We start from the raw sequence: 55,743 nt of genomic DNA, 5'->3' as shown, positions 1-55,743 counted from the left end.
CTGAACGCTGAAGCCGCTGATGTGTAACAGTCCGACGATGATGGAGAGCAGCGCCACGGCGAACGTGAGAAGCACCGACGCTCGAACCGAGACCCACTCGCGGCTCCGCTCCATGGGCTTCCGGTGGCCGACACCGGACTTAAATCCCTCGTGGACGGCGCGGGGGTTCGACCGGCCGAACCCACCGTCGACCGCGGCGGTACTGGTTTAAGTGCTCCGGGGATCATCCGCGTATGGCTCTGCCCGTCGAGATCCTGTTCGGCATCTACCTCGGCGTCCTCACGGGGATCATCCCCGCGTTGGTCGCCGGGGTGTTGGGGTTCATCTTCAAGTACTTCACCGGAGTGACGATCCCCGGGCTCGGGGTCGTGGCGCTCGCGCTCGCGCTCGCGGGAGTGAACGGCGGACTGCTCGCGTTGAACGACCAGACGATCCGTAGCTCCGATCGCGCACCGGCGATCCTCACGGCGATCCTCGTCGTGTTGATGCTCTCGCTGTACGCTCACGCGCAGGGGGACAAGCTCGGCGCGGCCGTCCCTAAGCGCGTCTCCTTCCGGAAGCTCCGGGAACGCACGCTCTCGACGGACGTCGTCGATCTCGTCGGCGGACGCGGCCAAGTGCGGGTCACCGTCGCGGGCGAGGTCGGCGACATGGAGGGATATCCGCCGCTGCCGACCGAGACGCGCCGGGCGATCGCCGACGGCGAGTGGACGTTCCCCGCGGACGTACCGATCACCGAGTTGGAGACGCGGTTCGCGGAGCGGCTGAAGACGGAGCTCGAACTCGCCGACGTCAGCGTCCGGATCGACGAGGAGGCGCGCGCGACGGTGACGGCCGCCCCGCCGACCGGCGGGCTCTCGAAGCGCGTTCCGAAGGGCAAACGGGGCGTCTCGGTCCCGGCGCTCGTCCCGACCGGACTGGCTCGCGGCGACCTCGTCAGGATCGTCACGGCCGATCTCACCGTAGAGGGAACGCTTCTGGCGGCGAAGTCCGGCGGGAAGCTCGTCGAGGGGGGCGGTGCCAGCGCCGTGACGTCCGCGGCGGGCGGCGATACTCCGGAGGCAGAGCCACGCCCGGAGGACGGCCGATCGGAGGATCCCAGAACCGACGGGGGAGAGCCGGCGTCGCTCCCCGAATCGGCTCCGAAGACGGGGACCACGACCGGCGGCGAGGGTCGCGTGACCGTCGCGGTCGACCGCTCCGAGGCGGGACCCCTGTTGCGGGCCGGGCGCGGGCGGGTGCTCGTGTGCTCGCGCGGGACGCGCCGGGAGTTCGAGCTGACGACGCTGTTGCGCCGGGCGGGCAAGCGGTTCCGGAAGGTGACCGTCGTCGCCGGCGGCGCGCTCGACGGCCACACCATCGGCGAGGTGGGCGTCCGGGAGGCGTACGACGTCGCGGTGTTGGCGGCGCGGCACGACGCGAAGTGGACCGTCGCCCCGAGCGGAAACCAGTCGCTCTCGGCGGGCGACGAACTGTTCGTCGTCGGCACCCGCGAGGCGCTCGATCGCTTCGGGGAGGTGGCGTCGTGACGCCGACCACCGCAGGCGTTTCGAGGATGGTTGCTGCCGCGAGCGTGGGGTTCGGCGATCCGCGGGCCGCGGCGATCACGCTCGTCACGTTCGCGGTCCTCGCGGTGATCGTGTCGGCGTCGGGCGCGCTCGTCTACCGGTGGTACTTCCGATCGGAGATACCGGAGGGCGTCGCGGTCCTGCTCGGCGTCTCGATCGTCGCGTTGTACCTCAACACCACGTCGCTCGGGGCGCTCGTCAGCGCGGAGACGGCCGAACTGCTCACCGTCGAGACCGTCGTGTTCAACGTGACCGCGCTCGGGCTCGCGGCCGTCGTCTCTCCGGTGGGTCGGTACGCGGGCGATCGCCTCGCAGTCGACGTCTTCGCGCTGTCGGGGATGAAGGGTATCGAGGGCGAGATGAGCCGGTTCGTCAGGACCGTGGGTCGGATGACGCCGGTGACGCTGCCGCCCGCCGAGGCGATCGAGGACATGGACACCTACGAGTCGGTCTCCTCGGAAAAGAAGGCCGAGATGGCCGACCGGACGCTGATGTTCGCCCGCGGTCTCACGGTCGAACAGCTCCGCGAGCGGCTCGTCGAGCGCGTGAAGACGGACTACGGAGTCGGCTACGTCGACGTCGACGTCACCGAGGACGGGACGCTCGAGTACTTCGCGGTCGGCTCGCGGGTGACCGGGCTCGGCCCGACGCTCGCGCCCGGCCGGGTCGCGGTCGCGCTCTCCGCGGACCCGCCGAACAACGCGACCGCCGGCGACATGGTCCAGATCTGGCGGGCGGCTCCCGACCCGGAACGCGTCGCCACCGGGGAGCTCCGGGGCGTCGCCGGCGACGCCGCCACGGTCGCGCTCGACGAGTCGGACGCCGAGGCGCTCTCTCTCGAGGGTGGCTACCGGTTGGTGACGCTCCCGGCGGAGCCGCAGGCCGACCGCGAGTTCGCCTCGCTGCTCCGGAACGCCGACGAGACGATGGCGACGGTGACGGTCGAGGAAGGGAGCGAACTCGTCGGCACGACCGTCGGCGAGGTGAGCGCGGTCGTCGCCGCGGTTCGTCCCGTCGACGGGTCCGTCCAGCCGATCCCGCGGCGAGCGTACGCGTTCGCGGCCGGCGACACGGCGTTTCTGGTCGGCCGGCCCGACGCGATCCGGCGGTTCGAGACGGGCGCGAAACGCGCCGAGAGGGAAGAAAGCGGGGACGGAACCCCCGTCGACGAGCCGGGTACCTCGGCGGACGTCGAGACCGCGGCGGACGCCGGAGACGCGGCCGATACCGGAAACGCGGCCGGTGCCGCGGATCGGTCGACGGACGGTGACGGCTCGAGGGACGGGGACGGCTCGAGAGGTAGGGACGGCTCGAAGGGTAGTGACGGCTCGGGAGGTGGGGACGGGACACAACGCTAATGGCGCGTCCCCGCGGGGATCGGGTATGGAGTGGAAGCTGTTCGCGGACCTCGCGGAGATCGCCGGCGACCGCGTCATCGCGGTCGACGCCGAGCCGGGCGACACGGTCGGAGACGCGCTCGAGGACCTACTCGAGGCGCATCCGGCGCTGCGCGACCGCGTCCTCGACGACGGCGAGGTGGCGGACCACATCAACGTGCTCCGTAACGGGAGCAACGTCCACCACGAGGACGGGATGGGGACGAGACTGGAGGCCGGCGACGAGCTCGCGCTGTTCCCGCCGGTGAGCGGCGGATAGCGCGCGGACTCCGACCGCCGTCCGCGATCCCGGGAACCGATCGGTCGTTTAAACCGATCGCGCGCCGGAGTGGCGGACATGAGCGACGACGAGACGGACGCCGCGGACCACCAAGGAGACGCCGCGGACCACGAGACGGACGGGCCGGAACACGGCGCTCACCCCCATCGCGAGGAGTTCGGCGAGGATCCCGTCGGGCACGCGCGCGTCGGCGCGGGGATGACCGTCGGCGAGCTCCTCGAGACGTACGGCGAGGCCGGGATCGGCGCGGCCGACGTCCACGAGGCGGGCGACGTGCTCGCCGAGATGTTCGGGAACGACGACTGTACCGTCTTCTGTTCGCTCGCGGGCGCGATGGTCCCCGCGGGGATGCGCGGGATCGTCTCGGAGCTGATCCGCGACGGCTACGTCGACGCGCTGGTGACGACGGGCGCGAACCTCACCCACGACACCATCGAGGCGATCGGCGGGAAACACCACCACGGCCGCACGCACGACCCCGAGAAGACGGCTCGCGAACACGACGAGACCCTGCGGGAGGAGGGCGTCGACCGCATCTACAACGTCTATCTCCCCCAGGAGCACTTCGCCGAGTTCGAGGGGCACCTCCGCGAGGAGGTGTTCCCGGCGCTCGACGGCGAGGGATCCGTGTCGATAGCGGAGCTGTGTGCGGAGCTCGGCCGGGCGAACGCCGCAGTGAACGAACGGGAGAGCGTCGCGGAGGACGCCGGCGTCGCCGCCGCCGCCTACGAGTCGGACGTCCCCGTCTACTGTCCGGCCGTCCAGGACTCGGTGTTGGGCCTTCAGGCGTGGATGTACGGCCAGACGGCCGACTTCACGCTCGACGCGCTGGCCGACATGACCGAACTGACCGACCTCGCGTTCGACGCCGACGACGCGGGCTGCCTGCTCGTCGGCGGGGGCGTCCCGAAGAACTTCACGCTCCAAACGATGCTCGTGACCCCGCGGGCGTACGACTACGCGGTCCAGATAACGATGGACCCGCCGTCGACCGGCGGGCTCTCGGGCGCGACGTTGGAGGAGGCCCGGTCGTGGGGAAAGCTGGAGACGGACGCGCGCAACGCCTCCGTCTACGGCGACGCGACCGTGCTGTTGCCGCTCCTCGTCGCCGCGGCTCGCGAGCGTGTCGAATGACCTGTAATTAGATGTAATTAAATTTTAGTGGCCGGCCGTCGTTCCCCGGGACGTGAGCGAGTACACGACGATCTCGTTGCGCAAGGAGTTCGTCGCGGACGTCGAGTCGTACATCGAGGACGAGCCGTTCGGCTCGGTCAAGGAGTTCGTGAAACACGTCGTCGTCCGGGAGATGGAGTCGGACGACGAGATCGGCGAGGAGGAAGCCCGGCAGATCGCCCGGAAGCTCCGGGAGTTGGGGTACATGGAGTGACCCGAACCGTCGAGGAACGCTTCGGCGAGTTCTTCGAACGAGTCTCGCGGGCGGACCTGATCCTCCTCTGTATGCCGCTTCTGTTTCTCGGCGGATACGGCGCCGGCACGCTGGCGTTCGACGCCCGGTCCGTCGCCGTCGCGATCGCGTCGATCGCCTGTGCCCCGTTGATGTTCGATGGGCTCTTCGTGAACCCGCCGAGCGACGGGTGAGCGGCGACCGATCTTTCTCCTCGAACCGATCCGCGTGACGGACCGCTCACGATTCGAGATCCACGGCCTCCGCCAGCAGCTCGTGTGACCGCAGCGCGCCCCCGTGGTCGGGGACGACGTGCTGGATCATGACCTCGTCGACGCCGACGCGGTCGGCCAATTGGGACAGCAGGCCGTCGATCGTCTCCGGACTCCCGGAGATCGCCCGCGGCCACTCGCCGGGATCGAGCGTCGCGGGGGTCGGCTCCGGGACGCCGCCCAGATCGTCGATCGCCTCCTCGACCGACGGCGTCGGCCCGAGCACGCCGCGCCGCATCCGCTCGTACGTCGCCTCCGCGGGCGCGCGCCGACGGGCCGCGGCCTCGTCGCTCTCGGCGGCGACCGCGTTGACCGCGAGCATCCCGTGCGGCTCGTCGGGACCGTCCGTCAGCTCGGAGGGCTCGAACCGCTCCCGGTACGTCTCGAAGGCTGACTCGGCGTGGTTCGGGCGGATGAAGGCCGCGAAGCAGTACCGCGCACCGAGTTCCCCGGCGATCGCCGCGCTCGACGGGCTCGACCCGAGCACCCAGGGGACCGGCGGGGCGGCTCCGGATCGCGGGATCTCGAGGTCGGCGTACGCGTGATCCGCGGGAAAGGCGTCGTACAGGTGGTTGATGACCGCACGTATCTTCTCCGTGTGGTCGCCGTCGGGATCGTTCGTCCGCCGGTCCGTGCCGAGCGCGCGGTCGGCCGCGGGCGACCCGTTGGCTCGACCCAGTCCGGCGTCGATCCGCCCCGGCGCGAGGCCGTCGAGCGCGCCGAAGACCTCGGCGACCTTGAACGGGCTGTAGTGGTTGAGAAGGACGGCGCCCGACCCGATCCGGATCGAGTCCGTGGCGGCAGCGAGGCGTCCGAGGAGCACTTCGGGGGTCGTTCCCGCGAGCCGGTCGCCCATTCCGTGGTGCTCGGCGACCCAGAATCGCGAGTAGCCGAGCCGTTCCGCCTGCTCCGCGGTCTCGACGGTGTCGGCGTAGGCGTCGGCGGCGGTCCCGCCCTCGGGGATCGGCGAGAGGTCGACGATGGAGAGGTCCATGTCCGACCTCGGGGAGTCCCGCCGTTAACCGTTCGGCTCGCGGCGGAGTAGTCCGCCGATCCGGGACGAAACGCCGGTCGAGTCGGGATGAAGTGGTCGTCGGTCCGGGACGAAGCGCCGGTCGGCTCGCGACGGAGCGGTGGCTGTCGCGGAGCGGATCCGTCCGGAGAAACGGCGGAGGTTCAGTTGTCGCCGGCCTTCGACTGCCAGGCGTAGTCGCGGCGCTTCGCGGACTTCCCGAAGCCGCACGAGGAGCAGCGCTCCTTCGTGAGGTGGTAGGACTTCTCGCCGCAGCGGCGGCACTTCACGTGAACCGTCTTGTTCTTTTTCCCTTGAGAGGGCGTACCGGAGCCGGTCATGCTTTGATGGAAACGACGTTATCGCCGCGTATAATCGTTGTGTCTTCGATCGCGACCGCGAACTCCCCGTCGATATCGCCGTCGACGCGGTCGCTCACGCTCTCCTCGGGGTCGATGACGACGTTCATGTGCTGGTCGTAGCCGGCCAGAACGCCGTAGTAGGTCGTCCCGTCCTTGAGATGTACCGTCACCGGATCCTCGAGCGACGCTTCGAGCACGTCGAGGGGTCGTCCACTCATTGTGCCTACCGCCTCCCGTCGCACTATTAAAAATACCGGGAGGCGGACGCCTTCGCCCGGCCGTAGAACGGTCGAACCCGCGTTCCCGGGTCTCCGTTTCCACGCTGCGCCGTCGAACCCGGACGTTTTTAACACGCCACGGTGTATCGGCGAACACCACACTCCCGCGGGACACGGTGAGCCGACGCCGGCTCGGCCGTAGCGGGGCCTTCACCGACACGCGGTTAGACGCCGGGGCTGACGGCTCCTTTGCGGGGAACCAGTGAGAGACGCCGGACGACGGCGTCGAACTACCACACCATGGAAATCGAAATCGCGACAATCGGCGGATACGAAGAGGTCGGTCGACAGATGACGGCGGTCCGTGCGGGCGAGGACATCGTCATCTTCGACATGGGTCTGAACCTCAGTAAGGTCCTCATCCACGACAACGTGGAGACCGAGAAGATGCACAGCCTCGACCTGATCGACATGGGCGCGATCCCGGACGACCGGATCATGAGCGACCTGGAGGGCGACGTCCAGGCGATCGTCCCGACGCACGGTCACCTCGACCACATCGCGGCGATCCCGAAGCTCGCACACCGGTACGACGCGCCGGTCGTCGCCTCCCCGTACACGATCGAGCTGGTCAAACAGCAGATCGCGGACGAGGGCAAGTTCCAGGTCGACAACGACCTCGTGAAGATGGAGGCCGGCGGCACGATGGCCATCGGCGACTCCGAGCAGGTCGAGATGGAGTTCGTCAACGTCACCCACTCGATCATCGACGCGATCAACCCGGTGATCCACACGCCCGAGGGCGCCATCGTCTACGGGCTCGACAAGCGGATGGACCACACGCCCGTCATCGGCGACCCGATCGACATGGACCGCTTCGCCGAGATCGGCCGCCAGGACGAGGGCGTCCTCTGCTACGTCGAGGACTGTACGAACGCGGGCCGAAAGGGCCGAACGCCCTCCGAGTCGGTCGCGCGCAAGCACCTCCACGACACGCTCAAGTCGGTCGAGGACTACTCCGGCGGGATCGTCGCCACGACGTTCTCCTCCCACATCGCTCGGGTGAAGTCGCTCGTCGAGTTCGCCCGCGAGATCGGCCGCCAGCCGGTTCTACTCGGCCGCTCGATGGAGAAGTACTCGGGCACCGCGGAACGCCTCGACTTCGTCGACTTCCAGGGCGACGTCGGCATGTACGGCCACCGGAAGTCCGTCGACCGCGCGTTCAAGCGGATCATGAAGGAGGGGAAGGGCAACTTCCTCCCCATCGTGACGGGCCACCAGGGCGAGCCGCGCGCGATGCTCACCCGGATGGGTCGCGGCGAGACTCCCTACGAACTGGAGGACGGCGACAAGGTCGTCTTCAGCGCGGGTATCATTCCGGAGCCGACCAACGAGGGACAGCGCTACCAGTCCGAGCAGCTGCTCCGGATGCAGGGCGCTCGAATCTTCGACGACATCCACGTCTCCGGTCACCTCCGCGAGGAGGGCCACTACGAGATGCTCGACACCCTCCAGCCGCAACACGTCATCCCCGGCCACCAGGACCTCAAGGGCCGGTCGCCGTACGTGGACCTCGCCAAGTCGCAGGGGTACAAGCTCGGCCGTGACCTCCACGTCACGCAGAACGGCAACACCGTCCAGATAGTCGAATGACGACCGAGACGACGGAGGCGCGGGTGCTCGACGCCATCCGCGAGCGGCGCGATCTGGTCAACGCCGCTATCGACGAGGAGCTACCCGTCCAGCATCCGGAGCGGCTCTACGAGGCGTCCCGATACATCCTCGAGGCGGGCGGCAAGCGACTCCGGCCGACGGTCACGACGCTCGCGGCGGAAGCCGTCGCCGGGATCGAGCCGATGAGCGCCGACTTCCGCGAGTTCGACGCGCTCGACGGCGAGCCCGTCGACGTCATGCGCGCGGCCGTCTCGATCGAGGTGATCCAGTCGTTCACGCTGATCCACGACGACATCATGGACGAGGACGACCTGCGGCGCGGCGTCCCGGCCGTCCACGAGAAGTACGACGTGTCGACGGCGATCCTCGCCGGCGACACGCTCTACTCGAAGGCGTTCGAGATCATGACCGAGACCGGCGCGGATCCGGCCGACGGGCTGGAGGCGATGCGGCTGCTCGCCTCGACGTGTACGGAGATATGCGAGGGACAGGCGCTCGACGTCGCCTTCGAGTCACGCGACGACATCCTCCCCGAGGAGTACCTCGAGATGGTCGAGTTGAAGACCGCCGTGTTGTACGGGACGGCGGCCTCGACCGCGGCGGTCCTGCTCGGTGCGGACGGCGGGATCTCGGACGCGCTGTATCAGTACGGGATCGACTCGGGCAGGGCCTTCCAGATCCAGGACGACGTGCTCGATCTCACCGTCCCCTCCGAGGAGCTGGGCAAACAGCGTGGTTCGGACCTCGTCGAGGGAAAGGAGACGCTGATCACGCTTCACGCCCGCCAGGAGGGCGTCGACGTCGACGGGCTCGTCGACGCCGAGACGCCCGCCGAGGTCACGGAGGCGGAGGTCGACGAGGCGGTCGCCGTCCTCGAGGAGGCCGGATCGATCGAGTACGCCCGCGAGACCGCGGCGGACCTCACCGCCCGCTCGAAGGAGCACCTCCAGGTGTTGCCCGAGAGCGACTCGCGCGCGCTCCTCGAGGACCTCGCTGACTACCTCATCACGCGCGGATACTGAGCCGCGGTCCACTTCTCCCGCGGCCCGCGCCCTCTCGAGTCGGAACACAAGAGAGTTGAGCGTTCCCCGGCGAGGGGACGTATGACCGACCACTTCGAGGTCCACGAGCGGGACGGCGCGGCCCGGATCGGGGAGCTTCGGCTCGCCGATCCCGTGACCACGCCGGCGCTCGCGGACCCCTTCCTCGTCGACGCGGGCAGCCTCTGGACCGCAGACCGCGAGGTGCCCGAGGGGGACGAGGCCGCGCTCACCGTGTTACCGCACCGCTCGTTCCCCGCGGGGACCCGCGAGGAGGTTCGCGAGTCGTTCCGGGTGGACCATCCCGCGGTCGACGCGCCGACCGCCGCGGTCGTCGACACCGAGGCCCCGCGTGACGTGGGTGCCGACGCCTACGTCCTCGCGGACGCGTCCGGGTTCGTCGGCCACGGCGAGGCGTTCCGCGACGCGATCCTGTCTGCGAAGTCGGCGCTGCCGGCCGACACGGCGCTTCTCCTCGCCGGCGTCGCCACGCCGCTGAACGTCGCGACGCTCGCGTACGTCGGGGTCGACCTCGTCGACGCGTCGCTCGCGCGAACGAAGGGAGCGCAGGGGATGTACCTCACCGCGGACGCCGAGCACTTCCTCGAGGACCTCGAGGAGCTTCCGTGTGCCTGCCCGGCCTGCGCGAAGCCCCGCGGGGAGTTCACTTGCGCTGACTGTGCCGACCACAACGTGAACGCGCTCCGCGCCGAGCTTCGTCGGGTCCGCGAGCGGATCCGGTCCGGACGGCTCCGCGACTATCTCGAGGGGCAGGCCCGCCACGACCAGTGGCTCACCGCCGCGTTTCGCGAGTTCGACGACCAGTGGGGCTACCTCGAGGAACGGACGCCGCTGATGCGCGACGCCGAGGTGACGGCGGCGACCGCCGAGACGCTCGACCGCGTCGAGATACGGCGGTTCGCGGACCGCGTGACGAGCCGCTACCGCAACCGCTTTTCCGACCAGCCGCTGGTGTTGGTTCCCTGTTCGGCGACGAAGCCGTACAGCGACTCCCAGAGCCACCGCCAGTTCCACGACGCCGTGAAGTGGCGCGGCCACACCGTCTCGATGACCTCGCCGATCGGGGTCGTTCCCCAGGAGCTGGAGACGACCTACCCCGCCCAGCACTACGACGCCGTCGTGACCGGCGACTGGAGCGAGGACGAGATCGGCTTCGTCGCCGAGGTGCTCCGCCGCTACCTGGTCCGCAACGAGTACTCGCGCGTCATCGCTCACGTCCCGGAACACGGCTACCGCGAGGTCTGTGAACGGGTCGAGGCCGACCCCGGGATCGACGTCGACTTCGAGTACACCTGTGTCGACCACCCCACGACCGACGAGTCGCTCGGGGAGTTGAACGCGGCGCTGTCGGGCGAGCCCGCCTACAGCAAACGCGAGCGCGAGCACAACACGGTCCGTGCGATCGCCGACTACCTGCTCGGGGACGGCGCGGGCGACGAGGTGTTCGGCGGACGGGCTGACGGGTCGGGCAACGGCGGGACGAACGACTCCGGCTTCGCCGAGATCCGCACCACGGGTCGCTATCCCAAGCTTCAGGTGTGGGGCGACGACCCCGACGCCGGTCGCGAGGGGGAACCGGGCGAACAGCTCGCGACCATGGTCCCGCAGTACGGCACGCTCTCGTTCACGCTCGCGGGCGCGAGGCGATGGGTGGAGAGCGACGCCCCGACGAAGCGCGTCGAGATCGACGGGTTCGTCCCGCACGGCTCCGTGCTCGCGCCGGGGGTCGTCGACGCCGACGACGGGATCCGCGTCGGCGACGAGGTCGTCATCGAGGGGCCGAGGGCGTTCGCCGTCGGCCGCGCGGAGATGTCCGGGCCCGAGATGGTCGACTCGACCCGCGGCGTCGCCAGCGAAGTACGCCACGTCGACGAGAAGTAGGCCGACGGCTCCGAACCGCTTCGGTGGGCGGTCGCGAACTACCCGTCGGTCCGCACGTACGTCTTCAGCCCGGCCAGCCGACCGTCCTCGACCGCGAAGACGTCGACGAACGCGAACAGCTCCTCGCCGTCGGCGTCGAGGAGCCGTCCCCGGACCGCCACGCCGGGGTCGCTCTCGTAGAGCGCGTCGACGACGTGTTCGGTGTCGGTCAGCGGCCGCTCGTCGCGCATGAACGCGACGAACCGGTCGCGTCCCTCGAGGGTTCGGTCGGATCGCTCGTGGACGAACCCCGGGTCGAGGAGGTCCGCGAGCCGGTCGTAGTCGCCGTCGTCTATCGCCTCGTAGTAGGCGCGGGCCGGTCGGCTCACGACGCCAGCTCCGCGAACTCCGCGGCGGAGGTCCGCGTCCCCTTCGCGATGATCACGTCGCCGGCGCGGATCGTCGTGTCGAGGTCGGGCCCGACGAGCCAGCCCTCGTCCGGACGGCGGATCGCGAGCACGCTGGTGGCTATCTCGGTGGCGGGGACGCCGGCCTCGATCGGCGTTCCGACGAGGTCGCTTCCCGGCGCGACCCGCGTGCGGGCGATGATCTCGTCGGACTCCCTGACGGCCATCTCGACGACGGGATGGACGCCGATGTCTCGCAACACGCCCTCCGTGATCTCGAGGGCGGCGTCGGATATCTCCTCGGTCGCGACGCCGAGGTGGATGAGTCCCCGGAGCGCGACGGGGTCGTCGGCCTCCTTCGCGGCCCGGAGGGTCCACGCCTCGAACCGGGACTGGAGGGCGTCGACCTCGATCTCCAGGTTGCTCACCTCCTCCGCGAGTTCCTCGTTGTCGAAGAGCACCGAGCCGTACGCGAGGTCGACGGCGAGCTCCGAGAGGTTCTTCATCAGGACGATGGAGTCGACCGCCCGTTCGAGGTCGTCGATCGCGGGCTCGACCGGGTCGTCCGCCTCGAACGGCTCGCCGGCAAGCGTCGGGTACGCCTCCGCGACGCCGGTCTCCGGCCCGCGAAGCAGCGTCACGTCCCCGCGTTTCAGCCGCGTCTTCGGTCCGGGATTGAGTATCCAGTCGTCGTCCCGGCGGATCGCGATGACCCGAACGCCCGTCACGGACTCCAGGTCGATGTCCTTCAGCGTCCGACCGTGGTAGGCGGAGTCGTCGGCGACGGTGCCGCGGACGAGCGTCTCGACGCCCTCGGTGAGCGCGCCGCGCATCGCGTCCGGGAGCCCGATCTCCTCGAGCACGATCTTCGCGATGTCGCCGGCGGCGTCGGACACCTTGTCGGCGGCGCCGACGACCCCGAGCACGGGCGCGAGCGTCTCCGCCTCCTTCGGGTTGCGGGCGGCGAGCATGAGGCTCATCCGGGCGCGCATCTGGAGGACGTCCATCCGGTGTTCGAGCTCGACGACCTCCCGCGCGACGGAGGGGCTGCCGTGGAGCACCGCGGAGTACGAGAGGTCGATGAGGAGCTCTGCCGTGTCCTTCATCTCCACGAGGAGGTCCTTCACGCTCGCGGGCTCGTAGGAGACCGTCTCCGGCGGCCGTCGCCCGTCGAATCGTCCCATACCGAACCGTCTCCGGCTCCGGGCAAAAGGCTTACCACGGGGTCGAACCGCGGGATGCGGATCGGAAGCTCGAGGACGGACCCGTCCGCCTCACGCGTCCTCGAGGGCGCCGCCGGCGACGTAGCCTCCGTGGTTCCCGTCCGCGGACCTCGGCCCGTCGCCTTCGATCGGCGCGGCCAGAGCGACGAGCGCGAGCCACCGGAGCAGCCGGTCCGCGCGATCGCGCCAGGTCCGCTCCCAGTCGGCGTCGCGCGCACGGTCGTGACGCGGAACCGACTCCCGGGTCGCCTCGAAGAGCGTGTCGGCCGTCACCGGCTCCGCCGGCGTCGCGGACCGCAGCAACGAAAGCGCCTCGGGGACGAACAGGACGCCGTCGCGAAGGCCCTCACGGACGCGTTCGGGCGTCGGATCGGCGTCGGTTCGGACGAATCCTCGGGGCGTCTCCCGGACGAGCCCGAGCGTCCGGAGGAACGCGAGCCAGTCGTTCGCGCGCTGGCGGTTCGGGAGGTCACGTCGGTCGCGTAGGCGGGCACAGCAGTCGTCGGTGCTCCCCGGGACGAGCGGGACCGCCCGCTGGAACTCCGCGATCTCCGCGAGCGCCGCCGGCGGCTCGGGGACCGGTTTGAGCCGCATCAGCGGTAGCCGAACGACTCCGCGAGCAGCTCCTCGTCGGTCTCGCCGACCGTGTAGACCGGGCCGTCGACCACGTCGACGGTGACCTTCGCCGGGGCGAACACGCTCTCGGGGACCTCGTAGAAGTCCCAGTCGGCGTCCTCGAACACCTCGACGAACGGGGTGCCGTAGTCGTCGCGCACGGTGGAGACGATCTCGTCGAACCGGTCGTCGTCGCGCGCGACCTGGAGGTGGACCTCCCCGCCGTACGCCAGCGCGTCGTTCGTCCGGCCCATCGCGAGGTCCTCGTCGCGGGTGACGGGGGCGATCGGCGCGCTTCCGGAGGCGTAGAGCACGTCGGTCGGCTCGTAGCCGATCTCGAGCAGGCGAAAGACCGCGAGCTCGGCCGCCCGCGCCGCGGTCGAGACGGAGCCCGCCGTGGAGCCGGTGGCGTACGTCGGGAGGAAGACGCCCTCGGGGTCCACCTCGGCGAGGTCGGCGACGTGCTCGGAGACCGTCTCGTCGGGAAGCGACGTGGACTCGATCGTGAGGGTGGCGAACTCCGAGGAGTCGTAGTAGCCGACCCGCTCGAACTCCGTCTCCTGGCCGACGAGCGCGCGGGCGGGCCCGGAACCGAGCCCCTCGAAGCCGTTCTCGAACGCCAGCTCCCAACCGGCCTTCTGTGAACACAACAGCGCGACTGCGGGGTGGTCGGTCGACAGCTCGACGTACCCGCGGGGCGCGTCCGCGACCTCGCCCATGCGGGTATTCACGCTCGCCAGTCCGGCCGTCTGGATCTCGGTCAACAGCAGGCCGGCCTCGACCCCGCCGTTGGCCTCGACGCCGAAGTCGACGACCGTCGCCCCGTTCTCCAACTCGTAACCCGCCACGTCGAGCTCGCCCGCGAAGTCGAGCGCCTCGTCGACGAGCTCGATCGCGGTCCGGTTGATGCTCTCCATACGTCCCCTTTCGCGTCCGGGCGTAAGGGGCTTGCCGGTTGGAGCCGGATCGTGCGAGCTCCGAGCCGTTACCGGAAGCCGCCGCCGGGACCGCACGGACCGTCGGGACCCTTCGGCCCCGACGGACGCGGATCCGGGTCGATCCGCACGAACTCGCTTTCGGCACGCGGATCGATCTCTCGACCCTCCTCGTAGCGGACGAACGAGAGATAGAAGGGTTCGCCACATCCCGGGGTCGACGCCGTAGATCCTTTTCGGCCGTCGGCGTGCGGGTCCCAGACGACCTCGTCGCTCTCGCCACAGACGAACCGGACGCCGTCGGCCGCGTCGTCCTCGAAGGGCTCGCCGGGGCCGACGTACGTCCACCCCTCGAAGGGGTACGGCGTCACCGCCTTGTCCGCGAGATAGCCCTCGCGCTCGATCTCGACGATCGTCTCACAGCGCGGACAGTGGTAGGTGACCGGATAACCCATACCGTCGGGAGGAGCGGTACGAATAAACACCCGTCGCCGGCCGGCCTCAGTCGTCGGCGGCCTCGGCGGCCGGCAGTTCCGCGCGCGTCGCCCGGGCGAGCGCCGCGATCGCCTCCTCGATCTCGTCGGGCGCGGCGTAGCTGAACGAGATCCGGGCGTGACCGTCCCCGCGGCCGTCGTGGTAGAAGTACGATCCGGGGAGGTACGTCACGCCCTCGTCGGCCGCGGTCGGGAGCAGCTCCTCCGCGTCGATCCCCTCCGGGAAGTCGATCCAGACGAAGAAGCCGCCCTCGGGCTCGCTCCAGTTCGTCCCCGACGGCATCCGCTCCTCGAGCGTCTCGAGCATGCGGTCCCGGCGCTCGCGGTAGCCCGCACACAGCTCCTCGAGGTTCGCCTCGAAATCGATCGCCTCGCAGTAGCGGGCGACGAGCCCCAGCGTCAGCACGTTCTCGCCGCCGGCGTTGATCCGGTCGAGCTCCCTGATTATCGCCTCGTCGGCGACGATCCAGCCCGTCCGGATGCCGGGGGCGATCGTCTTCGAGAACGTGTCGACCCGGATCACTCTGCCGTCCTCGTCGAGCGACCTGAGCGGCGGCGGCGTCGAGCCCTCGTAGCGGAGCTGGCCGTACGGGTCGTCCTCGACGATCAGGAAGTCGTACGTCTCCGCCAGCTCGAGGAGCCGCTCGCGACGCTCCGTCGACAGCGTCACGCCGGTCGGGTTCTGGAAGTCGGGGATCGTGTACAGCAGCTTCGGGAGCGGGTCGCCCGCCTCCTCGCGGGCCGCGAGGTCGTCGGCGAACGCGTCGACGTCGAGGCCGTTCGCGTCCATCGCGTACCCCTCGATGTCGGGGTCGTAGTTGCGGAACAGCCGTATCGCGCCCATGAACGTGGGCGCCTCGACCGCGATGGTGTCGCCCGGGTCGAGGAAGGTCTGTGCGACCGTATCGAGCGCGTGCGTCGCGCCGTTCGCCACGTGGACCTCCTCGGCCGAACAGTCGATCCCGCGGGCACGGGTCCGTTCGACGACCGTCTCCGTGATCGCGTCCGCGTAGTCGCCGCCGGCGTACTGGAGCGCGTCCTCGTGGTCGACCTCCAGGACCGTGTCGACGGCGTCGCCGACCGCCCCGTTCGGCAACGCGTCCGGGTACGGGAACCCGAACGCGAGCGACACCGCGTCCGGCGCCGTGATCGCCCGCCACGTCCCGTAGGCGGCACCTTCCATCGTCTCTCGAACTGGATCGGCGAACAGGTGCGCGTACCCGTCCGACCCGTCGCTCTCGTTCATTTCGTGTATGAACACGTTCGTTCTCCGATATAAGCCTGCTGGCGGGGGAACGAAACCCCGCAACCCCTTTTAGCGGGGCCGTCGACTCTCCGGACATGATCGACGAGACGGTCGCCGAGATCCGGGCGATGCGGACCCACAGCACCTCCGCGGTGGCCGTGAAGGCGACGGAGTCGCTCGCGGAACTGCTCGACCGCGAGTACATCACCGTCGACGAGTTCGAGCGCGACCTCGAACACAACGCGGGCGTTTTGCGCCGGTCGAACCCCTCGCACGCCGCGCTGCACAACGCGATGCGCGAGGTCGAACGCTCGATCGTCGGCGAGCCGACCACGGTCGAGGGCGCGAAACAGCTCCTCGAGGACGTGATCGACCGTGTCGTCGAGGACGTCGAGACGTCGAAGGCGGCCGCCGCGGCCAACGCCGCCGAGCGGATCGTCGACGGCGACACCCTTCTGGTCCACGACTACTCCACGACCGTCCTCGAGTCGATCGAGACCGCCGCCAGCGAGGGGGCACACCTGACGGTGTACGTGACCGAGGCGCGCCCGCGGACCCTCGGCCGGAAGACGGCGCGCGCGCTGGCCGGGATGGACCGCGTCGACGTGCGGATGGTCGTCGACAGTGCGATGGGATACGCGCTCCGCGACTGCGACCGCGTCCTGCTCGGGATCACGTGTATCACCGGCGGCACCTACTACAACCGCGTCGGGACGTTCCCGCTCGTCGTGACCGCCCGCGAGCTCGGCGTCCCGGTCACCGCGGTCGGATCCGGCGCGAAGACCATAGAGGAGTTCCGGTTCGAGAACGAGTTCCGCGACGCCGTGGAAGTGATGCGCGAGCCGGTCGAGGGCGTCGAGATCGAGAACCCGAGCTACGACGCCACTCCCGTCGGGATGATCGACACCGTGATCACCGACGACGGCGTCATGGAGTGAGCGCGTCGAGCGTCACGGAACGAGCGAGTCGACCCGGTCGCCGATCCGCGAGAGCGTCGCGTCCGAGAGCCCGTGACCCGACCCGGAGTCGATCCGGACGTAGACGGCCGCGCCGGCCGCCTCGAGGATCCGACCCGTCTCCCGCACTCGAGTGGACGAGACGTACGGGTCCGCCTCGCTCGACTCGAGCGAGACGGGCGTCCCGGAGAGCGGGCCGTCGCGGTCGGCCCCGCGTCCGGCACCGTCACCGTCGTCCTCGCCGTCCCCGTCCCAATCGGCCTCCTCATCCCTGCCCTCCCCGCCGTCAGCGACCCGACACGTACCGAGATCGTCGCCCGGGAGCGCCGCCGACGCGACGACCGCCCCGCCGAACCGCCGCGGGCGACGACACAGGAACGCCGCGAGGACGCACCCGCCCTGAGACACCCCGACGAGGAGCGTCCGCTCGGGGAGGATCCCCACGTCGCCCGCGGCCGCGACCGCGCCGGCGACGCAGTCGACCGCCGAGGAGAGGGCGGACTCGTTGGACTCGATCGGGGCGTCGTGGCTCGCCGGGAACCAGTTCGACCGGCGAGCCTGGGGGGCGAGAAACGTCACGCCCGGCCGGTAGAACTCGTCGGCGAGCCGCACGATCCCGTCCGCGGTTCCTCCCCGTCCGTGAAGGAGCACGACCGCGACCTCGGCGGCCGCGGCGGGCGCGCCCCCGACGACGAGCCGGGCGGCGGCGTGCGGACCCTCGACCTCCGACAGCGTCCGGGTCATCCCTCGTCCGCCGGCGGCTCGATCGGCGGCAGCTGTCCCTCGATCAGGTCCCGGTCCTCGGCGAACCGGCCAGGAAGGTAGCGGTCGGTCGCGTGGCCGTCCGCGTCGGGATCGGCGAATCCCGGCCCTCGCGGGCCGTCCGGGGTCGGCTCCTCCGTCGCGAGCTCGACGAGGAGCCCGCCGGGACCGCGGACGTACAGCGAGTGAAAGAAGTGCCGGTCCTTCACGCGTGAGACCTCGTATTCCCGATCGCGGAACAGGTCGTGCCAGCCGAGGAGGGCCTCGCGGTCCGGGGCCCGCACCGCGACGTGGTGGAGCGTGCCGGGGCCCTCGCGAAGATAGGGTGCGTCCCGATCGAGGAGGTCGACGGCGGTCGCCCGCTCGCCCGGCGCGCGGTACCGGACCCGATCGTTCATCTCGGCCTCGTATTCGAATCCAAGCGTCTCAAGCACGCTCGCGGCACCGTACGGGTCCGTCGGCGTCGCGGTCGCGCCGTACAGTCCCCGGATCGCCGCCGATTCGGGGACCGGCCCGTCGGTCCACGGATCGCCAGAATCGTCCGTCTCGAGGAGTTCGACCGCGGTCCCGGCGGGGTCGGAAACCCGGAGTCCACGGTCGCCGAACCGTTCCTCCGGACGGATCCGGTCGACGTCGACGCCGCGGTCGGTCAGTCGGTCGCGCCAGTACTCGGACGAACCGGATGGGACGGCGAGCGAGACCGACTCGTACCCCGGCTTCCCGGGTCTCCCCGGAACTCCCTCCGGGTCGGGAAAGACGGTGAGGACCGATCCCGGACGGCCGGCGCCCGTTCCGAAGTAGAGGTGATACTGGAGGAGGTCCTCGTAGTTCACCGTCGTCCGGAGCAGCCGGAGCCCGAGCGTCCCCGCGTAGAAGTCGACGCTCGCCTGCGCGTCGCCGACGATCCCGGTCACGTGGTGGATGCCCGGCGTCTGCGTGGTCACGCGTGGCGGTTCGGCGCGGGGGATCAAATCGGTGTCGCCCGCCGTCCGCGACTCGCCTATCGGTCGGCGGGATCCGGCCCGACCGCGTCCGGACCGGGGATCCGATGTATGCCGCGTGACACCTGCCAAAACGGTTTTGAATGTGCGATGTGTTAACGAAATTATGAGCGTCAATCGGGGCGGCGACGTCGCCTTCCGGATCCCGAGCGAGCCCGCCCTGGAACCCGAGTGCACGAGCCTCTCGTGTGAGCTGTCGGCGGCGGCGACCGACCCCGGCGTCGTCACCGCCGTCGCGCTCGGGGGGCTGCTCGCGCTCCTCACCTTCGCGTACGTCCGCGACGCGGAGACGGTCTGCCGCCGCGAACGCCGCCGCGTCATGGACGAACACGACGCGTTCGAGGAGTTCGCCGACCGCGTCGCGGCGCTCGATCCCTGTCCCGCGGAGACGACGGAACCGTCCGCGTTCGCCGCCACCCAGGCGGTCGGGAGGCGTCGGGGAGCCGGGCAGCGCGCGGTCGGCGATAAACGCCTCAGACGCGTCCTCGACACGTACCGGGACACCGTGATGTCGTTACCTCACTACACCGAGGAGTACGACGAGAGCGTCGCCGAGAGCCTCGCGGCGGAGCTCGGCCCGGACACCACCGTGTCCCTGGCGTCGAACGGGACGCTCTCGCCGGGGTTACAGTCCGCGCTGGTCGACCGGAGCCGCCGGGCGGCGGCCGCGAGGCGGTCGCTCGGGGACGCGATCGGCGTCGAACTCGACGCGCTCGACGACGCCGACGCGACCCTCTCGGGGATCGACCGCCGCCGGAGGCGGTTGGACCAGCATCTCGAGGGGATCCCGCGGGGGAGACGAGCCGACGCCTCGATCGACGTCTGGGAGCGGCTCGGCGACCTCGAGGCGGAGTGTGACGACCTCGCTGACGACCGACAGTCGACGCTTCGGAACCCACCGATGTCCCCGGAACGCGTCGCCGGCGGCGTCGAGGCCGGCTTCTACGAGTACCTCTACGAGCCGATGGACGGTCCCGACCACCCGGTGTTGGCGTCGGTCGCGACGCTCGTCGACCGGATCCGCGAGGACCGCGACCGCGTCGCTCGCCGGATCGCGGACGGCGTCTGAGTTCCGCGTGTTCGACAGCACCAGCGCGACGACCGACGAATCGACCGTGGATCACTTCCGGAGGCGGTCGAGCACCGCTCGCCGGAGCCGCTCGACCACTCCCGCGTCGGCATCGCTCCCGGACGGTTCCCGTTCGCCGAGCTCCCACTCGGCCTTTCCGGCCGCCTCGCGCACCGTGCGGAACTGCCAGCCGACCGTCTCGGCGAGCCGGCGGTCCTCCGGGGAGGTCCCGACGAACACGTGCCGGGGCGTGTCGGTCGCCTCCCGGACGTCGGCCAGCGTCCCCCACTTGTCCCAGTCCCGGAGCGCGTAGTCGTTCTCGAGGCCGTGTCGATCGAGGAAGGCCTCGACGGCGTCCGTGTCGTTGGCGACGACCCCGACGCGCGCGCTCCACCGGCGCGCGTCCGCGAACGCGGCGGCGGGGTCGGCGAGCGACCGGGCAGCCGAGAGCGTGAAGACGAGCGTCATCTCGCCCTCGGGGCCGTCGTCGCCTCGGCCGTCGGCGTTTCCGTCGTCTGCGGACATGGTTCTATCCGGACCGGATCGGCAGCTCCACGTGCGTCGGGCGGTCGGCGTCGTGGTGGATCGTGTTCGTCGCGGTCTCGTACTCCCGGTCGCCGTAGAGGTCGCCGCCCGTGTTGTGGTTGACGTCGTATCGCGGGTAGTTCGACGACGAGACGTCGAGCCGGATCCGGTGGCCCGGCTTGAACAGGTTCGCCGTCGGGTACAGCTCCAGCTCGAACTCGTACACCTCGCCGGGGTCGAGGAGGTCCGGCTCCGTGCGGTAGTTCCGGTAGCGACCCCGACAGATCGAGTCGGTGAGGTTGAGCGCGAAGCCGGAAGGGAACTCCTCGCTCGCCGGATGCTCGTCGATCAGCTTCGCGGTGAAGTCGGTGTCGAGGGCGTCGGTCGAGGCGTGAAGGCGCACGCGGATCGGGCCCGCGACCTCGACGGCCTCCTCCAGCGGCGGCGTCCGGAAGACGACGACGTCGTTCCGCTCCTCCAACGGCCCGTAGGGCGGGTCGGCTCCGAAGGTGTCCGGGCGGGTCCGCTGGTCGTAGCCGCCGCGGCCGGTGATGCTCAAGGTCGGCCGATCCGCGAGCGGGAGGTCCTCGATCCGCTCCTCGCGCGGCTCGAAGGTGTAGTACGACGAGCAGTTCCCGCCGAGCGTCGGGACCGGGTCCCGCGGGTCGAACTCGTAGGTCGTCGAGGAGTCGGCGTCGTCGGGCGGATCGGTCGCGAGGCTGCCGTCGCCGTGCGCGTAGTACGCGGTGGACTCGGCGTCCGGGAGCGGCCAGTCGGTCGCCTCCTTCCACTCGCCGCCGTGACGGAGTCGCCCGTCCCCGGTCGCGGAGCCGTCGCCGGATCCCATCCGGAAGTACTGGACCCGCGGCTCCTCCCAGGTGTCCCGTCCCTTGAGGTAGTGATCGAAGAACCGCAGCTTCGTCCGGAGGTAGTCGCGGGTCATCGCGTCGCCGAAGGCGGTCTCGCCCGAGTACGGCTTGGTCCACGTCGACTGCCCGCCGTGGGTCCACGCGCCCATGAGCAGGAAGTGGTCGCTCTCCTTCCGGTCCGCGAGCCCCTCGAAGTTGTCGCAGGTCGCCTTCGCGTAGGAGTCGTACCACGAGCCGGCGTAGACGGTCGGCACGTCGGCGCTCTCGTCGTAGTGCGCCTCGAAGTTGATGCTGGGATCCGTCCAGAACTCGTCGTCGCCGGGGGTCCGCGCGAAGTCGAGGACGTACTCCTCGTAGTTCGGGAGGTGTGAGAGCGGCGACTGGCCGGGGAGTACCGGTTCGTTCGCGAGCATGTCGCGCGTGTCGACCTCGGCGATCCGTCGGCGGAGGTCCTCGTTCTCGAGGACGCGCTTCGCGAACCCGCCGCCGATAGTCAGCGACCACGTGAGCCACCGCAGCTCGAAGGCCCCGTGGTGTCGCAGCGTCGCCTTCCACGCGTTCGCCGCCCCCTGGTTGACGAACATCGCCGCCAGCCCCCGCGGCCGCTGTGTCGCCAGCGCGTTCTGGACCCACGCCATGTAGGAGATGCCCATCGTCCCGACCTGGCCGTCACAGTACGGCCGGTCGGCGAGCCATTCGACCGTGTCCGCGCCGTCCTCGGCCTCGTTGACGAGGAGGTAGAACTCGCCCTCGCTCGCGTATCGGCCGCGGACGTCCTGAAGCGCGACGACGTAGCCGCGCTCGGCGTACCAGTTACCCGCCTGCTCGACGCGCTCGCGGGCGCGCTTGTCGTAGGGCGTTCGCACGAGCAGGGCCGGCTTCGGCTCCTCGATCGGCTCGCCGGTCTCCGGGTCGGCCGGGCGATAGACGTCGGTCGCGAGCGCGGTCCCGTCACGGGTCTCCACCGTCGCGTCGTGGCGTACCGTCACTCCGTATTCGGGCGGTGATACCATACGTCACGCTATCGGACGAGGATCTTGAACCTTGCCCCGGCTCACGCGTCCGGCCAGCGCTCGATGTAGACCGTCTCGTCGGTGTAAAAGCGGATCATGTCGTCACCCTGCGCGTGGAGGTCGCCGAAGAAGGAGTCCTTCCGTCCGCCGAAGTGGAAGAACGCCATCGGCGCGGCGGTCCCGGCGTTCACGCCGACGTTCCCGACGTCGGCCTCGTGGCGGAACCGCCGGGCGTCGCCCCCGCTGGCCGTGAAGAGGCTCGCCGCGTTGCCGAAGTCGCTCCGGTTCACCACGTCGATCGCCTCGTCGAGGTCGGCGACCGACCGCAGTCCGAGGACGGGACCGAACATCTCCTCTCTGACGATCCGCATCTCCGGCTCGACGTCCCCGAACACGGTCGGTCCGAGGAAGTTGCCGCCCTCGTAGCCCTCGACCTCGACGTCGCGGCCGTCCAAGAGCAGGTCCGCCCCCTCGTCTATCCCGCTCGCGATCAGCTCGCGGACGCGCTCCTCGTGGTCGGGCGTGATCAGCGCGCCAATGTCGGTGTCGTCGTCGAGACCGTAGCCGACGGTTCGGGACTCCGCCTCCGCCAGGACGCGGTCGACGAACTCGTCGTAGACGTCCGCCTCGACGACGACGACGTCGTTCGCGAGACAGCGCTCTCCGCCGCACGCGAACGCCGAGGAGACGGTCTTCTTCGCGGCGAAGTCGAGGTCGGCGGTCTCCGTGACGACGACGTGGTTCTTCGCGCCGCCCTGCGCCTGGACGCGCTTCCCGTTCGCGGCGGCGCGCTCGTAGACGTGTCTCGCGACGGGCGTGCTGCCGACGAACGAGACGCCCTCGATCCCGTCGTGGTCGAGGATCGCGTTCACCGTGTCGGCGCTCCCGTGGACGAGCTGGACGACCCCGTCGGGAAAGCCCGCCTCGTCGATCAGTTCGAAGAGCCGTTCGGCGACGACGGGGTCGCGCTCGCTGGGTTTGAGAACGAACGCGTTCCCGGTCGCGACCGCGTACGGGAGGAACCACAGCGGGATCATTCCGGGGAAGTTGAACGGGGTGATCGCCGCGAAGACGCCGAGCGGCTTGCGGACCGCGGTCTCGTCGATGTCCGGCGCGGCGTTCGGCAGGTGGCCCGCCTGCATCATCGAGGGAATGCCGCAGGCGACCTCGACGTTCTCGATGCCGCGGCGAAGCTCGCCACGGGCCTCCGCGAGCGTCTTGCCGTGTTCGCGGACCAACACCTCCGCGAGCTCGTCTTGATGCTCCTCGAGGAGTCGCTTGAGCTCGAAGAGCGGCTGGATGCGGGCCTCGACGGGCGTTCGCGACCACTCGTCGAACGCGTCCCGTCCCGCCCGGACGGCCGCGTCGACGTCCTCCTCGGCGCTGAATCCGACGCGCGTGAGCGTCTCTCCGGTTCCCGGATCGACCACGTCCTGCCCGTCGGTTCCGGTCGGCGCCCGCCAGGAGCCGTCGACGTAGTTCCGCACGTCCCCCCACGGTGGTGTGGTATCGAGTGCCATCTCTCGGGCGACGATTCTCGCCCCTTCGGTAAGTCCTTTCGGAGGGATCCTCCGCCGGTCGTGTCACCGAGAGTGCCTACGACCCGTGTTCGAAGAGAAGGTACCCCAGAGCACCCGCCACGAACGCAACGCCGATATTGGTTACCACACCGAGCAACCCGATCCCGATCGTGAGCGGCAGGTGATCCGTGTCGAGGCCCGCTCGTCCGAGCTCGACGGCGATCAGCCCGAGGACGACGCCGAGCATCGGCAGGGGGAACGCCGACACGATACCGACCGCCAGTACGGCGGCGATCGCGTAGATCGCGCCGAGAACGACGTTCGATCCGGCGGTTCGCGCACCGAAGGCGTACTTTCCGGCGACACCCCCGCTCCCGTGGCACATCGGCATCGCCCCGAGCGGGACGGCGACCAGGTTCATCACGCCCATGCTCGTGGAGAGCTCGTCGGCGGAGACGTCCGCGTCGTAGTAGTCCGAGAGCAGCAACGAGGTGGCGACGGCGGCGTTGCCGACCGTCATGGCGAGTTGCGCGACCGTCCCTTCGAGCGCCGCCACGGAGACGGACGAAGGGCTCGGAAGACCCACGGTAAACGCGGGAAGCTGCGGCGTCGGGACGCCGACCCGAGTGACGGTAAAGACGACGCCGACGCAGAGAACGACGAGTGCGCTCGCCTTCCGGTAGCCCGCGAGGATCACGACCGCCGCGACGCCCATCGAGACGAGTGCGAGCGTCAGCCCGTCGAGACTCAATCGAATACCGGTTTCGAGAAGGATGAGCCCGACTCCGAGTTGAACGCCTCGGATCACCGGTTGGCCCACGTACCGCTCGATCCGACCGAGCGTTCCGGTGGACCCGACGACGAGAAGAACGACGCCGGCGAGGAGACCGGCGACCGCGAGTTCACTCGCCGTGAGCGCGCCCGCGATCACGAGCGCCGCGAGCGCTTTCATCGGCTCGACGGAGATGGGAAGCCCGTAGTGGAGCCCCCAGACGATCTGGAACGCCGCGAACCCGAGAAGGAGACGTGTCAGCGAGAGCTCCGTGAGGGCGGCAATGGCGACCACCACCGGAAACACCGTAACCGAATCACCTATCGCACCGGTGAACTCATCAATGGAGAACTCAACCGAATCCCCGTCCCAGTACTCGGTTGAAAACGCCACTATACTGGGAGAAAACGTCGAGAGACATTAACCTGTTCAGAAACCATATCCAGCTATTCTCCGGAGATACGTGCCCAATTTCGGTTACCAAGGCTCCGTGAATGGAAACGACGAGACTGACTCGTCTCCGCTTTTCGACGCCGAAGCGTTCGACGACCCGTCCGCGTCCGTCTGGGGTTGGAGGTATCACGAACGACTTATTGTCGTTAGCGAGTATCCCGATCCGTGGTGGCAGTGACGATTCAGTTACCCCCACTGAGCCCCTTGTGACGACGGGTTTCCACCGAGCCACCACGTCCACTTCCCGTCGAGCCGCGCACGTCCCTCGTCGACGGATCGGTTCGCGTGGACCGACGCGCGGCCGTCCACGCCGGATCGTCCCCACAGGTACCACCGGTGTCGCCCGTTTTTAAGCCGCCACGTCCCGATCGGTGGGTATGGAACTGGAGTTGCGGTTCTTCGCGACGTTTCGGGAGGCCGCCGGCGGAAAGACCGTCGTCCGCGAGTTCGAGGACGGCTCCGACGTCGGAGACGTACTTCGCGCGCTGGAAGCGGAGTACGAGGGGATGGACGGTCGGCTGATCGTCGACGGCGACCTCGCCCCCCAGATCAACGTGTTGAAGAACGGCCGTGAGGTGTTACACCTCCAGGGACTCGACACCGAACTCGCCGACGGCGACCGGCTGTCCGTCTTTCCGCCCGTCGCCGGCGGGACGATCGAGGGTGACGCCGCCGACGAAGAAGCGGAGGCTCCGCCGGAGCCGACGACCGAGCCCGGGTGGGTCCGCCGCGAGGTCGCGTATCGCGGGATCTCCCGGCGGCTCGCGGCCCACTACCTCGAGAACCTCGGCGGCGAGCTCGTCGGCACCGACGACCCCGCGGCGGCGACGCGCGTGGACGGCGAGGGCTGGCGCGCGACGCTCGACGCGGCGACGGTGACCGCGGCGGCGTCGATCACGCTCACGGAGGTGACCGTCTCGTTCGCGGGCGAGGAGTCGGTTCTGGACGAGTTGCTCCCGAAGTTCGAGCGGAAGGCGATGCGGGCCGGCGGCTGATGGGTGCGGGATCCGCCGGAAACGGTACCGGGAACGGCGACGGGGGCCACCCGATCGACGGGACGGCGCTCCTGAAGGCCGCGGCGCTCGCGAGCGTCCCCGCCGATCGACTCCCGACGCTCCTCTCGTCCGTCCAGGCCGATCTCGGACCGCGCCTCGACGACTATCGCCGACGGTACGAGCGGATCGAGGCGGCCCCCGACCGCGAGACGTTCCTCGTCGAGCCCGACCATTGGGACGGGATCGGCGCGCGTCTGGGCCTGTCGGACCGCGAGCGCGACGCGGTCGCCCGCGCACACGAGACCGCGGTCGAGCGGTGGGGGTCGACGACGGACCGACGCGCGGAGTTCGAGGCCGCCCTCGAGATCCGGTCGGCGGTCGTGATCGGCGTCGGGAACGCGGAAGGGGAGTGAGAGCTCCCCACCGACGGACGAGTGAGAGCTCTCCACCGACGGACGAGTGAGAGCTCTCCACCGACGGACCTTTCTCGCCCGCGCGAGGACGGATCGGCATGCGACTCGCTCGCCTGTTGACGCCCGAGGGCCCGGTTGCCGGTCGATACGACGACGGAGCCGTCGTCGCCGAGGACGGCCGATACGAGGTCGGCCGCGACGGCCGGCTTCTCCCGCCGTGTGAGCCCGGCGCGCTCTACTGCGTCGGCAGGAACTACGCGGAGACGCTCGACCAGATGGAGTACGAGCGACCCGAGGAACCGGACTTCTTCATCAAACCGCCGACGAGCCTCCTCGCACACGGTCGGTCGGTTCGCTATCCCGAGTGGACCGACGAGCTGACCTACGCTGGCGAGCTCGTCGCCGTGATCGACGAGCGATGCCGCGACCTCGATCCCGAGGACGTGCCCGAAGCCGTCCGCGGGTACACGGTGATGAACGACCTCGACGCCCTCGACCAGGGCGGCCGGACCGCACGGAAGGCGTTCGACGGCTCCGCCCCGCTCGGTCCCTGGATCGAGACGGACGTCGATCCGACGGCGATCGACGTGACCACGACGGTCGGCGGCGAGCGCCGACAGGACGCGAACACCGAACTCATGCTGTTCGATCCGTACGAGATCGTCTCGTATCTCTCCCGGCGGTTCACCCTCCGTCCGGGCGACTGTATCGCGTTCGGGAGCCCCGCGAACCCCGGCCTCGTCGAGCCGGGCGAGCGCGTCGAGATAACCTACGAGGGCGTCGGAACCCTCTCGAATCGGGTCGTGGCCGGCTCGGACCCGGCGGACTCGGCGGACTCGACGGAGGACGCGGTCACATCGGCTGACGCTCGCCGTAGGTGAGCGTCCGCCAGAGCCACTCGACGGGACCGAACCGGTACCGCCGGAGCCACGCGACCGAGAGGGCGACCTGTATCGCCCAGAAGGCGACGACCATCCCGAGCGCCTCGACGCGGGAGACGGATCCGAACAGCCCGAGTCCGTGTCCGTAGAAGACGGTGGTCGCGACCACCGTCTGGAGCAGGTAGTTGGTGAACGCGGTCCGGCCGACCGCCGCGAACGCCCGCGTGGCCGGCCCCTCCGGCCGCCACCGTGCGTAGAGAGTGACGATCCCGACGTAGCCGCCGGCGACGAGGAGGCTGCCGACGTAGTTGAACTGCCGCCAGAACAGCGCCGCGCCCGCGCTCCAGTCGTTGGCCTCGATGTACCAGACGCCCGCGAGGACGATCCCGACGCCGACGATCCCGACGCCGACGAGCCGGCGGTAGAACGCCGAGGAGCGCTCGCCGGTCAACACGCCCCGCTTGTACAGCGACATCCCGAGCAGGACGGTTCCGCCGACCCGCCAGAACGTCCCGCCGAGGAAGCCGACCGTCTGCCGCTCGAAGGACGTCGGGGCGCGGTGGTCGAACTGGGCGAGCCAGCCGCTCCGGTAGGTCTCGACCTCCGCGCGCAGCGCGGACTCCGCGGGAGCCCACTGGCCCGCGATCGCCTCGCCGCCGACGGTGAGGCCCGCGAACACCTCCAGCAGGGGCGTGACGAGCAGGAAGACCAGTGCGAGTCCGGCCAGCGCCCGCGGCTCCCAGTCGTACGCGAAGACGAGCGCCAGTCCGCAGAAGCCGTAGGCGACGAGGATGTCCCCGTACCAGAGCAGGTACGCGTGTGCCAGGCCGATGGCGATCAGCCAGGCGGTCCGCCGGTAGTGAAGCGGCATGGCGGGCTGGTCCTTCCGCTCCTTGCTCTCGATGAAGAGGACCATTCCCGCCCCGAACAGCGCCGAGAAGAGGGTGATGAACTTCTGTTCGGCGAGGACGTGGCCGACGAGCCACGCCCAGTAGTTCGCCCCGGTGAAATCGCCGAAAACCGTGGGGTTGAGAAGCGTCGTCTCGGGCATCGAGAAGACCCGAACGTTGATCACGAGGATGCCGAGGACGGCCACGCCGCGGAGCGCGTCGAGGCTGACGATGCGTTCGGAGGGCGGCGTCGGTCCGGGCGAGTCGCTCACGATACGCGGGTCCACGGACTACAGCGACGAATAGGTTCGTGATCCGGTCGGAAGCCGCTCCGCGCTCTCCCGTTCAATCGAGTCGGACCGCGCGGCCGGTCTGGGAGGAGCGATAGATCGCGTCGATCACGTGCTGGACGGCCAGTCCCTCCTCGACCGTGTTGATCGCGGGGGGCTCGCCCGCCGCGACGGCCTCGAGGAAGACGTCCTGTTCGGCCCCGTGGCTGTTGTCGTCGCGAGTCTCCACTTCGGTGTCCGAGAGGTGGTGCCCGCCGCCGACGCTCGCCTCGTGGAGCGTGAGTTCGTCCCGGCCGCGGTCGAACGTCGCGCCCGCCTCGCTGCCCCGGATCACGAACTCGTCCGTCGTCGGTCGGTTCGTGGCCCACGCGACCTCCAGCGAGACGGTGCTGCCGTCGGCTCCCCGAACGAACGCCGAGGCGGAGTCGTCGACGTCGAACCCCTCCGGTCCCTCGTCTTCCCCCCACGTGTCGATGTACGCGTAGTCGTCGCGACCGCCGAACTCCGAGCGCGTCTCGCCGGTGACCTCGACGATCTCGGGGTGGTCGAGGAAGTACAGCGCCAGGTCGATGGCGTGGACGCCGATGTCGATGAGCGCGCCGCCGCCGGCGACCGCCTTCGAGGTGAACCAGGAGCCGCGACCCGGCACGCCCCGACGCCGGACGTAGTTCGCCTCGACGTGTTTCGTCTCGCCGAAGCGCCCCTCGTCCTGGTAGTGTTTGATCACCTGTACCGGCTTCCGGAACCGGTTGTTGAACCCGACCATACAGAACCCCTCCGCGTCGGCCGCGGCGTCGGCGATGCGTTCCGCGCTCTCGAGGGTGTGTGCGAGCGGCTTCTCCAGGAGCACGTCGAGGCCGGCCTCCAGCGCCCCCGTCGCGTACTCCTCGTGGAACCGGTTCGGCGTGGTGATCAGGACGGCCTCGCAGTCGTCGTAGAGGTCCGTCGCCTCCTCGTAGGCGTGAACCCCGAACTCCTCGTGGAAGCGGCGTCGGGCGTCCGCGTCGATGTCCATCCCGCCGACGAGGTTCGCGTCCCGATCGAGGAACTGTCTCGCGTGGTGGGTGCCGATCCCGCCGAGGCCGACGATCCCGACGGCGACGTCGTTGGCGCTGGTCATGTCCCGGAATTCACAACGGGTGTTGTTAAGATTCACGCTCCATCGAGAAACCGGGTCGCTCCCCGACGTATCACTCCGCGGTGTTCGTCTCCCGCACCCGCACTCCCTTGCGCGCGAGGTGGCGCATCTGCCGCTGGGCGAACTCCTCCTCGCTCGTCCCGCGGGTCGCGAGCACGTACACGAGCGCCGAGCCCGCGGGGCGCATCGTCCGTCCCGCGCGCTGGGAGCCCTGCCGACGGGAGCCGCCGAGGCCGCTCGCGACGACCGCGAGCTCCGCGTTCGGCAGGTCGATCCCCTCGTCGCCGACCCGGGAGACGACGAGCGTGTCGAGGTCGCTCTCCTCGTCTCGGAACCGCCGAAACAGCTCCGCGCGCTCGTGATGGGGAGTCTCCCCGCTGATGAAGGGCGCGTCGATGGCCTCGGCGATCGCCTCGCCGTGGTCGAGGTACTCGATGAACACGAGCGCCTTCCTGTCGCGGTGGGCCGCGAGCAGGTAGCGGACCTCCTCGACCTTCGCCGGGTTCTCCGCGGCGAGCCGCCGACGTTCCCGACCGTCCGCGCTGGCGTACTCGTTTCGTGCCAGCTCCTCACGCCAGGGGACGTACCGGATCTCGACTTCCGGCTCCTGGACGAACCCCGCCTCGAACAGCGCGTCCCAGTCGGCCCCGATCGGCTGGCCGATCAGGGTGTAGATCTCCTCCTCGCTGCCCGTCTCGCGGACCGGCGTCGCCGAGAGGCCGAGCCGATGCTTGCTCTGGAGCTCGGCGGTCCGGGAGTACACCGGCGCGGTGACGTGGTGCGCCTCGTCGAAACAGATCAGGCCCCACTCCCTCGAGTCGAACAGGCTCCGGTGCCGGTCCATCCCCGCGATCTGGTAGGTCGCGATCGTGACCGGCCGGATCTCCTTTTCCCCCCCGTGGTACAGCCCCACGTCGGCGGGGTCGACCGTCGAGTGGGCCAGCAGCTCCTCGCGCCACTGCCCGGCGAGCTCGCGGGACGGGACCAGGATCAGGGTCTCGCCGCCCACGGCCGCGATCGTCGCGATGGCGGCGACCGTCTTGCCCGACCCCGGCGGCCCGACGTACACCCCCGACCGCGACTCGAGGAACGTCTCGACCCACGTCTCCTGGTAGTCCCGGAGATCGGTCGTGAGGTCGACGTCGACCGGGTCGCCCGTCTCGAGGTCGCGGTCGTCCTCGACCGGGTAGCCCGCGTCGTACAGCGCGCGCTTGACGCTCGCGACGGCGTCCTCGTTCACCCACGCTTCCGTCTCGGAGATCGGCGCGCGGAGCTGGCCGTCCTCGAGGTGGTTCTCGGCGACGTTGCCCATCAGGCTCTCGTTGGCGGCCTCGAGGACGACGTAGCCGTCCTCGTGGGTGTACAACCGGAAGCGGTGCGCGCGCCGCCACTGGTCGCGGATCCACTCCTCGAGGTGCTCGAACCGACGCGGAAGGACGGACCGCAGGCTCGCGATCAGCGCGTCGGCGTCCTCGAACGGGGCGGCCCACACGTCCTCCTGGCGGATCCGGTAGAGGTACCCCCGCGTGCCGGGCTCGGTGCCGGTCGTGTCGACGAGGTACGCGAACTGTGAGAGCCGCGCCCGGGTGAACTGCGTCGGTCGGTCGACGACGATCTCCCGGCGGCTCGGGAAGGCGACCACACGCTCGCGGGTAGCCAGCGCGCCCCAGTCGCTCGGGTAGAAGACGACGGGGTCGCTCTCGACGTCGAGGCGGTCCACGTCGCCGCGCTCGACGAGGTCGGCGAGGGCGTCGCGGGCGGCGGCCTGCGTCGTCCCCAGCCGCCGCGCGACCTCGCTGGCGGTCGCGACGGGACGCTCCTCGGCCTCGAGTGCTTCATGGAACCGGTCGAGCGGAACGTCGGTGGGGGTTTCGGGGTCAGCGTCAGGCATCTCGGAGTCGTCACTCGAGTGCGTCTCGGAATCGTCGCCGGAGGACGTTTCAGGATCGTCGCCGGCGGCGGGAGCGCCGGTGTCGTCGGTCATCACTCCCGGTTCGACCGCGACGCGGAAATGGGTAGCGTCCGCGGGCGACTGGAGCGAAGCGATGAACGACGTGAACACGTCCAAAGCCCCGGTCACGAGGACTCCCGCGGCTCGCTTCAGTTCTCGCTCGCGTTGCTCGCTGTGGTCCTTGTGTCGCCGGGATTCGTCCTTCCGGGAGACTCCGTCTCCCGACTTCCCGCTCACTTCGTTCGCGGGAATCGCGACTGTCTCTCTGAGTCCCGACCACACCGCACGGTCCCGCACCTCACGCCTCCCCAGCCTCGTCGCTGGCGCGGAACCGCGCCAGCGACTCCCTCGCGTTCGGTTCGCGCCCTCCCGGACGCTCACCGGTCGCGCCACCGCGGAACGTGGGTTCGGATACGGGCCTCAAGGGTCTCGGTTCCGGCCGTTTCGGTGGATCACGACGCGGACGCGACGTCTACCGTCCGGACGACGGTCCGCGACAGCGGCGGGAGGTGATCGCTTCCTTCGATCGGAACCGGCAGCCGCACTCGACACAGCGGACGAACGGCTCGCCGGGGTCGGTCTCCAGCCGGTGTCCCCCGACGACGAACGGACGCGTGACTGCACGCGGGCGGATCCGGTCGGGGATCGCCGTCTCGGACGCCTCGCTGAGCGCGGCCCGGAGCGCGATGGTGTCGACGTCGACCGGGTCGAACCGCCCCGCCTCCAGGGCGGCCTCGCGGTCCGCGACCTCGGTCCAGCCGGTGACGACGACCGGCGAGTCGGTCTCGGTGTCGCCCACGACGACGACGAACCGGATCCCGCCCTCGACGAGCGCGAACCGCCAGCCGTCGGTCCGGTTCCAGCGGAGCTGCCCGCGGCGGATCGCGTCGGTGACGGTCCGCGTGGAGACGTACCTCCCGGGCTGTTCGAGTCGCTTCCGGAAGTGGTCCGTGAGCGCGTACAAACCCGGGTCCCGGAGCGGAGGGTCCTCCGGCGATCGGGCGACCGCGCGTCGAGGGCTCCGCGGCTCCGGCGGGAGGGAGCCGGCCGTCGTCGCCCGCCGGCTCCGACCCGGCGGCGCGGTCGTGGACGCGGTGCGACGCTCCGTCGATCCGGGACGGGGTGTCTCGGCGCCCCCCGGCCCGCCCTGTCGGGATGCCACTGGGTGTGGATATAGAGCGGGTTCTTATGATTGTTACGGCGACACACGGTCCCGTCGTGGGGATCGAAGCGGACCGCCGGTCCTCGTTCGTCCGGAACCGCTCACTCGTGGCCGGAGACGCGGACCGGCTCGTAGGGCTCCTCCAGCCACTCCACGTCGGAGTCCGAGAGGTCGACGTCGAGCGCCTCGACCGCGTCCTCGAGGTGTTCGACGCTCGAGGTTCCCACGATCGGCGCGTCGACGACGTCCTTCTCCAGTACCCACGCGAGCGCGATCTGTGCCATCTCCATCCCCTTCTCGTCCGCGAGTTCCTCGACGCGGGCGTTGATCTCCTCGCCGCCGCCCTCGCGGTACGGTCGGCCGACGTCCGTCTCGTGTTCCCCGCGCGTGGTCGCGTCGTCCGCCTCGTAGGGACGCGTCAGGTAGCCCGCGCCGACCGGGCTCCAGGGCATCACGCCGATCCCCTCCCGATCGCAGAGCGGGAGCATCTCGCGTTCCTCCTCGCGGTACGCGAGGTTGTAGAGGTTCTGCATGGTGGCGAACCGCTCGTATCCTTCGCGGTCGCTGGTGTGGAGCGCCTCGGCGAACTGGTGGGCCCACATCGACGACGCCCCGACGTGGCGGACCTGCCCGCGACGGACCGCGTCGTCGAGGGCGGCGAGCGTCTCCTCGATCGGGGTGTCGTAGTCCCAGCGATGGATCTGGTAGAGGTCGACCGTCTCCATCCCGAGCCGATCGAGGCTGTGCTCGAGCTCCTGTTCTATCGCCTTCCGGGAGAGCCCGCCGGAGTTCGGGTTCGACTCGTCCATCTCGCCGTACACCTTGGTGGCGACGACCTGACGGTCCCGGTCGTACTCGCCGAGCACGTCCCCGAGGACCTCCTCGCTCTCTCCGTTCGAATAGACGTTCGCGGTGTCGAAGAAGGTGATCCCGAGGTCGAGCGCGCGCTCGATCAGCTCCCGTCCCTCCCCGGGATCGAGCATCCAGTCGTGTCCGCTCCCGAAGCTCATACAGCCGAGGCAGAGCCGGCTCACGGTCGTTCCCGTGCTCCCGAGCGTCGTGTACTCCATACGTTCGGTCTCCACGCCCGAGGGATAAGTCCCGTGGCGGGCCGGCGATCCGGGAACCGGGACGCGTCGGGACCGTTCCCCTCGCCGTCGAGTCGGCGGCCGCCGGCTCGTCGCGGCGCACCCTTTATACGACCGGCTGCGTTACCGTCGCGTATGCCCCAGTGTGAAATGTGTGGTGCCGAGCAGGCCTCGCTGACGACGACGAAGGTCGAAGGCGCCGAGTTGGAGCTGTGTAGCTCCTGTACGGACTTCGGCACGGAGGTCCGCGAGGAGCCGAGCAGTTCGGCCGGGAGCAAGTACTCGACGAGCTCCAGTTCGGGGACCCCCTCGTCGTCCTCCTCGTCCTCCGGATCCGGCGGTTCGTCGGGCGGTTCGCAGCGGCCTCGCGACATGTTCGACGACATGGAGGAGATCGCCACCGACTACGACGACCGGATCCGGAAGGCGCGGGAGTCGAAGGGACTGAGTCAGGAGGAGCTCGCCGACGACCTCAACGAGAAGGCGAGCCTGATCCGGAAGCTCGAGCGCGGCGACACGCTTCCCACCGACGAGATCCAGCGGAAACTCGAGCGCGCGCTCGACGTCTCGCTCGTCGAGGGCGAGGAGGTCGACGCCGACTGGGAGTCGAACGACGCGGGCACGATGACGCTCGGCGACGTGGTCAAACGGAAGGACTGAGCGCTTACTCGAGCGGCGTCCCGCGGTTCCGCATCGTGCTCCCGCACTCGGGACAGGTTCCCGGATTCGTCCCGTCGACGACGTTCCCGCAATCGAAACACTCGTAGGCGGCCTCTCTACCGACTCCTTGGGTCACGTCTCTCATTGTGATACGCGAGCACCGTTCGGTCCGGATGCTCTACCGGACGGTAGCGGCGGAAGCCACGAGTAGCGTGCGGTTCAATGTTCAACCCGATCTCGTTTGGGTAGTTGGATATTGAACCTACAGGGGCCCTTAGGCCGACTCGACGACGTCGGCGTTCCGGTCCTCGAAGAGCGCGGAGAACAGTTTTCGCTGGACTGCACGGGCGTGCTGGTAGAACGCGGACGAGGAGACGTCGAGCGTCTCGGCGATCTCCTCGCCGGAGCGCTCCCGCGGCGACTCGAAGAACCCGGCGTAGTACGCGGTCTGGATCACCTCGAGCTGTCGGTCGGTCAGCTCGCCGAGGAACCGCGAGTGGAGGTCGTCCTCGGCCGTGCGATCCCGGGTCCGCTTCGAGACGAGCCGGGTCCCCTCGAAGGTCTGCTCCAGAAGTCGGCCGATCCGCGAGACGTCGACGCCCTCGGGAACGTCGACGACGACGCTCGTCGACGACGGCGTGGCGGACGCGCTGTGAAACACGACCCCGTGGTCGGCCAGCTCCTGTGCGAGGAAGGGTCGCGAGAGCCGCAACCGCAACACGCCCCCCGCCTCCGTCGCGTTGATCTCCCGGACGGACTCCACCACGAGGAGCTCCCGTGCGACCGCCGCAACCGTCTCGACTGCCGCCCCGTCCACGTCGACGAAGACGTAGCTACCCTTCTCCGTCTGACGTGCGCCGCCCTGATAGGCCACCGTACACGAGGCGTCACGCGCCAGCCGCGAGAGGAGGAACGACGGGTCGTCGACGGCGAACTCGACGCGCGTCGTCGACGTCGTCACCAGCGCGTTCTTCCGCTCGATCGCGCCCATCGCGGAGGCGATCGTCTCGCCGAGCTCGGTGAAGACCTCCCGGACCATTCCGGAGAAGGCCTCCCGCTCCCCGGCGTAGACGGTGAGCACGCCGTACGTCAGTTCGTTATAGACGAGCGGCACGCTGATCGCGGAGAGGTAGTCCCGCGAGACCGCGGCCTTGCGCCACTCCTCCTCGCGGAGTCCGCCCGGGACGTTCCCGATCACGGTCACCTCGCCCGTCGCCGCGGTCCGCCCGGCGGGTTCGCCGTCGTCGTCGGCCACCGGGACGGACTGCTCGTCGAGGTATCCCCGCCCAGTGCCGGCCCACGCACGCGGGGTGAGACTCCCGCCGGCGGCCTCCGCCGACCCGATCCACGCGAACCGGAACCGGTCGTCGCCGGTCAACAGCTCACAGACCGCGTGTTCGATCTCCTCGCGGGTCTCCGCGCGAACGAGCGCGCCGTCGACCTCCCGGATCGTCTCGTTGATGCGGTTCAACGCCGTGAGCCGATCGTTTCGTCGCTGCAGCTCCCGATCCTGTTCGCGGAGCCGCTCCTCCCGATCGATGCGGTCGAACGCGGCCTCGGCGGTCGCCGCGAGCAGGTCGGCGAGCTCCCGCGTCACTTCGTCGAACGCGCCGACCGCGGCCGTCCCGGCGACGAACACGCCGTTCTCCCCGAGCGGGATGAACGCGGCACTTCGGAGGTCCGTCGACCGGTCCGCGAGCCGATCGTCGGCGTGGACGTCGTCGAGGAACAGCCGCTCGTTCTCGACGAACGCGTGCCCCACGAGCGTCTCCCCGTCCGCATCGACCGGCGATGGCGGTCCGTGGACCTCCCGCATCCCGTCGGAGTACGCGATCGGACGGAGCACGTTGGCGTCGGGATCGAACCGGTACACCGCCCCCGCGTCGAGGCCGAGCACGTCCGGGGCGTCCGCCGTGACGCGCCGGGCGATCTCCGCGTCGGTTCCGGCGTACAGGAACTCGCGTGCCGTCTCCTGGAGGGTTGCGAGCGCCCGTTCACGCTGTTTGCGCTTGGTGATGTCACGACAGCTGTACAGCAGGGTCCCGTCGTGGATGGACACCTCCCGGACGTTGACCAGGAGCGTGTGCTCGCGTCCCGCCTCGTCTTTCACCGTACACTCGATGTTCTTCAACACGCCCTCCGCGGCGAGGGCCTCCCGGTCGAAGAGGTCCTCGCCCAGGAGGTCGTCGATGGTCCCGAGTTCGCGTATCTCCTCGGCGGTATATCCGAAGATGAAGTGGACGTTGGGACAGACGTAGGTGTACTCGCCGTCCTCGTCGGTGATGAGGACCGTGTCGGTCATGTTGTTGAGCGTGACCCGATGGAGCTCCTCGGACCGGCGGAGGTCGCGCTCCACGTCGGCGTGGTCCGTGACGTCGACCCCCTCGACGACGACGGAGATCAACTCGCCGCGGTCGTCCGTGACCGGACGCGCGGACAGTTCGATCACGGCTCGGTCGTCGCCGTCGGGCTCGTGGATGACGACGGCGCGACCGAAACCGCCGTCGAGCGCGGTCTCGACCACCCCCCTCACGTCCTCCCGGACGTGATCGGCGTCCGCCCAGCGCGGAAGGTCCCAGAGGGGTTCGGCGGCGGTTTCGGCCGCCTCGCCCGGACCGTCGGCGGCGGCCGTTCCCGACGTGATGCGGGCGCGCGACAACTCGCGAGCGGTCCCGTTCATCCGATCGACCGATCCGTCGGCGTCGAGCACCCACGTCGCGGTCCGCGCGTCGTGGAATATCGCGTCGAACTGCCTGGCGCGGTCGTGTCGGGCGCGCTCGCGTCGCGCAGTCTCGAGCGCGCTCCCGATCCGATCGAGAAGTTTCGGAACCGGGTCGTCGTCGAGATCGAGGCGGACGTAGTCGCTGACGCCGGCGGCGACGGCGTCGCTCGCGACCGCCTCGCTTCCGTACGCGGTCGCCAGAACCACGGGAAGCGTCGAGTCGCGGTCCCGGATCGAACGGACCAGGTCGGCCCCGGAGCTCTCGGGCAGTCGGTTCGTGGTGACGACGGCGTCGGGCCACCGAGTTCGGATCGCTTCGAGCGCGCGTGCGCCCGTCGAAACCGTCCGCACCGTCGCTTCGAGCTCCGTCTCCAACGCGTCCGCGAACGGCTCCGTCCACGTCGCGTCCCCGACCAAAAGCAGCCGCGAGCGGGGAGCCGCGCTCGACTCGAGGATCATTGTCCACCCTTGAACGTCGGTACGGTTCAAGACACCGCCCATCGCCGCGAGGGATCCGACGACCGGAGTGACGGGTTCAGGCCGTTGCGTCGTCTTCGTCCCGCGGTTCGGACCCCCAGTACCGGTCCGTCAGGTAGTCGATGACCCGATCGACCGTGTCGGGATCGTAGCTCCAGAAGCCGTAGAACCGGCCCGGTTCGCGCTCCTCGGCGAGCAGCACGCACTTCGCGCCGTCGAAGCTGCCGCCGTCGTAGGCGACGAACCACGTCTCGCGGATCTCCGCTGTGCGGCCGATGTGAACCTCGTACTGGTCGGTTTCCGGCGCGTTGCCCTCGGCGGCCGCGTACGCGTGAACGTCGAGACGGTCCCTTCCGCCGAGGCGGTCGTACGTGTTCGACTCGCCGGTCAGGACGTCGAGGGTCTGGAACCCCGCGTGGAGCTCCCCGTCGCCGACGCGCCAGGCACGGTCCTCGATCTCGCGGGAGGCGGCGACCATGTCCGCATGCGAGTAGGAGGTGAAGAGCGTCTCGTCGAGGTGATCGAGGATCGGCCGGCCGACCCGTCGGGGGGTGGCGTCGTCGTCGTCGCGAGGTCCGTCATCAACGGGATCGTCGTCGGGAGCGTCGTCGCCGGCGGGAAGGAGCTCGCCGATCGCGGTCGCGGTCACGAACTCGCCGCCGCGCTCGAGCACGGCGTACCCCGTCGGACCCTCCGCCGGCCGCTCCGCGACCACCCGGAGGTTGCGGTCGGCGAAGTGCTCCGCGAGCGTCTCGGCGACGGTCGGGTCCGGATCGAACACCGTCAGCGTGGCTTCGCGGGCCTCCACCCCGGAGATGATCTCGATGAGCGACATGCGATATCGGACCCGTCGAAACGCGGGTTCGTGTGTCGGTCTCCCCCGCGGGTTAATAGTGTTACTCCGGGAGGCCGCACCGACCACGAAACTCCACGGACCACGAAGGTATTTGCGGCCCCGCCCGTTACCGCGAGTATGTTCATCCTGGTGAACCTCAAGGCGTATCCCTGTGATCCGATCGAGGTCGCGACCGCGGCTCGCGACGTCGCCGAGGCGTCCGGCGCGCGGATCGGCGTCGCCCCGCAGGCGGCCGACCTCGCTCGCGTCGCGGAGACGGGCGTGGAGACGTGGGCCCAGCACGTCTCGCCGAACGCGCACGGCTCCCACACCGGCTCGACGCTGGCGGAGGCGGTCGCCGACAACGGAGCCGAGGGGACGCTCATCAACCACTCGGAGAACCGGCTCAAGCTCGCCGACGTCGACGGCTCGGTCCGGGCGGCAGAGCGGGCCGACCTGGAGACGGTCGTCTGTGCGAACAACCCGGCGCAGATCGGCGCGGCCGCGGCGCTCTCTCCCGACGCGGTCGCCGTCGAGCCTCCGGAGCTCATCGGCGGCGACGTCTCCGTCGCGACGGCCGACCCCGGGATCGTCGAGGACGCGGTCGCGGCGGCCGAGGACGTCGACCCCGCGGTCGACGTGTTCTGCGGGGCCGGCGTCTCCACCGGCGACGACGTGGACGCCGCGGGCGACCTCGGCGCGTCCGGCGTCCTCCTCGCGTCCGGCGTCGCCAAGGCCGACGACCCGGCGGCGGTGCTCGAGGACCTCGTCTCCGGGATCTGAAACCTCGGGCCCGCGCGTTCGGGACCTGGACCTTCGGAGTCCGAGCGTTCGGGACGTTCCGGCCGCGTTTCTCGGATGGGCTTGCGGGTCAGTATAAAGACATCGATGTGAGTGGATAACACGATCGAGGAAACCGCACGACGGAGACGGGATCGGATCGATCCCGATATCGGGGCGTCTAGTAACCTTTAACCGACACAAGCCGGTATTTGTGGGCAAGATGGCGACCAACAAGATCCTGGGTATCGACCTCGGTACCACCAACTCCGCCTTCGCGGTGATGGAGGGCGACGAGCCCGAGATCATCGCGAACGCGGAGGGCGACCGGACGACGCCGTCCGTCGTCGCCTTCTCCGACGACGGCGAGCGGCTCGTCGGGAAGCCGGCGAAGAACCAGGCCGTCCAGAACCCCGACCGGACGATCCAGTCGATCAAACGGCACATGGGCGAGGAGGACTACACGGTCGAGATCGGGGACGACGAGTACAGCCCCGAGCAGATCTCGGCGATGATCCTCCAGAAGATCAAACGCGACGCCGAGGAGTACCTCGGCGACGACGTCGAGAAGGCCGTGATCACGGTCCCCGCCTACTTCAACGACAAGCAGCGCCAGGCGACGAAGGACGCCGGCGAGATCGCCGGCTTCGACGTCGAGCGCATCGTCAACGAGCCGACCGCCGCCTCCATGGCGTACGGGCTCGACGACGAGTCGGACCAGACCGTCCTCGTGTACGACCTCGGGGGCGGCACGTTCGACGTGTCGGTGCTGGACCTGGGCGGCGGCGTCTACGAGGTCGTCGCCACGAACGGGGACAACGACCTCGGCGGCGACGACTGGGACGAGGCGCTCATCGACCACATCGCCGAGGAGTTCGAGAACGACCACGGGATCGACCTACGCGGCGACCGGCAGGCGCTCCAGCGGCTGAAGGACGCCGCCGAGGAGGCGAAGATCGAGCTGTCGAACAAGAAGGAGACCACGGTCAATCTCCCCTTCATCACCGCGACCGACAGCGGCCCGGTCCACCTCGAACAGTCCGTCACGCGCGCGACCTTCGAGAACCTCACCTCCGACCTCCTCGAGCGCACCGTCGATCCGACCGAGCAGGCCCTCTCCGACGCCGGCTACGACAAGGGCGACATCGACGAGGTCATCCTCGTCGGCGGCTCCACCCGGATGCCGCAGGTCCAGTCGAAGGTCGAGGAGCTCGTCGGCCAGGAGCCGAAGAAGAACGTCAACCCCGACGAGGCGGTCGCGCTCGGCGCGGCGGTCCAGGGTGGCGTGCTCTCCGGCGACGTCGACGACATCGTGCTGCTGGACGTGACCCCGCTCTCGCTCGGGATCGAGGTGAAGGGCGGCCTCTTCGAGCGGCTCATCGAGAAGAACACCACGATCCCCACCGAGGAGTCGAAGGTGTTCACCACGGCCGCGGACAACCAGACCTCCGTCAACGTCCGCGTCTTCCAGGGCGAACGCGAGATCGCCGACGAGAACGAGCTTCTCGGCGCCTTCCAGCTGTCGGGCATCCCGCCGGCGCCCGCGGGGACCCCGCAGATCGAGGTCTCCTTCAACATCGACGAGAACGGCATCGTCAACGTCGAGGCCGAGGACCAGGGCTCGGGCAACGCCGAGTCGATCACCATCGAGGGCGGCGTCGGCCTCTCCGACGAGGAGATCGAGGAGATGCAGGAGGAAGCCGAGAAACACGCCGAGGAGGACGAGGCCCGTCGCGAGCGCATCGAGGCCCGAAACGAGGCCGAGACGTCGATCCAGCGCGCGGAGACGCTCCTCGAGGAGAACGAGGAGAACGTCGACGACGACCTCGTCGCCGACATCGAGGCGGCGATCGAGGACGTCGAGGAGACGCTGGAGGACGAGGACGCCGAGACCGAGGAGATCGAGGAGGTCACCGAGGCGCTCTCCGAACAGCTTCAGGAGATCGGCAAGCAGATGTACCAGGAACAGCAGGCCGCACAGGCCGGTCCGGGCGGCGCGGGGGGCGCCGGCCCCGGCGGCATGGGCGGCATGGGCGGTGCCGGTCCGGGCGGCATGGGCGGTGCGGGCCCCGGCGCCGCCGGCGCGAACGGTACGGGGGACGACGAGGAGTACGTCGACGCCGACTTCGAGGACGTCGACGACGAGGACGACGAGGAGTAACTCGGCGTTCCGCCCTCGGCCACGCCGCTTAACACGACCCAGCTACGACCACTCCAACAACGTAACGCATGAGCGAGAACTTCTACGACGTCTTGGGTGTCTCCCGGGACGCCGGCGAGGACGAGATCAAGAAGGCGTACCGGAAGAAGGCCGCGAAACACCACCCCGACGTCAGCGACGACGACGACGCCGAGGAGCGGTTCAAGCGGATACAGAAGGCCAAGGAGGTGCTCACGGACGAAGGGAAGCGCCAGCAGTACGACCAGCTCGGCCACGAGCGGTTCACCGAGGCGGACAAACGCGGCGCGACCGGCGGCGGAGCCGGCCCCGGCGGCGCGGGCGGTCCGTTCGGCGGCGCCGGCGGCGCCGGCGGCTTCGAGGACATCTTCAACCAGTTCTTCGGCGGTGGCGGGGGTTCGGGCGGCCGCGGCGGTCGCCGCGACGACCGGCCGCGCCAGGGCAGCGACCTCCGGACGGGCCTCACGGTCGACCTCGAGGAGGCGTTCGAGGGGACCGAAAAGCAGTTCACGATCACGCGCCCGACGCGGTGTGACACCTGCGGCGGCGACGGACACCCGCCGGACGCCGACGTGAGCACGTGTTCGCAGTGTAACGGCCAGGGGCAGGTCCGGCAGGTCCAGCAGACGCCGCTCGGGCGCGTCCAGCAGACCTCCACCTGCCCGCGGTGTGAGGGAACGGGTGAGGTGTACAGCGAGGACTGTGCCGACTGCGGCGGCGACGGGGTCGTCCGCGAGGAGGCCACGCTCACCGTCGAGGTGCCGGCGGGCATCCAGTCGGGTCAGAGCCTCCGGATGGAACGCGAGGGCGCGCCCGGCGAGAACGGCGGTCCGAACGGCGACCTCCTGATCGAGGTCGACGTCGACGTCGGCGACCGGTTCGAGCGCGACGGCGACGACCTCCGCGTCAACGAGGCGGTCTCGTTCCCGCAGGCGGTCTTCGGCGACACGGTCGACGTGGAGACGGTCGACGGCACCGTCGAGATGGACGTGCCCGCGGGTACCCAGAGCGGCGAGACGTTCCGGCTGAAGGGGAAGGGAATGCCCCACCTCCGGCGTCGCGGACGCGGGGACCTCTACGTCCAGGTGGCCGTCGTCGTCCCCGAGTCGCTCAACGAGGAGCAGCGCGAGGCGCTGGAGGCGTTCGCGGAGGCCGGCGGCGAGGACATCGACGTCGGCGGCGGCTTCTTCGAGAAGCTGAAGAGCTCGTTCTGAGGGGTTGCGATCGCGGGACCGAGCCGCGACCTGCGACGGCGACCCCGATTCCGAGGGTAGCTTTTTCGGGATGGCGACCCCATCGTACGGTATGGGCTACGACGAAGTCAGCTACACGGCCGTCGAACCGAAAGCGCCCGGCATGTACTTCCTGCGCGAGGCGCTCGACTGTGCCGAACTCGGCGTCACCGTCGTCGAGGGCGACGCCGACTGGGACGGCATGGAACACGACCACGCCGAGGACGGCCAGGAGGAGGTGTACGTCCTCCTCGAGGGCGAGGCGACGATGGAGGTCGACGACGAGTCCGTCGCGCTCGCCGCCGGCGACGCGGTCCGCGTCGACCCCGAGTCGAGCCGCACGCTCTCGTTCGAGGCGGACGGCTCCCGGATGGTGGTGGCGGGCGCGCCCTGACGTGGTGACGCTCGACGTCGTCGGCGACCTGCTCGTGCGCGACCGGCGGAGCCGCGATCCCGCGCTCGTCACGGCGGACGGCCGCGAACGAACCGCTCACGATCTGATCACCAACGCGTACAAGGCGGCGAACGTGCTTCGCTATCTCGGCGCGCGCGAGGGGTCGACGGTCGCGGTCGACCCGACGCCGGGACTTCACACCACGCTGGCGTTCCTCGGTGCGGCGGGCCTCGGCGCGGCGGTCCGGTTCGATCCGGCTGCGGGTGTCGACGCCGGCGACCGGGTCGTGGTGGCCCCCGTCGCGGCCGAGCCGACGGTCGACCCGCCGCCCGGAACGAACCTCGCCGTCTTCGACGGGCCGCCCGAGCGTCCCGAGACGACGCACTGGGAGCAGGAGCTCTGGAGCGAGAACCCCGCGATGCCGCCGTCGACGGTCTCGCCGGACGACCCCGTCGTCCGCGGCGATCACGGGACCGTCTCGCACGGTCGGCTCGTCGACGCAGCGGAGGCCGCGGCCGCGGACCACGGGATCGACGCCGGCACGCGGGTCGTCGTCCGGACGACGTTCGCGGACCCGCGGGCGCTCGCGGCGGGCGTGATCGCGCCGCTCGCCCGCGGGGGCGTGGTCGTCCTCGGGGACCGAGTGGAGGAAACGGGGACGGGCGCGCGGCCGGGATCGGGCCCGGAGCCGGGATCGAAACCTCGCGGGGACCTGGCCGTCGTCGACGACGTGGACGCGGAGCCGCCCGAAGCCGCCCGGGTCGACGTGACGTCGCTGCCGGCGCTCGACGGCTGAAACGGAAGGGAAGAGGAACAGCGAGGATCTCGACCGACTACGACCGATAGGAACCGCCGTCCCGATCCGTCCCGCGCGGTCGGCCGCCGCGGTCGACGGGAGAGAGCTCCTCGGACGGGAGCGGGAGGGACCCGTGCCGAAGGGTTCCGATCAGTTCGGTCCGGTCTCCGTCGAGGCCGACCCGGAGGGTCGGCGCGAGTGTTCCGCCGAACCGGCGGCGCTGCTCGCTCTCGGGGAGGTCCGCGATCCCGTCGAGGCTCTCGCCGACGTACTCGTAGTAGTTGAAGAAACTGACCACGAGCACCTCGTCGCCGTGGTCGTAGACGGTCCAGGAGTACGACTGGAACGGCGCGTTCGCGGGGTTGGTCGCCACCATGCCGTGCCCGTTCAGCGGCCGGTACTCGCCGCGGAGGTCGTCGGCGACGAAGCCGTACAGCGCGTCGTAGCCGACGATACCCGGCGCGAACGTGTGCTGGTGGCTCGAGACGAACAGGTAGTAGGTGCCGTCGCGGACGACGAGATGGGGGCGCTCCAGCTCCTGGTTGACGCAGACGGCGTCGAGAAGCGGCGGCTCCAGCTCCCACTCGGTCGGATCGCCGGTCGGCGAGCGCGCGATCCCGACGCTTCCGTTGAACGACGCGGCCTCGGCGTCGCCCCCACAGGGAGCCGCCCCCTCCGGTATCGGGGTGTTCGCCTCGAAGAGGAGGTACGTCTCGCCGCTCTCGGGGTCCTCGAAGAACCACGGGTCGCGGAACGTGTAGGTCATGCCCCGCGACTGGTCCTCGCGTTCGTAGTACTCGCCGTCGGGCTCCAGGAGGACCTCGTGGTCCCACTCGCCTCCGATCCGGAGTCCGTCGTCGTCGACGCTGACCGTTCCGCTGGTCGCGCCCGCGATCCGCTGGGTGTACGCGAGTTCGCCCTCGTCGCGCTCGCCCGCGGCGGTGTAGAAGGCGTAGACGTCACCGTCGTCGTACGTCGTGGAGCCGGCCCACTGTCGGGACCCGAGCGCGTCGCCGGAGAAGAGCGGGCCGCCGTGGCTCCACGACTCGCCGTCCGGCGAGGTGAAGTAGTGGATCGACGCCACGTCGTGACGCTTGCCCGGAAGCAGGTCGTCGGTCGCCGTGAGTGCACAGACGACGCGGTAGCCGTCGATCTCAGCGAGGCTCCCGTCGCGGTTCCGCATCGGCCACGTGTCCCAGACGTGGAACCCCTCGAATCGATCCGTCTCCGGCGGGTAGATGATCGGCGCGACGGCGTCGTCGGAGCGCTCGATCCGGCCGGCGGCCTCCCGCGTCCAGGCGGCGCGGCCGTCACGGTCGTCGCGGTCGTCGCGGTCGTTCGCCATACCGGCCGTTCGACGGTCGGATAAAAAACGGTTACTACACCCGTTAAAAATCGGCTGGGCGGGACGGGCTCGACACGCGCTCGCGCCGGATCCCAAGACCCTAATCGATGCCGACGGTCGGTCACGTATGGTCGACACTCATCCCGCACAGCGCGTCGGCGTCCTCGCCGACTCACAGAACCTCTATCACTCCGCACAGAGTCGATACTCCCGGAACATCGACTACTCGGCGCTGCTCGAGGAGGCGGTCCGCGACCGGTCTCTGGTCCGGGCCATCGCCTACGTGATCCGTGCGGACTCGCCGGAGGAGGAGAGCTTCTTCGAGGCGTTACGCGACATCGGTTTCGAGGCCAAGATCAAGGACATCAAGACGTTCGCCGACGGCTCGAAGAAGGCCGACTGGGACGTGGGGATGAGCCTCGACGCGGTGACGCTCGCGAACCACGTCGACACCGTGGTGTTGTGTACCGGCGACGGCGACTTCGCCAGGCTCTGTTCGCACCTCAGACACGAGGGCGTCCGCGTGGAAGCGATCGGCCTCGGCAGCTCCACGGCCGACGAACTCGTCGCCGCCGTCGACGACTTCGTCGACATCGACGAGCACGAGGACCGCTTCCTGCTGTAGCGTCGTCGGACCGCCGTGAGCCGCGTCGCCGGAAAACCTTTATCGACGACGGTTCAGCGTCGGATCGATGCCCTCCGACGAGAGCGACACGAACTACTCCGTCTTCGGTGACGACCCGACTGACGACGAATCAGCGGACGGCAGCCCCGCTGATGACGGTCCCACGGACGACAACTCGACCGACGACGGACCCGGACCCGGCCGCGCGGAGTACGACGACGGGAACCGCGCCTGGAACGAGAGCCGTGCGGACGCCGACCCGGAGACCCTCGGATCCGACGGCGACGCCGGCTGTCCGAAGTGCGGCGGCGAGGAGACGGAGACCGACGAGATCGCGACGAGCGGGACCGGTCTCACGAAGCTGTTCGACGTCCAGAACCGCCGGTTCGTCGTCGTCTCGTGTGCGAACTGCGGCTACTCGGAGCTGTACAAGGGCCAGTCGACCGGCGACGCGATCGACTTCTTCATCGGATAGCTCGCGGCGACCCGCGGCCGTCCGACCCGGCCGATCCGTCCCTCACGCCGGCGTCTCACCCGAGCACGCGATCGAGGACGCTCGCGACCGTCGCGGCCGCGGCCTCGACCTCGCGGACCCTGACGTACTCGCGTTCGGCGTGGGCCACCGCGCCGGCGTCGTCCGCGAGGTCACCCGGCCCGAAGACGACCGTGGGAGCCGGCGCGAAGTACGACGCCTCCGTGGCCGCGCCGAACGGGCGGACCTCGCCGCCGCGGCTCCCCGGGAGCCCCACGGTCGCGGTCCGCGCCGCCGTCGCGACGAGATGGACGAACTCGTGGTCCGGATCGGTCGAGAACGCCTCGAAGAACGGGGACTCGCGGTCGGTGAGGGAGACGTCGACGTCGACGTTCGCCGCGCTCCCGTCCGTCGCGCCGACCGCCGTTCGGACCGCGTCCGCGAGGCCGCTGCGGAACCCTTCCGCGGTCTCCGGCGGGACGCTCCGCCGGTCGACCGTGATCGCGCAGTCGGCGGGCACCTGGTTCGTCGCCCCGCCGCCCTCGACGACGGTCGGCGTGAGCTTCGGCGCGCCGAGTTGCGGGTGGTCCTCCGCGTCCTCGTCGAACCGACGGATGGCGGCGAGCGCACCCTCGGCGGCCGCGACCGCGTTCGCGCCGGCGAACTCGGCGGCGTGTGCCGCCTCGCCCGAGAGCTCGACGCGTCCCTGGAACCGTCCCTTCGCGGCCGTACAGACGTCGAGACCCGTGGGCTCGCCGACGAGGTACAGGTCGCCGTCGAGGCGGTCCTCGCCTCCCGAAAGCTTCCCGGAAAGCGCCGCGGCCCCGAGAGAGAGCGTCTCCTCGTCGGGCGTCACCGCCAGCGTGAGCCGACCTCGATCCGGATCGGCCGCGAGGAACCCGTACAGGAGCGCCGCCAGCGGTCCCTTGGCGTCACACGCCCCGCGACCCCGGATCACGTCGGTCCCGTCCGTTTCCGCGTCGTTCGCGGTTCTCTCGTCGTCCGCCGTCGTCCCGGCCTCCGGACCGGTCGCGGCCCGATCACGTTCGAACGCGACGTGTGGTGTGACGGTGTCGATGTGGGTGTTCGCGACGACGTGCGGGCCGTTTTCGGGGTTCGGGGAGGCCTTCTCGGCGACGACGCAGCCGGCCTCGTCGACGGCGACGTCGACGCCGAACCCCTCGAGCGTCTCCACGAGCAGTCGACGCATCTCCGCGACGTCCTCGTGTGAGGGGGTCGAGACGGCCGCCTCGAGGAACCCGATCGGGTCGAAGCCGCTCCCAGCGAGGTCGTCGCCGGGGTCGGCGGCGTCGGTCATCGCGGATCGGCCGCGACCCGTCCCGAGAACTCGCGGGCGACCGGACCGGTCAGCGTCGCGTGGTCGTCGTCCGGGACCGTAATGCGCAACTCGCCGCCCGGCGGCCGGGTCACCGCCGTGTCGCCGTCGATCAGGCCCAACCGGCGGGCGACCGCGACGACGGCGACCGCTCCGGTGCCGCACGAGCGCGTCTCACCCTCGACGCCGCGCTCGAAGGTGCGCTGATCGATGACGGCCGGGTGATCGTCTCCCTCCGCGTCGCCGGCGACCGTCCCCTCGTCGACGACCGCGGCCAGGTTCACGTTCGCGCCCTGCGGGAAGACGTCCGCGTGTCTGACCGGCGGCGCGACCGTGTCGATGTCGACCGCGTCGATCCCGTCGGGGGCGTCGCGTCCACCCTCGAGGAACGCCACGGCGTGTGGAACGCCGGTGTCGACGGCGGTGACGGTGAGTCCCTCGATCTCCTCCTCGACGAGCGGCTCGTCGCGGTCGACGGGCATCGCGGCCGGGTCGAATCGCGGCGTCCCCATCTCGATGGTCGCCGAAGCGGAGTCGGGACTCACGGTCGCCCGGCGGGTCCCCGCCTGCGTGTCGATCATGAACTCGTGCTCGCCGGTTCGGTCGTGCGCCCAGCGGGCGACGACGCGCGCCCCGTTGCCGCACATGGCGGCCGTCGAGCCGTCCGGCTGGACGAGCGTCATCACGACGCGGGTCGGCCGATAGCGCTCGCCGATCTCCAGGAAGAGGACGCCGTCGGCGCCGCGACGGCCGGCGTGGTCGTCGCTCGAGTCCTTCGAATCGGTCCGGCCGTCCGTCCTCGAGCCGCTCTCATCGACCGTGTCGGCCGAGATCCCCGTCTCGCGGTCGCAGTACGCCCGGGCGAACGCCGCCCGGTCGCCGACGCCCTCGGCGGCGTCGACCACGAGGAAGTCGTTGCCCGTGCCGTGGTACTTCTCGACCGGAACGGCGTGGGTGCTCATCGCTCCACCTCCGCCGACTCCCGCTCGACCGTCGTGAGGTCCGCGAGCCGCTCGCGCCGCCGGACGACGGTCGCCTCCCCGTCCGCCAGCGCGACCTCCGCGGGCCGCGGCCGCGAGTTGTACTGGTTCGCCATCTCGTATCCGTACGCGCCCGCGATCCCGACCGCGAGGAGGTCCCCGCGGGCCGGCCGCGCGCTCGCGCGGTTCGTACAGAAGGTATCGCCGGTCTCACAGATAGGTCCTGCGACGGTGACGGCGGTCTCCTCCCGATCCGCCGGGGCCGGCTCGCCGTCGGCCCCGCCGAGGTTCCGGATCGGGTGGTAGGCGTCGTACATCGCGGGACGGAGGAGGTCCGTCATCCCGGCGTCGACGCCGACGACGGTCCCTCCCGGCGTCGGCTTCACCGTGTTCACCCGCGTCAGGAGGACGCCCGCGTCGGCGACGACGTACCGGCCGGGCTCGATCGCGAGCGCGAGCCCCGGGAGGTCGCCGACCGCGTCCCGCGTCGCCTCCGCGACGGCGGGCAGGTCGAGCGGTTCGTCGTCCTCGTGGTACGGGACGCCGAAGCCGCCGCCGACGTCGACGTACTCGAGATCGAGGGGATCCGATTCCCGTGCGCTCGCGTCGCCGTCCGACTCCGCGTCGATCAGCTCCCGCGCGAGCTCTCCCATCCGCGAGACGAGCTCCCGGTGGCTGTCGAGCTGGTCGGGGTCGATCCCGGAGCCAGCGTGCGCGTGGATCCCGACCACGTCGAACCGCCCGGCCGCCTCGCGGGCGATTCGCGCGGCCCGGTCGTAGGGGACGCCGAACTTCGGGGCCGCGCCGGTCCGGACCTTCTCGTGGTGGCCCGCGCCGACGCCGGGGTTCACCCGGAGACAGAGCCGGCCGTCGTAGCCCCGCTCGGCCAGCCGGTCGAGCGTGTCGACCGCGCCGGCCGTTATCGTGAGGTCCGGCTCCCGGTCCGCGACGTCGACGACGTGGTCGAGGTCGCGGGCGGGCGGGTTGACCGCGGTGTAGTGGAGCCGATCGCCGCCGAAGCCGGCCGCGAGCGCGCGGTCGAGTTCGCCGGCGGAGGCACATTCGGCGTCGAGTCCCGCCTCGCGAACGGTCTCCAACACCGCGCGGCCGGTGTGTGCCTTGACCGCGTACCGCACGTCCGCGTCGGGGAACGCGGCGAGCAGGCGCTCGCAGTTCTCGCGAACCCGATCGAGGTCCTGGACGTACAGCGGCGTGTCGTGCTCGGCGGCGAGTTCGTGGAGTCGGTCGGCGTCCCAGTCGTCCGTGCGTCGGACGACGGGATCCGCACTCGAACCGTCGCCACCGGGGGCGCTCGCGTCGGATCCGTCCGGCGTCCTCGCCGTCATTCCCGGAGCGCCCCCTCGCGCCGGGTCGCCTCGAGCGTCTCCTCCTCGACGTGGGTGGCGACGACCGCGGGCTTGTAGGCGCCGCCCTCGAAGAGGTCGTGGTCGCCGACGGACGATTCCACCATCCGCGTGAACGCCCGCCGCTCACCGGGGAGGTGGCCGTATATCACTTCCTCCTCGACGAGGTCGTAGACGGGGATCCGCGGCGTGAGGAGCGTGTTCTCGCCGACGATCGAGCCCTCGCCGACGCGGAACCCGCTCGTGACCCGACAGCCCGCCCCGAGCGAGACGCCGTCCTCGATCACGACGGGCGCGTCCTCGATCGGCTCCAGCACGCCGCCGATCAGGGTGTTCGCGCCGAGTTTCACGTCCGCGCCGATCTGCGCGCAGGAGCCGACCGTGTCACAGGAGTCGACGAGCGTCCCGTCGCCGACGTACGCGCCCATGTTGAGGAACGACGGGCTCATCAGGATACAGTCGCTCCCGAGGTAGGCCCCGCGGCGGAGCACGGTCCCGTCCGGGGTGTTCCGGGTGCCGCGTTCCGCGAGGTCGTCGGTGTTCCGCAGCGGCAACACGTCGTAGTAGGTCACGCCGCCGTACTCGCGTGGCTCGGTCTCTCGCAGCCCGAAGTTGAGCAGGATCCCCCGTTTGACCCACTCGTTCGCCTCCCAACTCGTCACGTCGTCGCCGGTCTTCTCGGCGGCGCGTACCTCGCCGGCCTCCAGCGCCGCGAGGAAGTCGTCGAGGACCGCCACGTCGTCGGCGGTCGTCTCCGCGGCCGAGAGCCCGCCCTCGTATCGTCGCCAGAGGTCGGACACGTCGGATTCGAGCGTCATTGTTCCCCCTGATGCCGACCGACGGTATTTATTCGTCGATGTGTGTTCACGGATGACTCACCCGCTCGTTCGCTCGCTCCCGATCGAGCCCGTCGGTCGCTCATGCTCGGTCCGCCCCTCAGTCGGCCGATCACGCTCCGTCCCCCTTTCCGCCGAGGACGTCGTCGAAGTCGTACCAGCCGGGGTCGCGACCGGCCAGCCACGTCGCGGCGTCGAGCGCCCCCTCCGCGAACACGCCGCGGTCGCCGGCGCGGTGCGTGAGCGCGAGCGTCTCGCGGTTGCCCGCGAGCAACACCTCGTGTTCGCCGGTCACGTCGCCGGCGCGTCTCGCGTGGACGCCGATCTCGTCGGGCTCGCGGGGCGCGTCGTCCTCGCGGCCGTGAACTCGACGGTCGAGGTCCTCGCGAACCCCCTCCACGTCGGCGAGGAGCGTCTTCGCCGTTCCCGACGGAGCGTCCCGCTTCCCGTGGTGATGGGTCTCGGTCAGCTCCACGTCATATCCCGGGACGGCCGCGACCGCCTCGCGGACCGCCCGGCGGAGCGCGGCGACCCCCCGGGCGAAGTTCGACGCCTTCAGCAGGGGGACGGTCTCGCTCGCGGCCCGGAGCCGCGCCGTCCCCCCGGAGTCGAAACCGGTCGTCCCGGTGACGACCGCCACGCCGGCGTCCGCGGCGGTCTCGGCGTAGTCGGCGGCCGACGCCGGTCCCGTGAAGTCGACGAGCACGTCGGGATCGGTTTCGGCGAGCAGGTCGGCGAGCCGTGTCGCGTCCGCGACGTCGACGCCCGCGACCGAGTCCGTGGCGGTGCGGTTGACCGCGACCGCGACCGTCACGCCCTCCCGGGCCGTCGCGGCCTCGATGACCTCCCGGCCCATTCGGCCGCCCGCACCCGTGACCGCGATCCGGAGGTCGGCGTCGGTCATTCGGTCCCTCCCTCCGTCGCCGTCGGCGTCCCCTCCTCGTACTCCGCGAGCAGCTCCCGGAGGTCCTCACGGCGCTCCTCGGAGAGTCGGGTGAGCGGCGACCGGACGTGCGGGCCGCCGCGGCCGCGGACGTGCATCGCCTCCGTCACCGGGATCGGGTTGGTCTCGGCGAACAGCGCGCGGACCAGCGGCGCGAGCTCGTGGTGGAGCTCCCGCGCGCGGTCGTAGTCGCCCGAGAGCGCCGAGCCGACCATCGCACACGCACGCTCCGGCTCGACGTTCGCGACGACGCTTATCGTGCCCGTCCCGCCGACCGAGAGCGTCGGGAGCGTGAGCCCGTCGTCGCCCGAGAGCACGGAGAACTCCTCCTCGCGGGTCCGCTCGATTATCTCGCTGATCCGGTTCAGGTCGCCCGAGGCGGCCTTGTATCCCTGAACGTTGGGATGGCTCGCGAGCTCGACCGCGACGTCGACGGGGATCGACTGCCCCGTCCGCGAGGGGACGTTGTAGACGATCTGCGGGAGGTCCACTTCGTCGGCGATCGCCCGGTAGTGTTCGAGGAAGCCCTCGGGCTCCGGCTTGTTGTAGTACGGCGAGATGAGGAGGAGCCCGTCCGCGCCCGCCTCCGCGGCCCGGCGGGAGAGCGAGAGCGCCTCGGCGGTGTTGTTCGAGCCCGTGCCCGCGATCACGGGCACGTCGTCGACGGCGTCGCGAACGGTCTCGACCACCTCGATGTGCTCGTCGTGGGTCATCGTCGCGGACTCCCCCGTGGAGCCGGCGGGGACCACCCCGTCGACGCCCGCCCGCTCGAGGTGGCGGGCGTTCTCGGCGAGCCGGTCGTGGTCGATCCCGTTCTCGTCGGTGAACGGGGTCGTCATCGCGGGGTAGACCCCCTCGAACGGTTCGTCGGTCGGTACTCGGTCGGTGCCGTCATCGGTCGTGTAGGGCGTCGTTGTCGTCGTAGTGTTCGTCATCGGTGTCGTGGTGTGGCGTCGGTCGCGTCGTTGCTGACGGTCGTTTGCTGACGGGTCGTTGCGGATCGTCGTTACGGACGGTTCATCGGAACGAACGCGTTCGTCGCGGAACGGTCGCGCGCGGGTCGGGGGTCGTCCGGGACGGGGTCGCCACTCCCGCCTGTGGACGCGTCACGCGCGTTTCTTCGAGAAGGGCCGCGTCGCTGCCGGCGATCGCGAGCCGAGCGGCGACGCGGTTCGAGTCACGTTCCCTCGTACATCGATGAGCCGCTTATAGGTTTTGTCTCCGACGGAATCTGCCGCCCCGCCGGGGTCCGCGGGTTCGTCGACGGGGGCGGGCGACGACGAGGATCGTGCGACGTCGGCAGAACGGTTTTTACTACCAGCGTGGTAATCCTGCGTCATGACCGCGATCGAGCCCCGGCTCGGGTTCCTCATCGAGGGATCGACGGACGGGGGAGGGGCGGATACGGGGAAATCGGGACACGGAGCGGCGAGCGGGGAGCCGCCGGAAGGGACCGAGGCGTCGGCCGCGCTCGCGTTCGCCCGCGACGTGGTGGGGGAGGTGGAGACGGTGACGCTCGCAGCGGTCGCCGCCGGCGACGTCGACCTCGACCGGTTCGACGCGCTCTGGTGGCACGCGTACGATCCCGTGAGCGACCCCGCGACCGTCGCCGACTGTGCGGAGCCGATCCGGGCGTTCCTCGCCGACGGCGGCGGGATCTTCTGCTCCGCGCGGGCGCTCGCGCAGGTGAGCGCGCTCGGGATCGACCCCGTTCCGCCGGACGCGACGGGGACCGAGGAGGTGACCGACCCGGTCGGCCCGCTGTGGCACCCGCTGTACGACGGCCACCCCGCCGTCGACGGTCTCGACGGGCTCCGCCACCACATCCGTCCCGCGGGGTCGACCGCACCGTACGCCCGGTACGAGGACGTGCTCCCGGAGCGCGCGGACGTGCTGGCGTCGACGTACCGCGGCGTCGAGGACGTTCCCCGGGAGGTGACCGTGCTTCAGTGGCGGATCGGATCGGGGACCGCCATCGGCGTCGGCGTCGGGATGGAGTTCGCCCAGCACGACGACGAGACGACGGAGGCGACCCGCGAGCGCTTCGCGGCCGACGTGATCCGGTGGCTGGCCGGTGCCAACGAGTACGACACCGCGCTCGCGACCGGCCGCCCCAAGAGCGGTCGCGAGTTCGAACGCTACCGCGACGCGCTCTCGGGAGACCGGGACCGCCCGTCCTACCACGTCACCGCGCCGGTCAACTGGCTCAACGACCCGAACGGAATGCTCCATCACGACGGAACCTACCACCTCTTCTATCAGTACAACCCCGCCGGTCCGTATCACCACTCGGTTCACTGGGGCCACGCCGCCAGCGAGGACCTCGTCCACTGGGAGGACCGTCCGGTGGCGATGTCCCCCGAACCGGGCGGACCCGACCGCGACGGCTGCTGGTCCGGGTGTGCGGTCGCCGTGGACGTGGTCGAGGGGTCGGACGGCGAGACGGATCGAGTCGTCCCCGCCGGCGACGTCGACGATGCCGGCGATGCCGGCGATGCCGTCACCGCGACCGACGTCCCCGTCGCCGAGGCCGACGCCGACGCGGTCCACGCGCTCTACACCGGCGGGCGGGACGGGTGGCAGCGCCCGTGTCTCGCGACCGCGACCGACGCCGATCTGACGGGGTTCGAGACCGCCGAGACGAACCCGGTCGTCCGGTCGCCGCCGCCCGAACTGGACCTGTCGTCGACGCCCGGCGAGCCGGCGCACTTCCGGGACCACTGCCTGTGGTACGAGGACGACCGCTGGCACCAGCTGATCGGCGCGGGGCTCCAGGACCGCGGCGGCGCGGCGGTGTTGTACACCAGCCGCGACCTCCGCGAGTGGACCTACGAGGGACCCGCCCTCGTGACCGAGGAGGCGGACTCCGGCGTCGTCTGGGAGTGTCCGGAGCTGTTGCGGTTTCCCGAGGCCGACCTGCTCCACGTCTCCGACTACGAGGACGTGCGGTACTTCGTCGGGGCGTTCGACGCCGACGACGGTCGGTTCCGCGTCGACGACGAGGGAGTCCTCGATCCCGGCGCGTTCTACGCGCCGCAGTCGCTCTCGACGCCCGACGGCCGGACGATAACCGTCGGCTGGCTCCGCGAGGAACGGTCGGCCGCGAGCCAGTGGGACGCCGGCTGGTCGGGCGCGATGAGCCTTCCGCGCGAGATCGAGGTCGTCGACGGCGAACTCCGACAGCGACCCGCCCGCGAGGTCGACCGCCTCCGCGGGCCCCGGCTGATCGACGGGACGCGGACCGCGGGGTCGACGCCCCACCGACTCGACGCGACCGGCGAGGCGTTCGAGGTCCGCGCTCGCCTCGACCCGGGCGACGGAGTCGTCGCGCTCCGGGTCCGCGAGTCACCCGACGGCACGGAGCGGACGACGGTCCGGATCGGCGGCGACCGCGCCGTCGTCGACCGCTCGGAGAGCAGCCTCGACCGCGACGCGCGGGACTCGGCGGTCGGCGTGTGCGTCGACGACCTGGAGCGCCCCCTCGACGTCCGCGTCTTCGTCGACGCCTCCGTCCTCGAACTGTTCGTGAACGGGCGTCGAGCGCTCGCGACCCGGATCTATCCGACGCGCCACGACGCAACGGGGATCTCGCTTTCGACCGTTCCGAGCGGGACGGTGGACACTGACGACGCCAGTGACGAGAACGAGGTCGGCAGGGCCGACGCCGATTCATCGGGAGACTGCGTCGGATCCCGGAACCGCGTCGAGGTCGACCTCTCCGTGTGGCGAATGAAGAACGCGTGGCCGATCGGCGTCGACGAGCCCCGACGAGTCGACCCCGAGTAAGTCACGGGGGTGAACCGATTCCGACCGGCTCCTCGGTCGGGGCGTGGGTCCGGACGCCCGCCGGCATCCTCGGGCCCCGTCGACCGGTCACCGACGGTCCAGGGCGGTCAGCGCGCCTCCGGTGACCACGATCACGACGGCACCGGCCGCGAGCAGTCCGAACCCGGGGTCGTACGACCCGGTCGCGTCGTACAGCGTTCCGAC

At 70.2% G+C, this 55,743-nt stretch carries 55 protein-coding genes and 1 pseudogene (2 of these 56 cut by a window edge); 24 read left to right on the top strand and 32 right to left on the bottom strand.

The genetic code is table 11. The features are described from left to right. Window positions 1-114 carry the start of an NAD-binding protein gene (locus EAO78_RS11700; protein WP_122106019.1) on the bottom strand. The gene continues 1,077 nt to the left of window position 1, outside the view, so 114 of the gene's 1,191 nt are visible here — the first part of the coding sequence; it begins with the start codon at window positions 112-114; its stop codon lies beyond the left edge, outside the window. A 119-nt stretch (window positions 115-233) separates the two neighbouring features. Between EAO78_RS11700 and EAO78_RS11695 the strand changes: the two genes are divergently transcribed. The 6 genes from EAO78_RS11695 (at window position 234) to EAO78_RS11670 (ending at window position 4,844) form a co-directional block, all read left to right on the top strand. Then, window positions 234-1,529, top strand: a complete 1,296-nt coding sequence (locus EAO78_RS11695; protein ID WP_122106018.1) for a potassium channel family protein — start codon at window positions 234-236, stop codon at window positions 1,527-1,529. Next, window positions 1,526-2,926, top strand: a complete 1,401-nt coding sequence (locus tag EAO78_RS11690) for a cation:proton antiporter regulatory subunit (RefSeq protein WP_122106017.1) — start codon at window positions 1,526-1,528, stop codon at window positions 2,924-2,926. Before EAO78_RS11695 ends, EAO78_RS11690 begins: the two co-directional genes overlap by 4 nt. Window positions 2,927-2,951: 25 nt before the next feature. After that, window positions 2,952-3,224, top strand: a complete 273-nt coding sequence (locus EAO78_RS11685; RefSeq protein ID WP_122106016.1) for a ubiquitin-like small modifier protein 1 — start codon at window positions 2,952-2,954, stop codon at window positions 3,222-3,224. A gap of 78 nt (window positions 3,225-3,302) precedes the next feature. Further along, window positions 3,303-4,379, top strand: coding sequence for a deoxyhypusine synthase (locus tag EAO78_RS11680; RefSeq protein ID WP_122106015.1), 1,077 nt, complete (start codon window positions 3,303-3,305; stop codon window positions 4,377-4,379). A gap of 52 nt (window positions 4,380-4,431) precedes the next feature. Continuing rightward, on the top strand, window positions 4,432-4,632 hold the full coding sequence (locus tag EAO78_RS11675; protein ID WP_122106014.1) for a hypothetical protein: 201 nt from the start codon (window positions 4,432-4,434) through the stop codon (window positions 4,630-4,632). Continuing rightward, window positions 4,629-4,844 (top strand): hypothetical protein, encoded by a 216-nt coding sequence (locus EAO78_RS11670; protein WP_122106013.1) that lies wholly within the window; start codon window positions 4,629-4,631, stop codon window positions 4,842-4,844. The genes EAO78_RS11675 and EAO78_RS11670 overlap by 4 nt, the downstream gene beginning before the upstream one ends. Window positions 4,845-4,890: 46 nt before the next feature. Here EAO78_RS11670 and EAO78_RS11665 read toward each other — a convergent pair whose 3' ends face one another. The 3 genes from EAO78_RS11665 to EAO78_RS11655 form a co-directional block, all read right to left on the bottom strand. After that, window positions 4,891-5,916: an LLM class flavin-dependent oxidoreductase gene (locus EAO78_RS11665; protein WP_122106012.1), complete on the bottom strand. Its 1,026-nt coding sequence runs from the start codon at window positions 5,914-5,916 to the stop codon at window positions 4,891-4,893. 182 nt (window positions 5,917-6,098) lie between these two features. After that, window positions 6,099-6,275: a 50S ribosomal protein L37e gene (locus EAO78_RS11660; protein ID WP_080505266.1), complete on the bottom strand. Its 177-nt coding sequence runs from the start codon at window positions 6,273-6,275 to the stop codon at window positions 6,099-6,101. Beyond that, the gene (locus tag EAO78_RS11655; protein WP_122106011.1) at window positions 6,272-6,514 is read right to left on the bottom strand and encodes an LSM domain-containing protein; all 243 of its coding nucleotides are present in this window, start codon (window positions 6,512-6,514) and stop codon (window positions 6,272-6,274) included. The genes EAO78_RS11660 and EAO78_RS11655 overlap by 4 nt, the downstream gene beginning before the upstream one ends. Before the next feature lie 300 nt (window positions 6,515-6,814). On the opposite strand from EAO78_RS11655, the gene EAO78_RS11650 reads away from it, so the two are divergent. The 3 genes from EAO78_RS11650 to arcS all read left to right on the top strand — a co-directional run bounded on the left by EAO78_RS11650 (window position 6,815) and on the right by arcS (window position 11,130). Next, on the top strand, window positions 6,815-8,167 hold the full coding sequence (locus EAO78_RS11650) for a ribonuclease J (protein WP_122106010.1): 1,353 nt from the start codon (window positions 6,815-6,817) through the stop codon (window positions 8,165-8,167). Next, window positions 8,164-9,210: a geranylfarnesyl diphosphate synthase gene (gene idsA3, locus EAO78_RS11645; protein ID WP_122106009.1), complete on the top strand. Its 1,047-nt coding sequence runs from the start codon at window positions 8,164-8,166 to the stop codon at window positions 9,208-9,210. Before EAO78_RS11650 ends, idsA3 begins: the two co-directional genes overlap by 4 nt. Before the next feature lie 81 nt (window positions 9,211-9,291). Further along, window positions 9,292-11,130 carry an archaeosine synthase subunit alpha gene (arcS, locus tag EAO78_RS11640; protein WP_122106008.1) on the top strand — a complete coding sequence of 613 codons (1,839 nt, stop codon included), beginning with the start codon at window positions 9,292-9,294 and terminating at the stop codon, window positions 11,128-11,130. 38 nt (window positions 11,131-11,168) lie between these two features. On the opposite strand, the gene EAO78_RS11635 is transcribed toward arcS, so the two are convergent. From EAO78_RS11635 to EAO78_RS11610, 6 genes are all read right to left on the bottom strand, one after another. Further along, the gene (locus EAO78_RS11635) at window positions 11,169-11,498 is read right to left on the bottom strand and encodes a nuclear transport factor 2 family protein (protein WP_203227873.1); all 330 of its coding nucleotides are present in this window, start codon (window positions 11,496-11,498) and stop codon (window positions 11,169-11,171) included. Then, window positions 11,495-12,700, bottom strand: a complete 1,206-nt coding sequence (locus tag EAO78_RS11630; RefSeq protein ID WP_122106007.1) for a potassium channel family protein — start codon at window positions 12,698-12,700, stop codon at window positions 11,495-11,497. The genes EAO78_RS11635 and EAO78_RS11630 overlap by 4 nt, the downstream gene beginning before the upstream one ends. 90 nt (window positions 12,701-12,790) lie before the next feature. Then, on the bottom strand, window positions 12,791-13,333 hold the full coding sequence (locus EAO78_RS11625) for a hypothetical protein (protein ID WP_122106006.1): 543 nt from the start codon (window positions 13,331-13,333) through the stop codon (window positions 12,791-12,793). Continuing rightward, complete coding sequence (gene mch / locus EAO78_RS11620; protein ID WP_122106005.1) at window positions 13,333-14,271, bottom strand: methenyltetrahydromethanopterin cyclohydrolase; 939 nt, start codon at window positions 14,269-14,271, stop codon at window positions 13,333-13,335. The genes EAO78_RS11625 and mch overlap by 1 nt, the downstream gene beginning before the upstream one ends. Window positions 14,272-14,339: 68 nt before the next feature. Then, entirely contained in the window at window positions 14,340-14,744 is a 405-nt protein-coding gene (locus EAO78_RS11615) for a hypothetical protein (RefSeq protein WP_122106004.1), read from the bottom strand. A 46-nt stretch (window positions 14,745-14,790) separates the two neighbouring features. Next, complete coding sequence (locus EAO78_RS11610; RefSeq protein ID WP_122106003.1) at window positions 14,791-16,029, bottom strand: aminotransferase-like domain-containing protein; 1,239 nt, start codon at window positions 16,027-16,029, stop codon at window positions 14,791-14,793. Window positions 16,030-16,124: 95 nt separating this feature from the next. On the opposite strand from EAO78_RS11610, the gene EAO78_RS11605 reads away from it, so the two are divergent. Continuing rightward, a complete protein-coding gene (locus EAO78_RS11605) occupies window positions 16,125-16,967 on the top strand; it encodes an eIF2B alpha/beta/delta subunit family protein (protein ID WP_122106002.1) in 843 nt (280 codons plus the stop codon). 12 nt (window positions 16,968-16,979) lie between these two features. Here EAO78_RS11605 and EAO78_RS11600 read toward each other — a convergent pair whose 3' ends face one another. Both EAO78_RS11600 and EAO78_RS11595 read right to left on the bottom strand, forming a co-directional pair. Continuing rightward, window positions 16,980-17,729 carry an alpha/beta hydrolase gene (locus EAO78_RS11600; protein WP_122106001.1) on the bottom strand — a complete coding sequence of 250 codons (750 nt, stop codon included), beginning with the start codon at window positions 17,727-17,729 and terminating at the stop codon, window positions 16,980-16,982. Then, a complete protein-coding gene (locus tag EAO78_RS11595) occupies window positions 17,726-18,691 on the bottom strand; it encodes a VOC family protein (protein WP_122106000.1) in 966 nt (321 codons plus the stop codon). Before EAO78_RS11595 ends, EAO78_RS11600 begins: the two co-directional genes overlap by 4 nt. 163 nt (window positions 18,692-18,854) lie before the next feature. Here EAO78_RS11595 and EAO78_RS11590 point away from each other — a divergent pair, with 163 nt between their 5' ends. Continuing rightward, the gene (locus EAO78_RS11590) at window positions 18,855-19,817 is read left to right on the top strand and encodes a DUF7260 family protein (protein WP_122105999.1); all 963 of its coding nucleotides are present in this window, start codon (window positions 18,855-18,857) and stop codon (window positions 19,815-19,817) included. Between the two features lie 51 nt (window positions 19,818-19,868). Here the strand turns inward: EAO78_RS11590 and EAO78_RS11585 are convergent, their stop codons facing one another. From EAO78_RS11585 to EAO78_RS11570, 4 genes are all read right to left on the bottom strand, one after another. Continuing rightward, complete coding sequence (locus EAO78_RS11585; RefSeq protein WP_122105998.1) at window positions 19,869-20,342, bottom strand: DUF7124 domain-containing protein; 474 nt, start codon at window positions 20,340-20,342, stop codon at window positions 19,869-19,871. A 4-nt stretch (window positions 20,343-20,346) separates the two neighbouring features. Beyond that, window positions 20,347-22,224, bottom strand: a complete 1,878-nt coding sequence (locus EAO78_RS11580) for a CocE/NonD family hydrolase (protein WP_122105997.1) — start codon at window positions 22,222-22,224, stop codon at window positions 20,347-20,349. A 41-nt stretch (window positions 22,225-22,265) separates the two neighbouring features. Continuing rightward, the gene (locus EAO78_RS11575; protein ID WP_122105996.1) at window positions 22,266-23,744 is read right to left on the bottom strand and encodes a CoA-acylating methylmalonate-semialdehyde dehydrogenase; all 1,479 of its coding nucleotides are present in this window, start codon (window positions 23,742-23,744) and stop codon (window positions 22,266-22,268) included. A 76-nt stretch (window positions 23,745-23,820) separates the two neighbouring features. Continuing rightward, the gene (locus tag EAO78_RS11570) at window positions 23,821-24,909 is read right to left on the bottom strand and encodes a putative sulfate/molybdate transporter (protein ID WP_238987680.1); all 1,089 of its coding nucleotides are present in this window, start codon (window positions 24,907-24,909) and stop codon (window positions 23,821-23,823) included. Window positions 24,910-25,346: 437 nt separating this feature from the next. Between EAO78_RS11570 and EAO78_RS18190 the strand changes: the two are divergent. The 4 genes and pseudogenes from EAO78_RS18190 to EAO78_RS11555 form a co-directional block, all read left to right on the top strand. Then, window positions 25,347-25,622 (top strand): annotated as a pseudogene (locus tag EAO78_RS18190) (ubiquitin-like small modifier protein 1); the annotation flags it as partial. A gap of 3 nt (window positions 25,623-25,625) precedes the next feature. Continuing rightward, complete coding sequence (locus tag EAO78_RS18185; RefSeq protein ID WP_203227877.1) at window positions 25,626-25,964, top strand: hypothetical protein; 339 nt, start codon at window positions 25,626-25,628, stop codon at window positions 25,962-25,964. Continuing rightward, on the top strand, window positions 25,964-26,377 hold the full coding sequence (locus EAO78_RS11560; protein ID WP_122105993.1) for a hypothetical protein: 414 nt from the start codon (window positions 25,964-25,966) through the stop codon (window positions 26,375-26,377). Before EAO78_RS18185 ends, EAO78_RS11560 begins: the two co-directional genes overlap by 1 nt. Before the next feature lie 98 nt (window positions 26,378-26,475). After that, entirely contained in the window at window positions 26,476-27,258 is a 783-nt protein-coding gene (locus EAO78_RS11555; RefSeq protein ID WP_379748609.1) for a fumarylacetoacetate hydrolase family protein, read from the top strand. Here the strand turns inward: EAO78_RS11555 and EAO78_RS11550 are convergent. The 5 genes from EAO78_RS11550 to EAO78_RS11530 all read right to left on the bottom strand — a co-directional run bounded on the left by EAO78_RS11550 (window position 27,230) and on the right by EAO78_RS11530 (window position 33,759). Beyond that, complete coding sequence (locus EAO78_RS11550; protein WP_122106089.1) at window positions 27,230-28,420, bottom strand: DUF418 domain-containing protein; 1,191 nt, start codon at window positions 28,418-28,420, stop codon at window positions 27,230-27,232. The two genes, EAO78_RS11555 and EAO78_RS11550, sit on opposite strands and share 29 nt — an antisense overlap. Window positions 28,421-28,493: 73 nt before the next feature. Continuing rightward, window positions 28,494-29,558, bottom strand: coding sequence for a Gfo/Idh/MocA family protein (locus EAO78_RS11545; RefSeq protein ID WP_122105992.1), 1,065 nt, complete (start codon window positions 29,556-29,558; stop codon window positions 28,494-28,496). A 70-nt stretch (window positions 29,559-29,628) separates the two neighbouring features. Then, window positions 29,629-31,560 (bottom strand): DEAD/DEAH box helicase, encoded by a 1,932-nt coding sequence (locus tag EAO78_RS11540; protein ID WP_122106088.1) that lies wholly within the window; start codon window positions 31,558-31,560, stop codon window positions 29,629-29,631. A 439-nt stretch (window positions 31,561-31,999) separates the two neighbouring features. Beyond that, on the bottom strand, window positions 32,000-32,689 hold the full coding sequence (locus EAO78_RS11535; protein ID WP_122105991.1) for a hypothetical protein: 690 nt from the start codon (window positions 32,687-32,689) through the stop codon (window positions 32,000-32,002). 101 nt (window positions 32,690-32,790) lie between these two features. After that, entirely contained in the window at window positions 32,791-33,759 is a 969-nt protein-coding gene (locus EAO78_RS11530) for an aldo/keto reductase (protein ID WP_122105990.1), read from the bottom strand. A gap of 153 nt (window positions 33,760-33,912) precedes the next feature. Between EAO78_RS11530 and EAO78_RS11525 the strand changes: the two genes are divergently transcribed. Continuing rightward, window positions 33,913-34,437 (top strand): multiprotein bridging factor aMBF1, encoded by a 525-nt coding sequence (locus EAO78_RS11525; protein ID WP_122105989.1) that lies wholly within the window; start codon window positions 33,913-33,915, stop codon window positions 34,435-34,437. 4 nt (window positions 34,438-34,441) lie between these two features. Here the strand turns inward: EAO78_RS11525 and EAO78_RS11520 are convergent, their stop codons facing one another. From EAO78_RS11520 to EAO78_RS11510, 3 genes are all read right to left on the bottom strand, one after another. Further along, on the bottom strand, window positions 34,442-34,582 hold the full coding sequence (locus EAO78_RS11520) for a rubrerythrin-like domain-containing protein (protein ID WP_122105988.1): 141 nt from the start codon (window positions 34,580-34,582) through the stop codon (window positions 34,442-34,444). Window positions 34,583-34,711: 129 nt separating this feature from the next. Then, on the bottom strand, window positions 34,712-37,618 hold the full coding sequence (locus EAO78_RS11515) for a bacterio-opsin activator domain-containing protein (RefSeq protein WP_122105987.1): 2,907 nt from the start codon (window positions 37,616-37,618) through the stop codon (window positions 34,712-34,714). A 76-nt stretch (window positions 37,619-37,694) separates the two neighbouring features. Further along, on the bottom strand, window positions 37,695-38,471 hold the full coding sequence (locus tag EAO78_RS11510; RefSeq protein WP_122105986.1) for a DICT sensory domain-containing protein: 777 nt from the start codon (window positions 38,469-38,471) through the stop codon (window positions 37,695-37,697). A 138-nt stretch (window positions 38,472-38,609) separates the two neighbouring features. Here EAO78_RS11510 and tpiA point away from each other — a divergent pair, with 138 nt between their 5' ends. The 5 genes from tpiA to EAO78_RS11485 all read left to right on the top strand — a co-directional run bounded on the left by tpiA (window position 38,610) and on the right by EAO78_RS11485 (window position 43,852). Next, a complete protein-coding gene (gene tpiA / locus EAO78_RS11505; protein ID WP_122105985.1) occupies window positions 38,610-39,254 on the top strand; it encodes a triose-phosphate isomerase in 645 nt (214 codons plus the stop codon). A gap of 220 nt (window positions 39,255-39,474) precedes the next feature. Then, the gene (gene dnaK / locus EAO78_RS11500) at window positions 39,475-41,412 is read left to right on the top strand and encodes a molecular chaperone DnaK (RefSeq protein WP_203227872.1); all 1,938 of its coding nucleotides are present in this window, start codon (window positions 39,475-39,477) and stop codon (window positions 41,410-41,412) included. A gap of 68 nt (window positions 41,413-41,480) precedes the next feature. After that, entirely contained in the window at window positions 41,481-42,644 is a 1,164-nt protein-coding gene (dnaJ, locus tag EAO78_RS11495) for a molecular chaperone DnaJ (RefSeq protein WP_122105983.1), read from the top strand. Between the two features lie 91 nt (window positions 42,645-42,735). Further along, window positions 42,736-43,056 (top strand): cupin domain-containing protein, encoded by a 321-nt coding sequence (locus EAO78_RS11490; protein WP_122105982.1) that lies wholly within the window; start codon window positions 42,736-42,738, stop codon window positions 43,054-43,056. Between the two features lies 1 nt (window position 43,057). Next, a complete protein-coding gene (locus EAO78_RS11485) occupies window positions 43,058-43,852 on the top strand; it encodes an acyl-CoA synthetase family protein (protein WP_238987679.1) in 795 nt (264 codons plus the stop codon). Between the two features lie 37 nt (window positions 43,853-43,889). Here EAO78_RS11485 and EAO78_RS11480 read toward each other — a convergent pair whose 3' ends face one another. Next, a complete protein-coding gene (locus tag EAO78_RS11480) occupies window positions 43,890-45,197 on the bottom strand; it encodes a glycoside hydrolase family 68 protein (protein ID WP_122105981.1) in 1,308 nt (435 codons plus the stop codon). A 127-nt stretch (window positions 45,198-45,324) separates the two neighbouring features. On the opposite strand from EAO78_RS11480, the gene EAO78_RS11475 reads away from it, so the two are divergent. Further along, window positions 45,325-45,822, top strand: a complete 498-nt coding sequence (locus tag EAO78_RS11475) for a LabA-like NYN domain-containing protein (protein WP_122105980.1) — start codon at window positions 45,325-45,327, stop codon at window positions 45,820-45,822. A 67-nt stretch (window positions 45,823-45,889) separates the two neighbouring features. Further along, window positions 45,890-46,297, top strand: coding sequence for a zinc ribbon domain-containing protein (locus EAO78_RS11470; protein WP_122105979.1), 408 nt, complete (start codon window positions 45,890-45,892; stop codon window positions 46,295-46,297). Window positions 46,298-46,352: 55 nt separating this feature from the next. On the opposite strand, the gene EAO78_RS11465 is transcribed toward EAO78_RS11470, so the two are convergent. The 6 genes from EAO78_RS11465 to dapA form a co-directional block, all read right to left on the bottom strand. Further along, window positions 46,353-47,612, bottom strand: a complete 1,260-nt coding sequence (locus tag EAO78_RS11465; RefSeq protein ID WP_122105978.1) for a M20/M25/M40 family metallo-hydrolase — start codon at window positions 47,610-47,612, stop codon at window positions 46,353-46,355. Further along, complete coding sequence (gene dapF, locus EAO78_RS11460; protein ID WP_122105977.1) at window positions 47,609-48,592, bottom strand: diaminopimelate epimerase; 984 nt, start codon at window positions 48,590-48,592, stop codon at window positions 47,609-47,611. The genes EAO78_RS11465 and dapF overlap by 4 nt, the downstream gene beginning before the upstream one ends. Continuing rightward, on the bottom strand, window positions 48,589-49,956 hold the full coding sequence (lysA, locus tag EAO78_RS11455) for a diaminopimelate decarboxylase (protein ID WP_122105976.1): 1,368 nt from the start codon (window positions 49,954-49,956) through the stop codon (window positions 48,589-48,591). Before lysA ends, dapF begins: the two co-directional genes overlap by 4 nt. Beyond that, a complete protein-coding gene (locus EAO78_RS11450) occupies window positions 49,953-50,792 on the bottom strand; it encodes a 2,3,4,5-tetrahydropyridine-2,6-dicarboxylate N-succinyltransferase (RefSeq protein ID WP_122105975.1) in 840 nt (279 codons plus the stop codon). The genes lysA and EAO78_RS11450 overlap by 4 nt, the downstream gene beginning before the upstream one ends. A 130-nt stretch (window positions 50,793-50,922) precedes the next feature. Further along, window positions 50,923-51,714 (bottom strand): 4-hydroxy-tetrahydrodipicolinate reductase, encoded by a 792-nt coding sequence (dapB, locus tag EAO78_RS11445; RefSeq protein ID WP_122105974.1) that lies wholly within the window; start codon window positions 51,712-51,714, stop codon window positions 50,923-50,925. Then, a complete protein-coding gene (dapA, locus tag EAO78_RS11440; protein WP_122105973.1) occupies window positions 51,711-52,688 on the bottom strand; it encodes a 4-hydroxy-tetrahydrodipicolinate synthase in 978 nt (325 codons plus the stop codon). The genes dapB and dapA overlap by 4 nt, the downstream gene beginning before the upstream one ends. 403 nt (window positions 52,689-53,091) lie before the next feature. On the opposite strand from dapA, the gene EAO78_RS11435 reads away from it, so the two are divergent. Continuing rightward, window positions 53,092-55,539, top strand: coding sequence for a GH32 C-terminal domain-containing protein (locus EAO78_RS11435; RefSeq protein ID WP_122105972.1), 2,448 nt, complete (start codon window positions 53,092-53,094; stop codon window positions 55,537-55,539). Between the two features lie 87 nt (window positions 55,540-55,626). Here the strand turns inward: EAO78_RS11435 and EAO78_RS11430 are convergent, their stop codons facing one another. After that, window positions 55,627-55,743: the final stretch of an MFS transporter gene (locus EAO78_RS11430; RefSeq protein ID WP_122105971.1), read on the bottom strand. The gene runs 1,149 nt beyond the window's last position; only the last 117 of its 1,266 coding nucleotides appear in the window; the start codon falls outside the window, past its right edge; it ends in the stop codon at window positions 55,627-55,629.

Origin of the sequence: Halobellus captivus (assembly GCF_003697845.1) — an archaeon.
Classification (GTDB): Archaea; Halobacteriota; Halobacteria; order Halobacteriales; family Haloferacaceae; genus Halorubrum; species Halorubrum glutamatedens.
The sequence above is the reverse complement of the archived record's forward strand: the minus strand, read 5'-3'. Positions and strand labels throughout refer to the sequence as shown.

Excerpts from the sequence above, each read along its gene's own strand:
- EAO78_RS11530 (WP_122105990.1), bottom strand. The coding sequence starts at position 33,759 with ATGGAGTACACGACGCTCGGGAGCACGGGAACGACCGTGAGCCGGCTC.
- dapB (WP_122105974.1), bottom strand. The coding sequence starts at position 51,714 with ATGACCGACGCCGACCTCCGGATCGCGGTCACGGGTGCGGGCGGCCGA.
- EAO78_RS11695 (WP_122106018.1), top strand. The coding sequence starts at position 234 with ATGGCTCTGCCCGTCGAGATCCTGTTCGGCATCTACCTCGGCGTCCTC.
- EAO78_RS11470 (WP_122105979.1), top strand. The coding sequence starts at position 45,890 with ATGCCCTCCGACGAGAGCGACACGAACTACTCCGTCTTCGGTGACGAC.
- EAO78_RS11515 (WP_122105987.1), bottom strand. The coding sequence starts at position 37,618 with ATGATCCTCGAGTCGAGCGCGGCTCCCCGCTCGCGGCTGCTTTTGGTC.
- EAO78_RS11600 (WP_122106001.1), bottom strand. The coding sequence starts at position 17,729 with ATGACCCGGACGCTGTCGGAGGTCGAGGGTCCGCACGCCGCCGCCCGG.
- mch (WP_122106005.1), bottom strand. The coding sequence starts at position 14,271 with ATGGAGAGCATCAACCGGACCGCGATCGAGCTCGTCGACGAGGCGCTC.
- EAO78_RS11610 (WP_122106003.1), bottom strand. The coding sequence starts at position 16,029 with ATGAACGAGAGCGACGGGTCGGACGGGTACGCGCACCTGTTCGCCGAT.
- EAO78_RS11585 (WP_122105998.1), bottom strand. The coding sequence starts at position 20,342 with ATGTCCGCAGACGACGGAAACGCCGACGGCCGAGGCGACGACGGCCCC.
- EAO78_RS11655 (WP_122106011.1), bottom strand. The coding sequence starts at position 6,514 with ATGAGTGGACGACCCCTCGACGTGCTCGAAGCGTCGCTCGAGGATCCG.
- tpiA (WP_122105985.1), top strand. The coding sequence starts at position 38,610 with ATGTTCATCCTGGTGAACCTCAAGGCGTATCCCTGTGATCCGATCGAG.
- EAO78_RS11590 (WP_122105999.1), top strand. The coding sequence starts at position 18,855 with ATGAGCGTCAATCGGGGCGGCGACGTCGCCTTCCGGATCCCGAGCGAG.
- arcS (WP_122106008.1), top strand. The coding sequence starts at position 9,292 with ATGACCGACCACTTCGAGGTCCACGAGCGGGACGGCGCGGCCCGGATC.
- EAO78_RS11575 (WP_122105996.1), bottom strand. The coding sequence starts at position 23,744 with ATGGCACTCGATACCACACCACCGTGGGGGGACGTGCGGAACTACGTC.
- EAO78_RS11480 (WP_122105981.1), bottom strand. The coding sequence starts at position 45,197 with ATGGCGAACGACCGCGACGACCGCGACGACCGTGACGGCCGCGCCGCC.
- EAO78_RS11630 (WP_122106007.1), bottom strand. The coding sequence starts at position 12,700 with ATGGGACGATTCGACGGGCGACGGCCGCCGGAGACGGTCTCCTACGAG.
- EAO78_RS11540 (WP_122106088.1), bottom strand. The coding sequence starts at position 31,560 with ATGACCGACGACACCGGCGCTCCCGCCGCCGGCGACGATCCTGAAACG.
- EAO78_RS11615 (WP_122106004.1), bottom strand. The coding sequence starts at position 14,744 with ATGGGTTATCCGGTCACCTACCACTGTCCGCGCTGTGAGACGATCGTC.
- EAO78_RS11490 (WP_122105982.1), top strand. The coding sequence starts at position 42,736 with ATGGGCTACGACGAAGTCAGCTACACGGCCGTCGAACCGAAAGCGCCC.
- EAO78_RS11660 (WP_080505266.1), bottom strand. The coding sequence starts at position 6,275 with ATGACCGGCTCCGGTACGCCCTCTCAAGGGAAAAAGAACAAGACGGTT.
- EAO78_RS11555 (WP_379748609.1), top strand. The coding sequence starts at position 26,476 with ATGCGACTCGCTCGCCTGTTGACGCCCGAGGGCCCGGTTGCCGGTCGA.
- dapA (WP_122105973.1), bottom strand. The coding sequence starts at position 52,688 with ATGACGAACACTACGACGACAACGACGCCCTACACGACCGATGACGGC.
- EAO78_RS11560 (WP_122105993.1), top strand. The coding sequence starts at position 25,964 with ATGGGTGCGGGATCCGCCGGAAACGGTACCGGGAACGGCGACGGGGGC.
- EAO78_RS11525 (WP_122105989.1), top strand. The coding sequence starts at position 33,913 with ATGCCCCAGTGTGAAATGTGTGGTGCCGAGCAGGCCTCGCTGACGACG.
- EAO78_RS11450 (WP_122105975.1), bottom strand. The coding sequence starts at position 50,792 with ATGACGCTCGAATCCGACGTGTCCGACCTCTGGCGACGATACGAGGGC.
- EAO78_RS11580 (WP_122105997.1), bottom strand. The coding sequence starts at position 22,224 with ATGGTATCACCGCCCGAATACGGAGTGACGGTACGCCACGACGCGACG.
- EAO78_RS11510 (WP_122105986.1), bottom strand. The coding sequence starts at position 38,471 with ATGTCGCTCATCGAGATCATCTCCGGGGTGGAGGCCCGCGAAGCCACG.
- EAO78_RS11625 (WP_122106006.1), bottom strand. The coding sequence starts at position 13,333 with ATGCGGCTCAAACCGGTCCCCGAGCCGCCGGCGGCGCTCGCGGAGATC.
- dnaJ (WP_122105983.1), top strand. The coding sequence starts at position 41,481 with ATGAGCGAGAACTTCTACGACGTCTTGGGTGTCTCCCGGGACGCCGGC.
- idsA3 (WP_122106009.1), top strand. The coding sequence starts at position 8,164 with ATGACGACCGAGACGACGGAGGCGCGGGTGCTCGACGCCATCCGCGAG.
- EAO78_RS11680 (WP_122106015.1), top strand. The coding sequence starts at position 3,303 with ATGAGCGACGACGAGACGGACGCCGCGGACCACCAAGGAGACGCCGCG.
- EAO78_RS11685 (WP_122106016.1), top strand. The coding sequence starts at position 2,952 with ATGGAGTGGAAGCTGTTCGCGGACCTCGCGGAGATCGCCGGCGACCGC.
- lysA (WP_122105976.1), bottom strand. The coding sequence starts at position 49,956 with ATGACGGCGAGGACGCCGGACGGATCCGACGCGAGCGCCCCCGGTGGC.
- EAO78_RS11475 (WP_122105980.1), top strand. The coding sequence starts at position 45,325 with ATGGTCGACACTCATCCCGCACAGCGCGTCGGCGTCCTCGCCGACTCA.
- EAO78_RS11465 (WP_122105978.1), bottom strand. The coding sequence starts at position 47,612 with ATGACCGACGCCGCCGACCCCGGCGACGACCTCGCTGGGAGCGGCTTC.
- EAO78_RS11520 (WP_122105988.1), bottom strand. The coding sequence starts at position 34,582 with ATGAGAGACGTGACCCAAGGAGTCGGTAGAGAGGCCGCCTACGAGTGT.
- EAO78_RS11435 (WP_122105972.1), top strand. The coding sequence starts at position 53,092 with ATGACCGCGATCGAGCCCCGGCTCGGGTTCCTCATCGAGGGATCGACG.
- EAO78_RS11605 (WP_122106002.1), top strand. The coding sequence starts at position 16,125 with ATGATCGACGAGACGGTCGCCGAGATCCGGGCGATGCGGACCCACAGC.
- dnaK (WP_203227872.1), top strand. The coding sequence starts at position 39,475 with ATGGCGACCAACAAGATCCTGGGTATCGACCTCGGTACCACCAACTCC.
- dapF (WP_122105977.1), bottom strand. The coding sequence starts at position 48,592 with ATGAGCACCCACGCCGTTCCGGTCGAGAAGTACCACGGCACGGGCAAC.
- EAO78_RS11545 (WP_122105992.1), bottom strand. The coding sequence starts at position 29,558 with ATGACCAGCGCCAACGACGTCGCCGTCGGGATCGTCGGCCTCGGCGGG.
- EAO78_RS11650 (WP_122106010.1), top strand. The coding sequence starts at position 6,815 with ATGGAAATCGAAATCGCGACAATCGGCGGATACGAAGAGGTCGGTCGA.
- EAO78_RS11665 (WP_122106012.1), bottom strand. The coding sequence starts at position 5,916 with ATGGACCTCTCCATCGTCGACCTCTCGCCGATCCCCGAGGGCGGGACC.